The organism is Chitinivibrio alkaliphilus ACht1, assembly GCF_000474745.1.
GTDB classification, from domain to species: domain Bacteria; phylum Fibrobacterota; class Chitinivibrionia; order Chitinivibrionales; family Chitinivibrionaceae; genus Chitinivibrio; species Chitinivibrio alkaliphilus.
Genome location: NZ_ASJR01000009.1, coordinates 1 through 57,671, shown reverse-complemented (window position 1 = coordinate 57,671; position 57,671 = coordinate 1). Strand labels below are relative to the sequence as shown.

The following is a 57,671-nucleotide window of genomic DNA, read 5'->3' as shown; positions in this document are numbered from 1 at the left end:
CAAGACGCCCTAATTCAAGCAGGAGATCCCGTTCTGAGTCGTGACGAAAGGGGAGAATCTCGCCAGAGGAAAACCCCGCAGCTTGAACCTTGCGGAGAATTGACTTTATTCGTACTGCGGAATAGAGAATATAAGGGCCGGTTTTACCTTCAAAGCGGCTAAACTTGTCAATATCAAAAACATAATCAGAGAGACGGTGGTTTGAAAGATCGGCAAATTTCAAAGCTGCAATACCAACCATACGAGCAATCTCGTTCTTCTCTTCTTCGGAAGCATCTCTGCCAATCCCCGACTCCTCCATACGTTCTGCGGCACGATTGATAACCAAATCCATCAATTCGGCAAGCTTCATAACACCGCCTTCACGGGTTTTAAAGGGCTTCCCATCTTTGCCATTTACCGTTCCAAAACCAACATGCTCCAAGGAAACCGTATGGGAAACAATCTCTGCCATACGCACTGCACGAAAAACCTGTTCAAAGTGAAGGGCCTGCCGCTTGTCTACGACATAACAGATCCGGGCCGGAGAAAACTCCTTCATGCGATACTCAATGGTTGCGATATCGGAGGTTGCATAGAGAAACCCACCACCGGATTTTTCGAGCATAACCGGCGGAATTTCCTTAGAATCATCAGGACGTGACACGTCCATAACCTGCGCCCCCTGGCTCTCATACACAAAGCCATCACGGGTCAATTCTTCTACAACACGCCCCATACGATCCATGTAAAAACTCTCTCCAAGCCAGTGATCAAAATGTACTCCCAGGCGAGAAAAGTCCCGGTGTAAGGTTTCCGTCGAAAGAGCCACAAAATGCTTCCATAATGCAAGATACCCCGGACGGCCTCTTTGGAGTTCATCCGTTGCTTCCACGGCCTCTTTCATCCGTTCTGGGTCTTCTTTGCACGCTTTACTGGCTTCGGGATACATTGTCTCAAGCTCATGAATTGTCAAGGGAGGAGTTTCTGGAAACCCTTCTGTTTGCAACGAATCGAAATAGGGAAGCTCGGGCATACGACGCTGCAACTCCGTAATCAGCATGCCCATTTGTGTACCCCAGTCACCGAGATGATTATCACTGATTACATTATACCCCACTGTTCGAAAGAGCCGTTGCAGAGAATCGCCAATAATGGCGGATCGCAAATGTCCCACATGCATGGGTTTTGCCACATTAGGACCGGCAAAATCGACCACAACGGTTTTGCCGGTACTGTCCCACGTGGGCTCTTCATGTGCACTCTGTGAACCATATGAAGCCAAATAGGTATCGGAGAGGGTCATATTGATAAACCCCGGCCCCGCAATTTCAACACGGGAAAACCGAGTGTCATCCACAAGCAGTGCCACGATATCACCGGCAATCTCCCGCGGTGCTTTTCCAACCTTCTTAGCCATGGCCAAAGCACCATTACATTGAAATTGACATAAATCAGGACGATTTGATCGCACTGTTCGTGCATACGCCGCATCATACCCAAGGCGACCAAAGGCAGATTGTAACACTTGCTCTATCTCAACTCGAAGAGGTATCATCTCTACTCCTTATTACATATTTGCCTTAATATAAAACTTTGCAAAAAAAGTTGCACCTTCACGCGTTATACCGTATGATTATATTAGTAAGGGGTGCAAAAGTGTGCATCCTTGTCATTGACATACGGCGGGAATATGAGTGTAAAAAAACATATACTTGAACCATTAGTTGCTGTTCGGGAACACGGTCCTTCCGTAGAGATAAAGATCGACCCAACTCAAGATAAGGCAACCATCTTCAAGGGCATACAAAACATACTTACAGAAAACCGGGTGGTTAATGCAGACCTACCAACCATTAAGTCGGTTATCGAGAAAGAAAGTAATGCCTTTGAACCAATTGGTCCCATCTTTGTGTATTACCAAGAAGAATATGATTCCTATCTTATTACAAAGATAAAAGCACTTCGAGCAACCCTCATGGTGAAACGAGAATACCTTGATGAAGACTTCCCCCTTACCGTGGATGTACTTCGGTATAAACTCAAAAAGAAGGGGTGGTTTTTGGAATTGATGAGGCCGCCTTGGAAAAAATTGTAGAAGAAGAGCTCATCGAAGAGAACGTCCCCGTTGCCATGGGAACAGAACCCATCCCCGGCAAAAATGGCGGTATAGAGTACAAGGTCTCCCTGAGCAAAGATCTCACTCCCAGCGTAAAGGATGATGGAAGTGTCGACTTTCGTGAAGTTAAAAGTATTACGCAGTTAAGCAGAGGGGATATAATTGCGGAGCAAATCCCCCCCACCGAAGGAACTCCCGGAAAAGCAGTAACAGGAGAAGAGATTCCTCCTACACCGGGCAAACCCTACGTGCTTAACCCCTCAGAAAACATCAGCGTCTCCAAGGACGGTACGCAATTAATTGCTGAAAAAAATGGCGTATTGTCAAAAGACAAGGATCTTCTGGTTCTCAAAGACTATCTCGAAATACCCGGTGATGTTGATTTTGAAGTAGGCAATATTAGCTTTCCGGGACGAATTATTATCAACGGAAGCGTGCGACCAGGATTTACCGTAGAAGGAGGGGACGATGTCTTGATTCATGGAGATGTGGAGGCGGCAACCATCAAATCAAAAGAAGGGTCCGTTCAAATTGAACAGGGCATCATCGGAAAGGATACGGCATACATATACTCTCCCAAACGAGTCAATGTCAACTTTGCGCAAAACTGCACCTTAGAAACTGAAGGGCTGATAAATGTGGAAAACTCCCTTCTGCACTGCTCCTGTTACTGTAAGAATTTCCAGGCAGAAACAAACGCCAAAGTTATTGGTGGCATGGTTGAAGCAGAACAATCAATAGAAATAGGCCATTCAGGTAATAAAGACAATACAAAAACAGAGCTTATCGTTGATGACAAACAGCGACGCGAACTTCAAAATAAACGACAGCAACTTACGGAGGCTCTCTCCCTTCTTGAAAAACAGCAGATGCCCCTTATGCGGGATATTAAAAACAAAAAGAAACTTATCTCCAAGGTTGGCTCTGACGCCCTCTCGCCGAAAGTAAAACAGCAAGTTGTCAATGAGGCAAATCAACTAAAATCTATAGAAAAAAAACTCAATCTCATTCGGAAAAACCTGCTTCTTATTGAAGAAGAACTGGAGAAAGACTTTGATCAATCAGGGTATGTCACTATTGCCGGTACAATACATTCGGGAACCATGGTGCGCCTCTACCGAGAAGTACATAAAGTGAAGAGTGAAGCCACAGGAAAAATATTCCGCATTGTCCGAGGAGAAATGAAAGTTAGCAATAAATAAATATTGTTTTCGCCATCCCCCCTTATATATTTTAGGCAGGAATAAAAACCCGGAGGATACTACCATGTCGAAAGTTTGTCATTATTGTGGGAAAGCTCCCGTATCAGGAAATAGCGTTTCTCACGCTCACAATGTGAATAAACGTCAGTTTAAACCCAATTTGCATAATAAAAAGGTGGATGTAGCAGGTGAACGACGCACCGTAAAGATATGCACCAAATGCCTCAAATCTATGTAGGGGATACGACGAATCAATCACAGAGGCTTTCTGTTGCTACAGGAAGCCTTTTTTATTGGCCCAGAGCATCCTCTATTTCAGCAAACATCTCCTGAGCATTCTCCCACTGATCCATCTCCTGTGCAAGATTCTCCTCCACCCGTAACTTCTCACCTTGCTTTTCCGCAAGAAGGGTGTGGGCGTGACTATTCTCATCTGCATAGAGAATTGTATTAATTTCCTCTATCTGCGCCTCCAGTTCGGAAATACTCCGCTCTGTGCGATCAATGATGCCCTTCAAACGTTTTCGCTCTTCATAGAGTTCTCGTCTCCGTTGCTTCGAATTGTTTTCAGAAGAATGAGACGATGCTCCCCCCTGCTTTTTCTGAGAGGTATCTGTTTTGTGGGTCGTCTCTACAAAATAGCGATAATCGTGTAAATTTCCCGGATAATCACGTACAACCCCCGGACGAACCTCGATAATTCTGTCGGCCACCGCTTCAATTAAATACTCGTTGTGGGATACAAGAACCACCGTTCCTGTGTACTCGTGCAACGCCGTTGCTAAAGATTCAATTCCTTGAATATCAAGATGGTTTGTTGGTTCATCAAGGAGAAGAACATTTCCCGGCTTCGCCAAAAGAAGAAGGAGGGAGAGACGGGATTTTTCACCTCCGGAGAGTACAGATACCGGCGTATCCACCTCCGCCCCGGAAAAAAGGAATGTACCCAAGAGCGTACGAATCTCTTGCGGGCGGTTCTCGCCCGTATGAGCCACCACACTCTCATACACAGAAAGGGCCGGGTTTAGCTCTTGTACCCGATATTGATTAAAAAGAGAAATACGCGCTTTAGAACTGTACGCAACCTCTCCTTTCTGTGGCGGCAACTCTCCACTGCACACCTTAAGAAATGTTGACTTACCGGCTCCATTCGGTCCAATAACAGCAATCTTTTCACCCCGCCCAACGGTAATATTTACCGAATCAAGAACTGTGGTGGTATCATATCCTGCAGAAAGATTATTGAGCTTTATAGGCACCGTACCGCAGTCATCGGGTGAGGGCAGACGGAAAGAAAGCCTTTTCTCCTGCACAACCTCTTCGGGAAGCTCTTCCTGTAGTCGTTCAAGCTGCTTCATCTTAGCCTGTGCCTGCCGTGCCTTGGTGGCCTTACTCTTAAACCGGGTAATAAATCGTTCAAGCTGTTCCATTTTTTGCTGTACATTCTCTGCACGTTTCTCTGAAAGCCGTTGCTGTTCAGCCTTCCACGCATAATACTCCGTCACACTTCCCTTATGACTAAGAAAGGTCTTATGATACACTTCCACAGTAACCCGACACACACGGTTGAGAAAGGCAATATCATGACTAATGATAAGAAACCCACCGGAGAAGCCCCGTAAAAACCGCTCAAGCCAGATAAGAGAGTCCATATCCAAGTGATTGGTAGGTTCATCAAGCAGGATAAAATCAGGGTCTGTAAGCAAGAGCCGGGCCAAAAAGACACGCATACGAAACCCACCGGAAAGCTCTTCCAAGGGATTCTTAATTTGTTCATCAGTGAGGCCAAGCCCTGCAAGAATAGCTGCGGCACGAGACTCTAAAGAGTATAAATCAAAGCGCTCCATATTCTCAATATACTGTGAGACCCGCTCTAAATTTTCTGCCCCACCCTCTGATTCGATTTGTGAAAAAACATCCTCATCGGCAAGGTAGGCTGCATAGGGCTCCATGGTAATTTCCAAGGGAGTTTTCTCCCGATCATACTCTTCTACTTCCTGCGGAAGATACCCCATGCGAAGATTAGGCGGTATGGACAAGGTTCCCCTATCCAGCTCTTCATGACCGGTGAGCATACGAAACAGAAGAGATTTTCCTGCGCCATTTCGTCCCACCAAGGCATATTTCTCAGACTCCGTGAGAGTGAGATTCGCGCCACCATATATGACTTTATCACCAAACTGCTTTTCAATATTCTTAAGTTGTATCATCTATTCTCCCCGTATCGTAAAATATATTTGCCTATGCACCACATGGGGCTTTCCTTGGCGGATAAAACATATTTTGGCCATTAGCCAAGAGCTTTCTTTAGGAATAGGGATATGAATACAGGAACTGTCTACTTTGCTCGATGGATTTTTACGGGAGATACACTCATATCACATGGTGCACTCCGTGTGGTGAACGACCGTATTACCCATGTTGGCCCCCGTACGGGCATTCGTCAATCCGGTGATGCCATTGAAAATCTTGGTAATATGATTCTTATTCCGGGAATGATTAATGCATATACAACCTTTGAGGATGCGTCGCTACGCCACCGAGAATCACGCTTTGAGGGTACCTTTACAGAATTTCAGAGCCGGCTTGCTGCCATGAGTCAAGAGATTACACACCACCAACGACAACGCGCAACCCGCCTTGCCGTACAAGAGTCTCTCTCAAACGGCATCACCACCTCCATACAACTGTTAAAAAAGACCTGCCCTGATGATTACGATACTCTTCCCCACCGATTTTTCCATATCAAGAATATGGCACATCGTAGGTTCCTCTCTGAAGAGGAGATCACCCGCTACATTCACACCCTTACAGGAAAGCACTATTTTGGGATAACACCGGGCAAACTGCATAGCCACGCTCTTTCCCATATAAAAGCAATTATCCGCAGCGTACGAACCCAGCACATTCCCTTAGTTCATTACATTGGTGAAACGGCGGAAGAGTTTGGTGCTTTCACAGAACAGGGCGGGCCATATTTTGACCATCTTTCTCGCGCTGGCCTCTGGAAAATTAGAGGGAAAAAGGAGAGCCCTGCCACCTATGCCATTCGCAATGCCCTTATCCCCCGCTCAGCCATGCTCATAAACCCAAACTACTTCAGCAGTACAGAACTGGGTTCCCTGCGGGCTTTGCAAACCACCTTAGTGCTTCTACCACGCCTTGCAGAACGGTTTGACGCTCCGGCATTCCCCATAGAAACAGCTCTCAAACATGGAATAAACCTTACCATAGGCACTGGTAATTCGGCTTTTTCACCCACAATAAATATTCTCGATGAGCTCCACTGCATTGCGCAATGCCACGAGGGGCTGTCTCCCCAAACGCTCTTACAAATGATTACCCAAAATGCAGCAAAGGCTGTCCGTTGCGCCTCCACTCTTGGACAACTTGCCCCAGGGTTTCAGGCAGACATCACAGGAATACGACTCGACCCGCTCACAAAAACACCCCTGGCCGACACAATACGAAGCAGTAATGGTGTAGAGTGTATTATTCAGGAAGGAATTCCCATAATTCTACCATAAGGGTTGCCATACCATAATTCCTATTCTATACTTTCTCTATAAGTGGAGGTCCTATGAAATATGTCGTACTCATCTGTCTCTTTCTCTTTGCATGCGGGCGGCACGAATCCCTGCACAGAGACAAACAAAACCACTCTTATTCTCTGGAAGAACAAAAGAAAGCAACCCGTGCTCTTACTGAGAAAGTACAGTTGCAAGAAGACCATATACGTCAGCTAGAAACACGCCTTCATACACATGAAGAGGCCCTTGATCAACTTCGTATACAGCAGGACGAACTCTCTCCGGTACAGCTTGAAGAATTGAGCCTTCGCCTAACCCTTCTTATTCAAGCCTATCGCGATCTATATTCACAAGTGCAGGCAATCCGCGTTCTTCCACAGGTACACTCCAAAAAAGAATCACCCAAACGTCCTGATGGATTTACCACCTCCGAAGTTCTACAGGCGATATTGGGAGGTGACGAATATCCCCTTTACAGTAGAGGTCTTGATCAATATCGTTCCGGTTTTTTTGAAGAAACGATCAAGACAATGAACATTTTTATGGAGAAATATCCCGAAAGTTCCTTTTTGGCTGATGCACTCTATTGGAAGGCGGAATCGCACCGACAGCTGAAGCGCTACGACACGGCCCTTACACTGTATACCCAAGTGGAGAAAACCCCCCAGTCGTCAAAACGAGATGCGGCATCCTTTCGTATTGCCCAGTGCTATCTTGCACTCTCAGAGACCGCAAAAGCCAAGGAACAACTTCAGTACACCCTGTCGCGATACCCGGCAACAGTGTATGCAGAGAATATTCGTCGGTTACTTGCACGAATAGATGAATAGTTTACAAAAAAGTTACCATTGCGAAAACCAACAACAATTCTTTCTCCGAGTTCGAAAAGCCTGTGGGGCTGTTTATTCCGTAGATCTTGCAGAGCACCTCTGATTATTTACCTGTCGGAAAACACTCTTTTTTTGTTATATTAAGGTGTACTTTTCTTACAGAGGTGAATGTATGCAGTTACCAAAAAACAGACGGAAACAGAAGCGTCGAGAGAAACGATGTCAATACGTAGATAAAGATGGCAACGTATGCGGCAAGCTTTTTTTCGGGATTCATATTTCAAAATATTGCGAAGAACACAGGAAAGACAAATATCGTATTCGTAAGCGTACCGCCCCGGAAGATATTAACAAGAAAAATCAAACAATCAAACATTCATATACAGAAGTCATGACCATGGAGTCAACTTGTGCTCTCCATGGATGCAATGAAAAATTTGAGATTAAGATATTTCCACGACAGTACGTATACCCTAAATATTGCACAAAACATCGCAGCGAGTATCGACGGGTTCGCCATCTTAAAAATATCGGTCGGGAAGACTTGATTGAAGATATGAAAGCCGGTGGGGAAACAACGGAAATAGACATGTCAGATGAGTTTGACGTATAACCCTAGGAAGAAAAGCTCTTCCATAGGGTTACGGTATTGCCTTGATCGTTGTAGGTAAAGTCGTACCCATAATCCCAAAACGTTTTTATGCCCCGTCCGGAAAGTTGCAGATGGGGCATGTCGTATTCATCATGAAAACTATCACGCAAGCCATCACAATACTCCTGCCAATCAAAGCCTCTCCCGCCGTCAGCAATTTCAACCTCAATCTTCTTTTCATTCATGGAAAGGCGTACGGTAATATCTTTCTCAGCCTGCTCCCGAGCACCATGAATAACCGCATTACCCAATGCTTCATACAACACAAGTTTTAACCCATACTGGTGTCCCGCAGGAACAATTTCGCACGTATCAGCTATCAAGGCCTCAATAATGGGATCGATAAACCGTCGTAGCCCACTGAAACGGTAGTGTATATCTCCATTCTCTTCTGAGCGATCCATATCTGGTGGCGTACCGGGAAAGTCCGCAAGCAGCACCATCACATCATCATCCACTTCGCCACGCTGCTCTTGTGTCGCTTCATACAAACGAGAAATAAAGGTATCACGGTCCTCTATTGTACGAAGAGCTCGCACCGTAGATACGAGTTCGGGAATTTCCGCGCTCCACACTCGCTCCCCCTCAATCAAGCCATCCGTGTAGAGCAATACACGATCTCCCGGATACATATCAATGGTAATTTTCCGGAAAACTGCTTGATCAAACACCCCCAGGATATCTCCTCCTTTTCCAATCTCGCGGACATTTCCGTAGCGGGGAATGAATATGAGCGGAGGATGCCCCATGCTTACCACGGTCAGTTTATATTTTAGCCTATCGAGCAAGGCATAACATCCAGTCATATACTGGCCGCTGTTCATCAGCTTCACCAAGACAGAGTTAATCATGCGCATGCTCTCCACAGGAGAGGTGTAGGCATTGCAATTCTGGTGAAGAAGCGCCTTTACCGAGGAAGTAAGAAACCCCGTTGAAATTTTATGCCCGGCAAAGTCCCCCACAAAATACCCGTACATGGTATCATTAATTTGTATAATATCGTAAATGTCTCCCCCTGCGGCGTGAAGAGACTCATAGAGAACGGCAAAGCAGGCGCTTTCAAGATCTTCTGGTTGTTTTAAGAGTGAATTTTGTGCATCATGGATCTGTGTAAGAATATCTGCCTGTGAATTAACCAGGGATTGTAAAGTAGAGTAGAGTCGAATATGCGCTTTCAAGCGAGCAAGCACCTCTATCTTATTAAAGGGTTTGGTGATATAATCAACGGCACCCAGTTCAAAGCCCTTAGCCAAAGACTCAGCACCCTCTTTACCTGTAATAAAGATGACGGGGATTTCCGCAGTCTCAGGAATGGCCTTTAAGCGGCGAATAACCTCAAATCCATCCATTCCAGGCATGACAATATCAAGAAGGATGCAGTGGAACGTGTTGTTCTGAGCATACTCTACGGCTTCTTTCCCAGAGTGTGCCGCTTGAACATCATACCCATTGGTTTGCAGAATTGAGCTCAAGACACGGGTATTTACCGGTAGATCATCCACAACGAGGACTTTTTGATTCATACAATAACTCTCATATATTTGAAGGTGTGGATATTTTTTGAAGCATCCCATCTGTAAGATCAAGTGCTTCCATAAGAATAGAACGATGCAGGGAGGTCCTGCACAATAGATAGAGCCTCATGGAGAATCCCGCATCAGTAAGATCACCCACGGCTTCGGTTTCCAACTCACTATGTAAAATATGACACAGGGCGGCAATCTCTTCTATGAGACGGTGGGGGTAGAGTCCTTTTTCCTGCACATCTCGCACCATATCGTACATAAGCAGATAGTATTCTGCCGCTTTTTTCTCTAATTCAGGAGCACGACGGAACAGAGCCCGCGATAAAACCCACTCTTTACGATTGTCCGGCGGAAGAGGTATGGTGATAAGTCCGGCTGTGGAGGTATGAGCATATCCATCAACGATATGCAGATACGTTTTGATGGATGTGGCAATACTCTCCTCATCATCGAGGATTGATCTCATTATGGAAACCCCTTCACAGAGAAGATCAATTTCCCGCTCTTTCAGAGATATCTGCCCCGTTCTATCTAACCCCAATAAGGTTTCAAGGGAGTGTGAGATCTCTTCAATCTCAGGATACCCTGAAAATGCGGCCATGCTTTTAATATTATGGAACTCACGAAACAACTCTTCGATAAGGCAGGAGTGGTCTCGATGGGGATACTGCGCGATCCAGTGTTCCAGCTGCGAAAGAAGGTCGTGAATGCGCCCTAACTTATCATCGGTACTTTGTAGAAACTCCTCTACATCACTCACCAAAGTCATGGAGGTTTACACAATCCGAATGTGTTTATCAAGGCGCATCACCTTAAACATTCTGACAATGTCCGAATTGACATTCTCCAGGGTAAGGCTTCCGCCATTCTTTTTCAAACTGTTTTGTATTTTAATAATAAACCCAATTCCTGTGGAATCGATTATATCAACAGCCTCCATATTTAAAACAATTTTTTCTACACCATCCGCAATAATATCGCTAATCTCATCGTGGAGATTACCCACGGTGGAAGAAACGATATCCTCTGTAATGTAAATTGATTCTGCTTCCATATTACCTACCTGTTACTGTCATTGATGATGTGCCCGTTTGGCGGAGTATGTCACGCAATTCTTCATCATCAAAAGGTTTTTGTATGATTGTATGAAAAAGATTATCCTGAACCATGGTATCCTCAAGCACATCATCCTGGGTCGTCACTAACACGACGGGAATTTCTCCGTCATGGACAATATTCCGCACCTTTCGTGTAAACTCTACACCATTCATGGTGGGCATATTCATATCTACAAAAATAATATCGGGACGAACATCCTGCAAAGCATCCAAGGCCTTTTCCGGTTCTTCAAAAACCCGCAAGGGAATTCCCTGACCAACCCCCATACGAAGATACCGCTTGCGGATAAAAGGCTCGTCATCTATCGCCCATGCCAATTTGCGATGGGTAATACGTTTTGTGCATACGGGAAAGGTTGTATTCAAACGAGCCTCATACTTCTCCCGATACTGTTCCATCCCCTGGTATGAGAGAATGTCACTGAGGGCTTCTTGAAAGCACGCATGTTCATAAAGACGCTCAACGAACTCCAACTGATCTGTAAACACAAGCACTTCCGCAAGGCGACGGGGAGAGTACACAGAACTCAATATCATATTTGCCACCCCGGTCACGAGTGTATGGTCAATCTCTTCAACCCCTTGGGCAACCGCAAAGGCAACATCATCGCTAATATCAAAGAGTCCATCAAGGATGAGTCCATGATGCATCGTCCGAGAGAGACGAATTAATGACTTATAAGCAAGGGCTCGTACATTCGGATTTTTAATCCCGCTTTGTACAATACGTCTTACGGTTTTCTCAGCGTCAACGATGCCTAAATCAGAAACAATATCCAAGAGCGGAATAACTTGATTGGGGCGATGTTTCTGTTCTTCTATACGCGCACTGACCAAGGAATGATACTCCTTTTTCATTGTGCTTTTTACCTGAGTTTTCGCAAAATCACGTACGTATACATTAGGACTTCCCGTGATATCAAGAAGCGTAGAAAAAGCATCTACACTTTTGCGTGACGCAATTTTCTTTGTAATAAGAATATCACACTCTGTATCATCTCCAAGAAGATCTTGAAATAGGGGAAGAGCCTCCGCGTCGGGATGAGTATCAATGTGGCGAATCACCGCAACCTTCACGGAAATGTGTTCAGAACCATAAAATTGCACCAGTACAGAAAAAACATTCTCCACGGCACGAAGCATGGCCTGCTGTTCATCTTCCGAAAAGTGCGAAAGCACCGTGCCCACCTCAACTTCTTCAACGACCTCTGGCGGGGTGTGGGGCAACTGCGTAATAACGGATTGGTAAAAACTCTGAAACTCCCCGGAAGCAGCTAAAGAGGCAAGCTCCTGTACAATACGAGACTTCTCATTCATGGTGTGTATACCCCTGCAAAAAAAGATATTCTCACACATGGTAAAATGAAACCCAGCTCTTTGCAAGCATTTTCATCGGAGAGTGAGGAATTACTTCCTCGATCTTCCCATACCACACAACTGCGGTTCCCGCAACTCTTGCACACCCATTCGTATGCCCCCCAGAGCATGGACGACTCGCCACTGCTTTGGGTCCACCAGGTATTTGAGCAGATTGCTCGTGTCAGGAAGGGAATGATCATGCATTGATAGCACGGAGGATACTCCTCTGTCTTCAGCTGACTTCTCACGGTCATCCGGTCACCTCACGATAACCGCAGCCATAGGACACAAGGAAAACCACAAAAAAATGCGGAGAGCTCCTGCCTCCGCATTTATTCACACCGGGGATTTTGTTTTTGGAGTGATCCCCGCTGAGCACACGTCTTATATGTTCTGCTATAATATACGTTGTATTATGTAAAAAACAGGAAAAAAGTACATTGAGGCCGAATTTTGTTAGCCTTGTCTAAAACAGAGGTGTAATTTATGTAATCTTCTTGAAAAAGATACTATCACGCAAGATCTGCCGTCATAATATGCGTTGAATTATCCGGGGTATTAAACCAAAATAGAAGGCTATCACCTTCAACACTAAAACAGTCTTGAAAACTCCCCTTACTGCTACAAGGACGAATATTAGAAAAACTTTTTTGCGCTTCCTGGATAAGTTGTTTTTTCACATGCTCCATACTCATATACCTCTTTTGTGATGAACGTATTCATCACTGTTGGAGCATAATTCATGCCAATGGAAAAAACACCGAGAAAAAGGAAGTTTTGGGAGACACCAGGGAAAATACTGCAGAAGGGGGAGAGAAAATTTCCCCTCCCTCCTGATGTTTATCGAGGAGGATAGATAATCAATTTCTTGATAGAACTGGTAATATCCTCACGGGAGGCGTCACTGCGATGAAACCGTTCTGCTCGAGCACGCGTGTCCCGTTCTGCATACAGACGGTAGAGGTAGACATTTGGAGACAGGGGGGTTCCTCGTGCATCACGAAGATCCCACGTATATCCAGGGCGCACATCGGGAACACGTTTCACCAGCTGACCATCCAAGGTGAAAATTTTCAACTCTGTTCGCCCCACATTGCGTCCGGGCTCATTAAACCAAAAACGTGTATACTCGCCCATGCGAGCCGGAGAAGGAAAGGCAAACACCTCGCCAAGGGTATACTGGCTTTCCTCAAGAGAGGTAATATCTAACACATACTGCTTCCGTGTCCGATTGCCCAAAATATCAGAAGCTGCCACGGTGAATGTATACTCCCCCGTACGAGGAACAGAGCTTCGAGGAACAAAGAGGGTAATACGCCCTGCTCGATCTCTTTCCGCAAGGCTCTCAAACTCTTCATTCACCACGCGTAAGGGCATCACCCCATCAATTTCCACAGTAATTCCTTCACCGGGTTTGTCATAAAAATGATCAATTCCGGAAGTGTCCCGGAGAAGTATCTCTAAAGAGATAAAATTCTGTATTGTTGTATCCACACGATCATTAATAATTGGAAAGGAGGTATCTCCAACAAAACCATCAACTTCGATTCTTCCCGGAGCGTCAACAAATTCGCTGATAAAACCTTGGTCCAAATCTTCCCGATCACGACTCGGCTGCAATCGTACGGCTATGGAGGGGCCTTCTGTATCGGTTGTGTCTATTTCATCATAATTAATCCCCTCAACAGGAAGCGTATCCGTATACGCCACAAATGCATCGGGGGAGTCCTTGGCCCACGCATACATTCGGAAGGTAACCCCCGAATCAACTTGAGCAATGGAGCGAGGAATTTGTATAGTATGGGAAAGGGCTGTCCCCTGAGATTCCAACACGCCACTATGGTATACCATATCTCCCGGAAGATCATATGTACGCATCACATCAGCGGGGGCACTTTCAAGATCTTTCCGTTCAACATCATGGCGGATGGGGTTTTGGACTGCCACGGTGTACCGTACATTTTCAGCACCGGCAAGTTCTGGCGGGAGCTCTCCAGAAAGGGTCAGGCGATCAAAAATTGCCGCTGAATGAGCTGGTTCTCCATCCACTGTGGTAATCTCCAGCTCCCTCGTGGGACGCGCCCGATGCGGACGATACGCCGGGTCTCCCATAAGGGCATAGCGCTCCACCCGATTTGCCCCAAGACGGGCTTGGCCAAAGGCCATGCCAACCGTAGGGACCTCACCATTTTGGGGGGTAAAAAACTCTGAACTGAAACGTCTTCCAAAGGTTGCATTACTTCCATCCCACGATTCTCGGGTACTTCCAATGGTGGCAATCGCTCCCCGGCCATCGGCAAGTACTAAGCGCGTTCCGATATTATCAAGTTCGTGATTGTCAAAAAACGAGACCGCACAAGAAAAGGCCGCAAACAGAAAGTAGTTATCACGATTTTCAAGAAAGGAAATATCATTTACCCCGAAAACTCCTTCATCGGTGAGAGAACGATTCGACCCATGACCGAAAAAAGAAACCATCATGGTACCCCGATTAAGCTCTGAAAGAAACCGGCTTCGTGCCCCTGGTTTTGTCCAACCGCTACTAAAGGGATATTCAAGCAAATTGACTTCAAAGAGATCATAGGCAGGATCCTGCGCCACGAGGGTATTCATAAAAACATTATTCCGCTGCCAATGCTGGAGATTTTCCGGTCTTCCACGCTGTGTATCATCATCACTGAGAAAGAGAACCCGATTACGAAAATCATCCTGCTCGGGAGGTTTCTCATCCATGGTCCGTAATTTTGCAAGATATGCCCGTGCTTCAGCACGGGTATTTGCGGGAATTCGCCCAACAAACAACGCAGGAATATTCCCCCCCGTTATGGCTTGGGCCGGTTCATCCCCCGGTCGAAAATAGGCAAAAAACTCTTCTAAGACAGGAGAGCCGGAAGAACGAGATATATAGGGAGGTATATGGTTTTCAAGGTCTGTACGATACCCCTTGTAATCATAATGCCCCATGCCAAAAAGTGTCAGATACGATGGCATTCCGAGATCTTCAAAGGCCCTTCGCAAACCATTTCGTATGGCAGAAAGGCACCGCATTCCTCCGGCAAATTCACGGAACACATCTTCTACAAGAATAATGCCCGGCCGCATACCTTGACTGGATTTGAGTTCTGCCAACTCCTCTGCGGCCGAAAAGAAATATTCTGTGGTAAGAATGAGATAGTCATACTCGCCACGATGGGTGTGAAGGCTTGGAATAAGAAAGGGGGATGTTATGGCAGGAGGTTCCCACCGTTGAAGAGACGTATGAAGAAACTGGCTTTCCGGAATAACATGATAACTCAACCCCATGCCAAGGGTATCTGCCCACGCAAAGGTACCGCCAGAATCTGGTTTGCCCACATACTTCATTGTACCGTGACGACTGTTTTCCCGCAGTACAAGGGTATACTCTTCAGGGAGATTCTCCAATTGATACTCCACGAGATTCTGCCCATCCTGAGAAGAGGCGTCACGCGAATAAAAGGTGAGAGCGGTGCTTGCCCCGGAAAAATCGAGGCTCCGATCATAAAAGAGATCATAATACCAGAGATCACCAAGCCCGCCACTTTGAAAGGTAATCTCAAAAGATTCTGCTTCATCCACCCTTTCGGCTTCATACCAAGGGGTTTTTCCTGCGGACCACGAAAGGGGAGATCGCTCACGTCCTCCAAAGGAGAGACCGAAACGCGGAGCGCCATCCACATTAGTAAAGCCAAAACGAATCCCCACGGAGCTCTCCTCCGCCGGAGAAAAGATTCGTCCCGCAAGGTTTTGACGAAAACTGTTGTTACGCTGATTGAGGGTAATCCATTTCCACCGACGGGAGGTAGTGGTAGCATAATCTGAATCGAACGTCTCAAGGGCGTTACTCTGTTGAATTCGCCGATACACCCGTCCCGTCTGTTCCACAGGAAAATTTTCCGCAGAGGATGGCTCGTATGATTCCATCACTGTTCCCGTATCAATACTAATCCAGTAATGCCGACGATAATCAAAATCACTATAGTTCATTGTCCAGTCATTATCCTGCCACACCCAATAATTTACAGCAGATGCAGGAATAAGAACCTCATCCTCAGGGTCAAGGACCCCCGTATTGCCATGATCACGCACGATCACCGGAACATCTACAAGACCGGGGGGAATAGTGCCATAATCGGGAGTTTCCGCAGAGTACACATCTCTATTGGAGGCACGAACGGTGATACTCTGTATGGGTATAGCCTCCCCCAGTTCAGCAAGCTCGGCTCCGGTGAAACGATATACACCGTTAATATCTTCCACGGCCGACTCTTCATGGCGCAGATTACCTTCCACCGCATGGTCAAAATGCAACACAGTGGCAGAACGTGACACATAGGCGGACGCGGCATCTGCAGAGAGCGTTCGTGGAGGCTGTGCACTCTTACGCAACTCAGCAGGATTAAGAACAGATCGCTCAAGCGCTGCTGTGTAATCGCTCTGTCGAAGTCGTTGCCCCTCTGTGACTGGAGGATACTCTATGGTCAACCGTGCCGTATGTATCGAACGGGGGGCCAACCTGCTTCCGTCATGGGAAAGGGGCGAAAGGTGAATTTGCTGCAGCTGTACCCCGCGAACTTCCAAGGGCTGTATGGGCCCTAGATGAGTATTGGCGGGTAACTCGACATATCCTGTATCATCTTGAAAGTTTCCCGTAATTCCGTGGGTGTGCTCCGCATGTACTTCGATGGTAGTACGCACGTCTTTGCGCTGTGGAAGAGCGAGGAGGAGTTGTTTTGTTGGGTATGGAACCTCTTGTGCTCCCACTACTGCAGGGGCCAAACCCGGCACCGTCACCCGACGTTCGCCCGCCGTATCCTCTTCAGCCACAGGAGCAGGAAAGGTAAAATCAAGGACAATGCGTCCGGGCTCTTGTTCAACCACTTCATAAAAGGATGCCCATGACGTACCCATAAGTATACAAAGCACCATACAAACAGCGCGAAACATCTATTCTCCTTGTTTACACTCTCTTTTAATATACTACGCAGAATCGATGCATTTGTGAATATTTTGAACAACCAATTTATTTTTCCGGAGTGATACGACGACACCCTACAAAGCGAGCACTCCAATATGGATCATCAAGGGACGTTATAACAATCCCCCGGGAACTACTTGCATGAATAAAGGAATCATTCCCCACATAAAACCCAACGTGGTTAATTCTGCGGGAGGGACCAAAAAAACAGAGATCTCCCACTTGCAAACTATTCCGGGATACACGCCTTCCACCGTGATCATACCACCCCTGGGAATTCAAGCGAGATACATCATATCCAAGGTCAGTGTATACCCGATAGACAAAACCGGAACAGTCCATGCCTCGGCGTGTGGTGCCCCCAAATTCATACGGAACCCCGAGATACGATCGAGCGGTCCGTTCTAAGCGACGAGAGCTTTTCCGGGGAGATGTGGAGTGTGAAGTATGATCGATCGTATCCTGTTGCCGCGCCCTATAACGCGGGCTCTCACGTCTCGAAGACGTATCCTCCTCAGGAACCGGACAAGGTCGGTGGGACGGCAGGACCGCCGTACTCTCCATGACAGCACACCCACTCAAGACCCCACAAAAAATACCGATAACAAGAAGCTTCACCGAATACTACGCTTTCGGATCGTGCAAGGCAGCCCCAACGGACAAGAGCATCTTCTCATCCCAATCGGCAGCCATGAGCTGAGCACCCACGGGCAATTCTCCCGCTGTGCCTGCAGGAATCGCAATGCCCGGTATGCCGGCTAAATTTGCAGAAACCGTAAAAATATCCGTCAAATACATCTCTAAGGGATCACTGATCTTTTCTCCCACAGGAAACGCAGGAGATGGCGTTACCGGAGATAAAAGGAGATCACAGGTCTCAAAGGCACGGGAGAAATCCTGCTTAATTAAGGTTCGTACCTTGGCAGCTTGTAGATAATAGGCATCGTAGTATCCAGAACTAAGCACATAGGTACCCAAAAGAATACGACGACGCACCTCTTCACCAAAACCCTCTCGACGCGTTGCACAGTACATACGAGCCAAATCTCCCGATTCATCGGCCCGAAACCCATACTTCACCCCATCAAACCGTGCAAGGTTTGAAGATGCTTCAGCCGTGGCAAGAACATAATACGCAGCAATTGCATGAGAAACATTAGGAAGGGACACCTCGGTAATACGAGCTCCTCCATGCCGAAGCGTCTCTATGACCGTCTCAATACGTGCGGCTACCTCTGACGATACCTCATGGGAGAAATACTCCTTGGGAACCCCCACAGTCACATTAGAAAAATCGCCCCTCGTTTCGGGCCGTTCATGCTTATACGCCCGAGCAGCATTGGTTGAGTCACGGCGATCTTCTCCGGCAATCACCGACAGCAACAAGGATGCATCTTCCACCCGCTGAGCCAAGGGGCCAATTTGGTCAAAAGAGGATGCAAAGGCAACAAGGCCGTATCGAGAAACCCGTCCATAGGTTGGCTTAAGCCCAACCACTCCGCAATGCGATGCGGGTTGCCGAATAGAGCCCCCTGTATCTGAACCAAGAGCGAGGGGTACCATGTCGGCAGCAACAGCAGCAGCGCTTCCACCGCTGGACCCACCGGGAACCACGTCAGTATTTCGCGGGTTCTTCACGGGGCCAAAAAAAGAAGTCTCATTACTTGATCCCATGGCAAACTCATCCATGGAGGCCTTACCCACCACAATTGCACCGGCCGCTTCCAATCGCTCAACAACGTGAGCATTATAGGGAGGAATGTACTCCGCAAGCATTCGTGAAGAACAGGTCGTTGGCACATCCTTCGTGCATATATTATCCTTTACCGCCACGGGAATACCGCACAAAGGCAATGCTTGCTTCTCTTTTTCAGAAAGAGAGTCCACATATTCAGCCCGTCTCCGAGCCTGCTCTGCACAAACCGTGGTTATGGCGTTAATTGTCGGATTTTGTTCTGCAATGCGACTAAGAGACTTTTCCACTAAGGACATAGCAGAAATTGTACCCGCAGCAACCTGCGTTACGACAGATTCAACGGAGGTATGAAAAAAGGCCATAGACTCTCCTCCAGTCCTTATTTGTATTTACTAAAAATTGAAACAGAAGAGATTAACCCAACAATGGATAAAAGATTAATCTTTAATTCAAAGGCAAATTGAAATCGAAGTGCTCCGAAATCAATTAAACGAGCTTGAAATGCCCCGTCTTCAAAACTCCCAAAACGAATGGGAATACTCGTGGTAAAAATATTACGTACCACGTTATGATCTCCTCCGGGAAGAAGAGAGACCAGCTCAGTGAGAAAACTGCCAAGGAGAATCCCCACAAACACAACTAAGAGCAGTGTTGATATTTTTCGTTCTTTGAGATATCGTACCATATTGTACCTTCATAGTAATAATGTTCAGAGGGACACCGACACAAAATATATAATTTCTCAGCGCGTACCTAATACTACAGGAAAGTTTCGTCGCTCCCCTTCCCGCACAACAGAAATAGAAATCGTATCACCGGGAAAAAAGGGTACAAGAATTCCCGTCAAGTCATGGGGAGCATGAATACGGCGATTGTTCACCGCGGTTATGCGATCACCCATGCGAATACCCGCTTCAGCTGCCGGCCCGAGAGGGTCCGCATATTGCACATACACCCCCGGCTCATGATAAAATCCCGGAGCAGGCACGTCGTATAGAACAATTCCCGTATAGGCTTTACGTCGCTCTTGATGCGTAATAAGCTCCTGGGCCACACGCTGTGCAAGATTTGCAGGAATCGCAAAGCCAATACCGATAGATCCTGCTTGTGGAGATTCCTCACTTCCCGTAAAGATAAAGGCATTTACCCCTATCACCCGTCCGTTGTGATCCATGAGTGGCCCACCGGAGTTGCCGGGGTTAATAGCAGCATCGGTTTGTATCATATTTTGATAAATTGCCCCTGATGAACTCCGAAAATTACGATGAAGAGCGCTGACAACCCCAGCAGTCACCGTAGGGTCTGAGTTACGAAAGAAATTAAGGAAGGGATTCCCCATGGCAAAGGCCCACTGCCCCACGCGCAACCTATCGGAATCTGCAAAGGACACCGGCTGAAACCGACGAGTGGTATCAGCAATACGAACCACCGCTAAATCACTGAGCGAATCAAGCCCAACAACCTCAGCCGCATACCGATTTCCATCGGAAAAACTCACCGTAAGATCACGGGCTGCCTCTACAACATGGTAACTGGTTAACACATACCCCGTTGAGTCGATAATCATTCCCGACCCCATATTTTCAAAATCTTCTACAAACTCACGGTAGTCACGACGGAAAAAGCGATTTCTAAAAAAATCATAGTAGTATCCCGAGCGGACAACCTCTTTACCCTTCGCTTCAATACCAACAACACTCTTTCGAGCATTCTGAGCTGCCATGGTAAAATCTTGTGTATCCATAGGCTGCTGTCCTGCTAAAAGAGACACCACAACCCCAAGTAAAATGCTGCAGATAAGGAGCAATACTAAAAGGGCATATTTATACAGGCCCTGCTTATGTATCATAGGAAACATACTCCAGCACAAGGCCCCGTGCTGGCGCAGTTACTCCCGCAGCACTCCTATCACGTTTTTCCAGAATCTCAAGAATACCCTCCTCCAAATATCCTCGGGATATATCAATTACGGTGCCAACGATATTTCGAACCATGTTATAGAGAAAACGATCTGCTGTAAGAGACACCACAAAATGGGTATCATCAAGTTGTGTCAAGGTTGCCTCTGTAATCCTACACCGATGATTATCCGTATAACACCGTGAAGAACAAAGGGACGTAAAAATACGTTCACCGGGCAAACAAGAGAGTTCCTCTGAAAAACGTGTCCAATCAACGGGATAGGAGACCCTGCTGTAGAAACGATGGGAAAGGGGGTGTTTTTCCGTAGAAAGATAGTATCGATACCGTCGCGAACAGGCAGAAAACCGCGCATGAAAATCAGAGGTAACAGGAGAAAGGTCGTAGAGAGCAACATCATCGGGCAATAAGGAGTTCAGAGCACGAAGAGCGCTCTTTGAAGAGAGCGTGTGTTCTGTATCAAAATGTAGTGCCTGGCCCCGTCCATGCACACCCGCATCGGTTCGTCCTGCGCCGACCACTCGAATAGGGCTTTGCAAATACACCGCCAGGGCTTTTTCAATACTCCCTTGAACCGTTCGTTGATCAGGCTGCACCTGCCACCCAGCAAACTCTGTTCCATCATACTCAACCCGTGCAAAATAGCGATTCACCGTCTCTCCATTCCCACAATAGTGCTGCATAACTCTGTAAAAGAAGACAAATCTAAGCGAAACCGGCCACCCTTACAGCCACGATCATATTCTGCCAGGGAAATCTGAATACCACGCAACTCCCGAAGGGAGTATTTTGCCGCCTGCCCGATAATCCCCCGTTTTATTACAGCAGGATACAGACGTTTCTCCTGATCTGGCTGTAATATCCCCGTAGAAAAGGCGATCTCCTTCGCCGCATCATTTTTTTGATGAAAGGTTCCGCGAAATACCAGATTTGCTCGATCGCGATGTGTTTCAGAATAGGCTCGAATTTTATAGAGATTCCAAAAATGACGCTCCACACTCACCAAAAAGAACATGAGAGAATACCCTTTGCTATCTTCAACATGACGAAGCACCTGTTCCACTTGATTCCACTTTCGAAACCCCAAGGCATCACAGAGATCATCCGGTTTTATCGCAACGGAAGTACCGCAAATCAGCTGCACCGTCTCCAAGCGTATCGGCTGAGCCGGTGCAAGGTAGGTATCAATTTTCTGAAGTTCCCGATAAATAGCCGCCAGATCATGGTCACAATGCTCTACCAAGAGACGAGCACCATCGAGGTCTATGGAGCGCTCCCAGAGCATATCTGTTTGCCCCTGCAACCACTCTACCATTTTGTAATCACGAGGTTTTATGAAATTTTTACGCTCATATGTTTTTTTGGGAAGATTCAAAGCTGAGAGAAACTCCTTGCTCGAAACCTTGCCATATTCAATAAGCACACGCGTATCTGCAGGAAGGTCCTGCATGGCCAATCCAAGCAAGCGAACCTCCCTTGGGGAGAACTGTTCACCATGGCGAAAGTGAAACAGGCGAGACCCATCCAAAAATGTTGGAGACTGCATATCGGCAAGAAAGTCGTCTAAGGTATGCTGCGTATCGTCAAACGCGCGATGTTCCCATCCCTCCTTCTGTTCTGAAAGAGCTTGCAAAAACCGTTCGCGAGCGGCACTCATCCCCAGCACATCGTCCCCGGTAAAAATATGTACATGAACGCTCAAGAAGTCGCCTCTTGTTGAAACAGGACAGCTCGATTCTTCCCCATTTCTTTTGCTTGATATAACGCTTGGTCTGCTTGGTGTATTGCCGTCTCTGCAACCTTCCCGCAGGTATCAGAACCTACAGCATCAGCCTGGCTGTTTCTATCAACACCGGAGATGCAACTTACGCCAAGACTTATGGTATACTGCACCGATAGAGCATGTTCTTCATAGCCGGTTGTCTCAATTTCGCTCCGCACCTTCTCTGCAAGATGAAGAGCACCCTCCTTCTCCGTCTCAGGAAGAATTAAGGTAAACTCTTCTCCTCCATAGCGGGCAAATAGATCTGATCCACGAATAATACCATTTACTTTCTGGACAAAATCCTTGAGAATACTATCCCCCACAATATGCCCATGGGTATCATTTACCTGTTTGAAGTCATCCAGATCAATCATGACCACCGATATGGGTGTCCCATAGCGCAAGGCTCGTTTAATTTCTCTATGAAACGCCTGCTCAAGCATACGACGATTGGCAATTCCCGTAAGTGTATCTGTCTGCGCCTGATGATTTATTTTCTGCTCGAGATAGATACGTTTTATCACCGGGGTAATAATGGGGATACAGGTATAAAATCGATTAACCACTGGCCTGTTAAGAGAAATTGCATCTCCAAAGAGACCGATAAAACCAAGGGACGACCCAAGCCCCGTTAGAGGGGAAAAGATCATTTTTTCACTGGAGGTAATATCAGACCGGTTGGTTCCGCCCAGTTTATAAAAACAGATATCATCCTGGGGGAGCCCCCGTGGATAGGAAACACTCTGCAAGAGATCCTGGTCAAGGGACGTTTCAAGAAAAGAAAAGAGCTCATCTTCGGAGTAGCCCCCGTAAAAATAGAGATAGTATGCCTCTCCGTCTGTGAGATACGCCATGGCAGAGGAACACCCCTGCTGAGACGTAAACATATGGAAGAAAGCGCTTATGGCATCCTCAACATTTCTCGTCTTACTCAGTTGTCGCTGAATGTTGTAATAATCCATGGCATTTTGCAGCGCCGTTGCCACGACGGGAGTTCCTGAAACGCATGAGCTTTGTAATATCTCACCGGCCTGACGATTAAACTCATAGGTATAGATCGACTGTTTTACCAAAGAACGCAGCTCCGATGTATTCAAGGGTTTGGTCAGATAATAGTTCACCCCCACATGAATGGCCTCACGAACCGTTTCTAGGGAATCATGCCCCGTGACAACAATAACCTCTGTGTCAAGACCCATTTTTCGTATCTGCTTGGCAATATCAATACCCGTATGCCCTTGCAAGACAAGATCCGTCACCACAACAGCATATTCAGAGGTATCAAGATACTCAAGAGCTTCAAAGATATCACTGGCAGCATCTACCCGATATGAAATGGAGAGCGCCTCCCGCAAGACCATACGGGATATGGAATCATCATCAACAACAAGCACCCGTCTTTCGTGATTCATCGCTTAATGCCACCCTTTGTGAACTCTCCCGTATCTCAGGAAAATATCTCATTCATGTTTTTATTGACCCATTGTATGGCGTCAATATACAACTCTCCCAGGCGCTTAGATGAAATATTTTGAAAACCCTCTTCGGGTGGTTTTCCCGACTCCAAGGTGCGTGTCACATGCAAGATCTCCCCCGGAAGCCCCTCTGCATGAAGCAAGGCCCGGTTTATTTCCTGAGAGAAGGGGAGTTCCTCCAAAATATCCTGTAGGGGTATGCCAACCACCGCATCAAGGGTAGAAAAAAGTCCGACCGTGGCAAAAATATTTTTCCCCTGCGAAGCCCCAACGGCATTGCCTATCAACTCGCACATTTTTGAACGAATCATGGAGGTCTCAATAAGGGGAATAATGCTGCGATCATTGGAAATATCCGCAATGGACATAATATAAATCCACTGTTTTAACTTCTCAAGGCCAATATAGGACAATGCCCGTTTAATTGACTCTACCCGTGAACGCAAACAGAATACGGCTGAGTTAATATATTTGAGAATACGATATGACAGGGTCACATCCTGAGCAATCAACTCCTCAAGCTCAGAAAAACTAACCAAGGGGTCATGGACACGTTTCAGAAGCCGTATAATCGCAAATCTATTTTTAGGAATTTTCTCCTGTTTCAAAATATTCGGTTTACAAAAAAAGTACCCTTGAAAAAAATCACATCCCACCCGGCGACATAACTCAAACTCTTCACGGGTCTCAACTTTTTCCGCAAGGATTTCTACCCCCTTGCTTTGCAGGTAGTGTGCAGTTTTTAATAAGCGCGGAGGTGAGTATGCCGGCAGTTCAAGCTTTACAATATCGACATAGTCTACAAAGGGATTTTCTCCTGATTCAGGAAGTATAAAGTCATCAAGACAGAGAATAAACCCTTTTCGTCGAAGGGCAAGCAGGGCCTCAGCAACGGTATCGTCAAAGGAGATCGTCTCTAATACTTCTAACACAATTTGTTCAGGATCGAAGGGAAGCTCATAGGTCCCAATAATAAAATCTCGAGGGAGATTGATAAAGGCACGGCTCTCTCCGACAATGTTTTTCAACCCGAATTCAAAAAAAGAGTTTACCAAGACACTTGAGGTGGCACGATTTCCGTCATGAAAATCCGCACGATTTATTTCATTTGACCGGTATAGCAACTCATACCCATAGGTCTCCATGGCTGAAGTAAAAACAGGTTGTCGTCCCAAAAAGGTCATTGACATACTTTACATCCATGAAATGAGCTAAAAACAGAGTGTATAATGGCGGTACTAAAATTGCAATAAAAGGAGATTATTTTTCTGTAAGAATTCCGGCATAGTAGCGTTCTTCCTCATGAAGGCCCCGTTTCTGAGCACCGAGAAGGAGAATTTCTGCTTTCTTCCGTAGAACCCTGCGTACCAGCTCTTGTTGATACAGAGAAAGCCCCCCTGTTTCTAACAGAGCCTGAAGAGCCTCGACGCGGTATCGGTCTTGCACCGGGACGGTTATGGAAAGCTGATCTGCGTGTCCGCCGTATCGAGTGAGAAGATAGGCATCCACTAATCCAACGGGAAGCTGTGCTGTCATTCGAATCCATAAATCGTAGTCCTCACAGGCGGGAAAGGACTCATTGAACAGACCAAACCGAGTAAAAAGAGAGCCATGAATTACCACGGATGAAGGGGTAACTATACACCGCTCTAAGCTGTCCGCAAAGAGATCTCCCTCATATTTCTCACATTTTCGGGGCGGGTTTACCCGCACCCCACGGCGAATCCAAATTTCTCGTGTTTGATGAATGAGATACCCTTGGCTTTGACATTTTTCATATTGCCGGGTCAATTTTTCCCGATGCCACACATCATCACTGTCAAGAAAGGCGACCCACTCTCCACGAGCACGGGCAATACCAGCATTTCGTGCCGCGGAGACGCCCCGATTCTCAGGAAAGGAGAGAAGGGTAATTTTCTCGGAGTGCTGCGAAAGTAATCGTCGAAAGGCTTCAGGAATAGCCATGGTAGACCCATCATCAACAAGGATCACCTCCCAGAAAGGAAAATCCTGGGCTATTACAGAGGAGAGCGCCCGTACACATTGCTCATAGCGATTATACGTGGGGATGACAACCGAAAAAACAGGGCGCATTACTGGATGGCAAGAAGAATATGACGCGCCGTTTCATAATCGAGGGTACATTTCGTATCTACCCCGGCTACGGTGATATTTCCCGCCGCGCGATCGTTCGTAATAACACGAACCTGCCGTTCCGCCACAATCCCCATATCTGCCAGCATATTCAACTCCCCTTCTTGAAGATACAGAGAGCGCACAACACCACGATCCCCCTCTTGACAATCTGCAAGAGCACAAAGATGGGGTCTCTCTTCGCCAAAGGGGGCACCCCCACCGCAAAGACAATCCTCAAGACTACCTTCTGCTGCAGTATCAATTTCTGCGTGTAGATCAGTGAGGTCAAACCGCTCCTTCACAATATCAATAAAGGCACGAAAACGAATAAAGGCAGAAGAATCAAAGCCGTGCTCTAGACGACAGGCAATTTTTTCTGCCATGGCATCATCAAGACCAAGAAGTTCCTTAAAGAAAAGACGAAGATAGGTGTGCTTACAACTAATACATTTTGCAATTCCATCCCCCTTCGATGTAAGAGTGATTACAGAATAGGGCGCATAATGTACCAGTCCGCGTTCAGACAAATTTCGCAGGGCAACGGTCACAGAGGAACGTTTTACTCCCAGTCGATCGGAGATATCCTTAACACGGGCAACAGAATTTTCTTCCACTAATTCCAGAATTGTCTCTAAATAATCCTCAAGGGAGGATGACAAGGTCTCTTCCACAGTGCCGCCTTTGGTAAATAGGAATTACAGATAGTAAAATACATTATCCTGAGATGCCTCTGTAAAAAACATCCAAAAAAGGCTGTCCATGCGGACAGCCTTCACAAATATACTCGTATCAAAGCAAAACTTATCGTTTTAGGTTCAATCGCTTCAGAAGCTCTCGATACGTTTCGATTTCACGCTCACGAAGATATTTCAGCAAACGCTTTCTCTTTCCGATAAGCATCATAAGACTCCGCCGCGTATCGTGATCCTTTTTGTTTGCCTTCACATGCCCGGTAAGATTTTTTATTCTCTCCGTCAGTATGGCCACTTGTACACAGGCATTACCTGAATCAGCTTCACCTGCGCCAAACTCACGTATCAACTCTGCTTTTTTTTCAGTTGTAATTGACATTACCATTCCTTCCTGAAATAGTTCCGTATACTCTCTACATCTTTTTCCATCTGAGCCACCAACTCCTCAGGAGTATCGAAGCGCTGCTCCTGGCGAATTTCTTTCTGTATCCAGAGAAGCACCTCCCGTTCCTGATCTATACGGGGCGGCAACTCATCAAGGGAGAAAAACTCAAAATGAACATCCCGATTACCGAAGGTCGGACAGTCCCCAAAATAGAGACACCCTTCCAACAGAACCCCATGGCACTCAAGCGCTGCAGCATACACACCCGGGGGTGGAACTAATTTTTGCGAAGGCGGTGGAAGAAAATTCAGAGTGGGGTAGCCCAACTCTCTTCCAAGACGCTTACCACGGGTTCGCACAGCACAGAGCAAATAAGGATGTCCGAGCATATCACAGGCCGACTCTATCTCTCCCGAAGAGACATACTCTCTCACGGAGGTTGAGCTGGCAGCAACATCATTCTCCCGGTATAACCTCAATTTTACCGTGTAAAAATCATTCATTTCACACCGAATAGGATAATTATTTTCCAAATCATCCCTTTTTCTCCCGAAGCTATGATCCTCACCCATGACAACACCTTTGCAGGAGAGCTGCTTCACCAAGACATTCTTCATGAAAGCTTCTTTATTAAGAGATGCCATGTTTTTTGTGAAGGGTATGGTGATACAATAATCAATTCCAAAGGAACGCAACAGCAATTCCTTTTCCCTCTGCAGAGTCAGACGAGGAACCCTCTCACCATGAACAACTTCACGAGTATGGGGTTCAAACGTAAGAACAATGGAGCAGGTTCGTAAGAGTCGCGCCTTTGAAACTAGCCGTTCAAGCAACATTCGATGCCCAACGTGCACACCATCAAAGTTGCCGATACTCACAAGGGAAGGTGTCGCAATCTGTAACTCTTCTGAATATTCTACTATTTGCACCCGTGATCCCTCGTTTATTCCGTATGTGCCAAAAAATAGTTTATATTGTTTCAAAGTATCCAGATTTCTATAGGCTCGGATGAAAAAACATACAAAAATTGCTCTCATAAGCGCTCTCTGTGTTGGCTTTCTACTCTCACCACTTATCATATACTGGACAGGGCATATTTGGATACACGCCTATGCACGCCGCTGGGCGGAAAAACTCATTACCATGGATGCGCAAGGACTTCTTTCTACCAACTTCGGTGCCGCCTGGCATCACATTGCCTACGAAGACAAGATGGAACAAGAACTCCAACGCATAACCGGCACCTCAACACCGCAATCTCTCACACGAGCAACGGGAATTCCCCTTGAAGATTACCCCTCGATTAGCGTTGTTGAGCGGCTCAATCGCATAAGTGACCTTTCTAATCGCATCTGTATTCGTGACCGACACAAAGACACCCTTGCAATCATTCAAACAGATCACGTGCGTACCCCCTACGACTCCCTGCCAGAAACATTCGTGGGGGCACTTGTTGCCGCAGAGGACCAACACTTTTTTAGTAACCCCTATGGATTTGAATACAATAGTTTTGTTCGCTCCATTGTGGTAGCGCTGCAAGAAAGCATCACCACCCTCTCACTCTCCCAACCCCGAGGTACCTCAACCCTTACACAACAAGTAGCCAAAATGTTTGTCTCGCACCTTGATTCAGAGGGGCAACGCTACGTAGCACGCTCGGTGGATCGAAAAATTCAAGAGCTTCGCCTTGCGGCAGCACTGCGAAAAAAATATGAGCCTGAAGAAATACTTGAAGTATATGTAAACCACTGTATGACATCTTCATACGGCCTTGTTGGTATTGCAGATATTTCCCAGGGGCTTTGGGGAAAAACCGTGTCTGAGCTCACAGACGCTGAGAGCGTGTATCTATCGCGCATGGTAAAGTGGGGTATGAACTACCCTGAACGAATCGCTGCACAATGCCGAATTGACATGCCCCGTATTGCCGAGTATTTGGGGTGGAGCCCCGCCTATGCAGACACGGTTCTTGCGGAAATAGAGAACCTGACATTTTCACGCCCCCGCCGCATTCATTCAGACCATCCACATCTCATTGATCTTGCAAACAGGTATTGGCAGAAATTCCTGCTCCAAGAAGGGTACGCTGAAGAGGAGCTCCACAATTTTGATCTTCTCAAACCAACCTCTCTTATCCGACGACAGGGAAATCTCACCATAGACCTTACCATTGATGGAGGGGTACAGAAAACGCTGGAGCAATTGGTACGAAACCGAGGTTTTGGTGGTGACACAACCATTGTCACCCGTGCACGGGTTGGCAGTTTTGGCGAAGATATTACACGCACCACGCCCCCGAAAGACACCCTCAATACAAAAACGATCCTTACCACAGACTCCCTCTTTACCGAGCACGACCGCCCCGCCGCCACGCACCTTACTGCAGGAGACACCGTAATTACGAATATCCGATACCGTGCCCTGGGAGACTCGCAGTATCGCCGCAGCGTGTTCCACTACGCCCATCTCCCGGTGCGAGTAGATGGGCAGTTTTTTGCCTACGCCATGATGGATGCACGTACAGGAGAGCTTCTTGCAACCTACTCACGAGATCAAATCGGCTCAGAAAACGCAAGTCTTTTCAAACGACGTCTCCCCAATGGATCTGCCTTGGCAAAGCCAATTCTCAACGCCCTGCTCTTTGACCTTGAATTATTTAAACCCCACGATCGGTGGTCCGATACGACATGTGCTGATGACCCAGATCTACCGTGGCATCGAACTTTCTACCCAACAGAACGTGGAGGTTGGTTCAGATTCCATTCTGTTGCACAAGGCGCGCCCCCCTATGATGTCCACAACTATGGACAACGAATAGGAGGAGAAGACTTTCTTTTTAATCATCTCACACGCTCAAACAACATCCTTGGCGTTGAAAGTGCCTATCGCCTCTCGGCGGAAGTGTTTACCCCAGAGAGCACCCTCAACAGAGAATATTTCAATCATGGACAGTTTCTTTACAACATTGATCAATACGAAACACTTCGTGAGACCTTTGCAGGACGTGAGATCACAGGTATTCGCCTGTACAAAGAGCTCTGCCGTATTCTCGGGGTATCCGTCGACCATATCAATGACTCCCTGTACTCTGCCGCTTTGGGAACCATTGAGTTGTCTCTTCTGGAACAGATGCACTTATTCAACATGCTCTATGATAACACCTTACGAGAAAATCCCGCCGAAGACCCATCCCTCTTTGTTCAAGAAATTTCTCTCGACGGCACCTCCTACCCCATACATTCTCAGGCTGTACGGTACCACCCCTTTCGAACCACAAACTCCCTTCGTCCAACCCTTTTGGGACTGCATAAGCGATTGATCAACACCCCCGCAGACAACTTAACCCATGCAGACCTCCCCCTGCAGGAAGTTTCACGCCACCCGCAAGAGCCGACTTCGTCATACTCCCCCAAAGCCTACAGCCTATCAGAGCCTCTTTCAAATTTTGCCAAAAGTGGAACCACAAATAATATCCTTCGCCCTTTTAATGCGCCTTCATGGTCAACAGAACGAACCACCTATGGCAATTGGAATGCCGTCCTCCGTCTTGACATGGGAAAAATATCACCGCAACGATCAGACACCATAGACGTTACCATCGCTTGCATTGCTGAAGGAAACCGAGAATACACCGGACCAACAGATGGCAAAAGCCTGCATCGCTATCTCACCGCAGCCCTGCTTCACACCGCTGGAACGGGAGTACGACGCGGCTATTACCACTACTATGAAAGATACCTGCGCAGCATAGCGCAGGGTGAATAAATTACCCCGTAATTTTTCCGAGAATCTCCTCAACAGAAGGGCGTCCAGGCCACGCATATACCACGGTTCCCTCGCCATCGATTACCACAACAGAGCGACGAACTCCACGGCGGCGAGCTGTCCCATACGCATGGGCAACCCGATTATCCGTATCGCGCAGGAGCGGAAAGGGGTAGTTGTTTTCACGACGAAATTCCGCATGGGCTTCACGGGAATCGTTGTTTACTCCCACCACCTGGGCATTATGGGACAAAAGCTCTTCGTAGGAATCACGAAGCTCACAGAGCTGGCGTGTACAAACGGGCGTGTTATTACCCGGGTAAAATACAATAACAAGATAGCCATCAGCATGCAGCTCCTCAAGGGACAGGGTGTCTCCCGTATCGCTCTCGAGAGAAAAGGACGGGGCTGATGCACCGGGAGAAATAAGATCTTGTGACGCAGCACATGCAATGAACACGACACCTATTGTGAGAAAAAAAGGGCGATTGATCGTACCATACATCCTCCTTGTTCCAGAGACAGGAATAGTGTAGAAATAGATAAAAAGAGAAGACATCCTCTTTCTAAAAAGATATATTTACGGAGAGAACAGGAGGTACCCCTATGAAAATGAACTGGAATTTTCAAGGCACGCATCTTGTAGAAGATGCACTTTCATTCTATTCACGACGATTAGAGGAAGCCCCGGAGGAACTCCTACGGGATCTTGATGACGAACTGGAAGCGCTCTATATCAGGTTTGACAATGACCAACTTGGCCGCGGCATTGTCGGGGACGCAGATCAGACGAATCGCATCGCAGCCCTGCAGGCAGTGCGGGCGGAATGTCTCAAACGGTTGAAAAACCGCCCGCAAAAATAAATCCTACTGAATACCCTCTGCCAAATCTTCCAAGCTTCGACGATACGCATCCCAGTCATCGATAGTGCGGGTCGCAACCCCCGAGTCAACAGCAGCACGAGCAACATAATAACTTTCTTCCACGAGCACCCGTGGGTCAAGGGGCTTTGGAATAATATAGTCGCGACCAAATTTCATAGAACTGCATCCATAGGCGTTCAGTACCATTTCAGGCACATCCCCCGTTTTTGCAAGATCTGCCAAAGCCATGGTAGCGGCAACCTTCATTTCTTCATTAATTGCAGAGGCTCCCACATCAAGGGCTCCTCGAAAAATAAAGGGAAACCCAAGTACATTATTTACTTGGTTGGGATAATCAGAACGCCCCGTAGCCATAATACAGTCGGGTGCTGCGGCACATGCTTCTTCATATGTTATTTCGGGGTCAGGATTTGCCATGGCAAAAATAATGGGACGTTCATTCATAGTACGAACCATGTCACCCGACACAATCCCCCCCGTAGAAAGCCCGGCAAATAGATCTGCTCCCTGAAGGGCATCGGCAAGACTTCGTGCCTGTGTCGATTGCGCAAACTCTTCCTTATATGTACCCGAGATATCTGCACGACCTTTATAAATCAACCCCTTACTATCACACATAAGAATATTTTCTGGGGTCACTCCAAGACGAATATAATGTCGCGCACAGGAAACTGCCGCAGACCCGGCTCCGGAAAAAACAACCTGAATATCTGACACGGATTTTCCCTGAATCTCACAGGCATTGAGAAGCGCAGCCCCGGAGATAACGGCAGTTCCATGCTGATCATCATGAAATACGGGTATATTGAGACGTTTTTTTAACTCATTTTCAATATAGAAACAATCCGGTGCTGCGATATCCTCAAGGTTAATACCGCCAAAGGTTGGCTCCAGGGCTTCAACCGTTCGGATAAAGGCATCAGCATCGGTTGTTGCAAGCTCTAAATCAAAGACATCCACGTCAGCAAATCGTTTAAAAAGTACGCCCTTTCCCTCCATAACAGGCTTGCTTGCTAAGGGACCGATATTTCCTAACCCAAGTACTGCAGTCCCGTCGGTAATAACAGCAACGAGATTACTTTTTGCCGTATATGCTGCTGCCGCTGCAGGGTCTTTGGCTATCTCCCGACACGGCTCTGCAACCCCCGGAGTATATGCATAGGAGAGATCCTGTTGTGTGTGGCACGGTTTGGACAGGGTAACTTCAATTTTTCCAGGCCGCCCTTCTGAATGGTAGGCCAGGGCATCATTTTTAAAGGACATAACTTATACCTCGGGACAATTTTACTTTGACTTTCAACGGTGCTAAAATATATTATTATCATGCCAAAATGGTTTCAGAATTTAGTATAGAGAAGAGCAAGACAGGAAAACAATGAAAACACGAGACACGGCAAAACTAACAATACACGGAAAAACCACACATCTTCCGGTGGTTAATGGAAATGAAAACCAACTTGGGATTGATATTTCAAAACTGTATCGGGAGACCGGTGCCTATACGTACGATTCTGGTTTTTCCAACACCGCTGCTGGGTTTAGCAATATCACCTATATTGACGGCGCAAACGGTACGCTCCGAATGCGTGGGTACAACCTGCATGACTTGGTAAAACACTGTTCCTTTCGGGAAGTTGCCTACCTTATGGTACACGGAACACTCCCCAGTAAAAACGAGCTTGATCTCTTCAGCAAATACCTCACGGAACACTCCCTTGTCCATGAAGACATGCATCACTTTTTTGCCGGCTTTCCCTCAGATTCTCATCCCATGGCAATTCTCGCCTCCATGGTAACCTCACTCTCCAGTTTTTATCCCGACCTCAATCAAGAAGACTCAAATTTTGATATTACGGCAGCACGCCTCATTTCCAAGGTGAGAACCATTGCCGCTTTTTCATACAAAAAGTCCAAAGGACAGCCCATTGTCTACCCACGATATGACCTCTACTATTGTGAAAACTTTCTACACATGATGTTTGGATCTCCCGTACGCAAGTATGAGATAGACCCGCTCCACACAAAAATTCTTGATAAACTCCTCATACTACATATCGATCATGGACAAAACTGCTCCACAAGCGCAGTCAAACTTATTGGAAGCGCTCGAGCAAATCTCTACGCGGCCATATCTGCTGGAATATGCGCCTTATGGGGGCCTCTCCACGGCGGAGCAAACCAAGCAGTTATCGAGATGTTTAAATGCATCCGAAAAGACAATAATGACATACAAAAATATATCAATATGGCAAAGGACAAGAGCAACCCCTTCCGTCTCATGGGGTTTGGCCATGCCGTGTATAAAAATTATGACCCTCGGGCACGACTTGCCAAAGAGCTTTTAGATGAACTGTTTCAAAAACGAAACATTACAGACCCTCTGCTCGATACGGCACGACGCCTTGAAGATGCCGCCTTAAAGGACCCATATTTTCAAGAACGAAAACTCTATCCAAATATCGATTTTTACTCAGGTATTCTCTACCGTGCCATTGGCATCCCCACGAACATGCTCACGGTAATGTTTGCCTTGGGACGCCTTCCCGGATGGATAGCTCAATGGAAAGAATTTTGCGACAACAAGGGCCGAATATACCGTCCGCGACAAATATACACCGGTCCGGGAGAACGCCCCTTTGTCCCCATAGATCAGAGGTAGTACCCCCTACTCCTGTTCAAATAGAGGTAAAGAGTCGTTTTCCTGCTCGCGCTCCTTGTAGTACCGTACGGAATCCACTTCCTTTGACGTAATTTTATACCCCTTCGCACCAACCCCTTTTACGGCATACTTCTCAAATGGGCAAACCAGCTGTGTTTTCTTCATTCGCCCCGTGGTAATAAGACGCACCACAAACCCGCCTTCACTCTCGTCACGTAACTCCAAAAGCTCACAGGAATCATCGGGAAGCAAGGAGTATTTTTTATCCAGGATATATTTTTTAATTTTGCATCGCTTCAAAAAGAGGGTTCCTGAAGGAGTATGTCGATACAGAAGAGAAAAAATAACAGCATCGAGATTCTCTTCTGTGGCAAGACCGATATAGCGTAAACGATACCCAATAAAAATCTTTTCAGGCGCATCAATGACACGATAGGTTCCTTCACGATCTATGACAAGAATACGATCATAGACAGACACCTTAAATCGTGTTGGCGTATCTTCAAGATCATACCCTAAATAGCCCTTATTACCATTATACTTCAAATCACGATCTCGCACAGCCGCCTCATGAGCACTGGTGGGATCCATATCAACAATCGTAGTCTGACGAGAGAACCGCTCACCATACTGCTGAAGCATCGTATCAATCCACTGCGCTGCATAGGATACCATATCAGAGAGAAGTCGACGTATTTCCGCAATTCGCTCCTCCATGGAACGTACGGCATTACGGGCTTTCTGTATATCATAGGCGGAAATACGGCGAATTGGAATGGAAAGAAGATACTCAACATCCTGCTCAGTAATATCACGATACAACTCTTTTTTAAAGGGCAAAAGCCCTTCAACCACAGCAGCAACAATGGTTTCCTGCTTGCGCTTATTTTCAATTTTTTTATAAATACGCTCACTGACAAAAATCAACTCAAGACTTCTTCTATGAAGCTTTTCCTGCAACTTATGTCGTTCAAGCTCAAGCTCTTTGCGCAACACATCACGTAGTTGCTGAGCTGCAAACACTACAACCTCGGATACAGTAAAAACTCGCGGCTTATTTTCATGAATAAAGAGGATATTTGACGTAATACTTTTTTCGCAATCGGTAAATGCATAGAGAGACTGAATCACTTCAGCAGCGGTAAAGCCTCGCTTAACACGAAGATGCACCTCTGCCCGATCCGTACTATAATCATCGACACGGGTGACCTTTACCTTATCCTTTCGAACCGCAGACTCTATGGACGCAATAAGGCTTTCCGTTGTCGTGCCGTAGGGAATCTCCGTAATAACCACATCCTTGGCACTTCTCTCTTCAATTTTTGCCCGAACCAATACCCGTCCGCGTCCCTCATCATATTTTGATACATCGATGTATCCCCCGGTATAAAAATCGGGGACAACCGTAAAGGGACGATCATACAGGGCATCTTTCATGGCTGAAAGGACCTCCGCAAAATTATGGGGAAGTATCTTTGCAACCATCCCCACGGCGATCCCTTCAGCTCCCTGAACAAGGGCTATGGGAAACTTTGCCGGGTAGGTTTTCGGCTCTTTATTTCGTCCATCATAGGAGAGTTCATACTCCGTAATTTCCGGATTATACACGGTTTCATAGGTCAATTTCGCCGGTCGACACTCAATATATCGAGCCGCTGAAGCCGGGTCTCCCGTGAGGGTGTTTCCAAAATTTCCCTGTCGATCTATAAACAACCCCTTATTTGCCAAAACAACCAAGGCGGAATAGATCGCCGCATCTCCATGGGGGTGGTATTTCATACTGTTGCCGACAACATTGGCAACCTTATTATATTTACCGTCATCCATTTCAATGAGAGAGTGCATAATTCTTCGCTGAACCGGCTTGAGACCGTCGTTAATATGCGGAATAGCCCGCTCCTTCACAACGTACGAAGCATACTCAAGAAAATTCTCATTAAACAACTCTTTTAAATACGCCATACTACCTCACAGATACCGGAGAAAGTAAAATACGTTCCCCCCTAATAAAAAAGAATAAAAACAAAAATTCATGGACACAATTACGTATATATGATACAGTAAAGTCTTGCCATTCTTCATAATAAGACAGAGGTGTTATGTTTGGAAAAAAGCATCGGTCTTTTCTCACCACAATGACCGAGTTTGTAGAGACCTGCCAACAAAGCCACAGCGCCTTTCTCACGGCCATGCATGAATTTATCAGTGCCGGAAAAACCAGTACATTTCACTACCACACAGAAGAACTGATTCGCCTAGAGCGAAAAGCTGACGCCTTTGTTTCAGCAATAAAAGACACCCTCTACAAAGGATTTTTACTTCCCGATGCTCGGGAAGATATTACCCTTCTTGTGGAGACCTTTGACAACACCATTGATATTGCTGAAGACACACTCCGATATATTATCTCCCGAAACCTCTCTCCCCTCCCCTTTCTGCACGATACCATAACGGTGCTTTTGAAAGCGGAAACCGCCTGTTTCGAGGAGACCTGCTCAGCCTTTCTTGATATCTTCGGAAAAAACAATAGCGACAAGCTCAAAAGAAAGATAGAAAATATCGGAGCCATAGAAACACAGTGTGACAGTAGTGAATTTACGATTATCAGCCACATATACGAAGACCCTAATAAGGTACCGCTCCGCTTTGAGTCTGCATGCCTCATAGAAAAAATAAGCACGATTGCCGATGCCTGTGAGGATACGGCTGAAGTATTAAATATAATGAACATTAAACGAGTTCTGTAATGATACGATTGACAAGTTCCATACTTCTGGGGTGGGGTCTGGGGGCTAACGACTCAGCAAACATCTTCGGCACAGCCGTCGCATCGCGCGTTGTCCCCTACACTACGGCAATTGTGCTGTCATCGATTTTCATTCTTGCCGGAGCCTTATTTCAGGGACAAGCCGGAGTGGAAACCATCAGCACTTTTTCAGGGCAGGGACAAAACATCGCCTTTATTACCTCTCTCAGCGCAGCCATTGCAGTCATTATTCTTACCTTGTTAAAGCTTCCTATCAGCACCTCTCAGGCTGTCGTTGGTGCCATCCTTGGCGTTCAGATCTTTGGGTCAACCTTTTTGGACCTCCCTCCGGTGCAATACGGCGAACTCTTCACCATACTTATCTGCTGGCTTGCAACCCCCGTGGGAGGACTTTTCTTTACCTTGCTCTTCTACCATCTATTGCACACCCTCTTTCAAAAGATACAACCAGACCTTTGTACAAGTGACCTCATCGTTCGATATGGGCTCATTATAGCGGGTTGTTATGGAGCATACGCCCTTGGTGCAAACAATGTTGCCAATGTCACCGGCGTGTATACGGGAGAAGACAATCTTCTCACCCCCTTTACCGCCACGCTTCTTGGCGGAATCAGCATTGCCGTGGGAGTGCTTACATACAGCCGCCATGTTATGATGACCATTGGAAAGAACATCATCCCCCTTGACGCATTTTCAGCCCTTGTGACGGTGCTCTCCCATGGTGCAACCATTCATGTTTTTGCCATGATAGGTGTACCCGTATCAAGTTCACAGGCCATTGTCGGCGCCGTCATTGGCATTGGAATCATTAAAAACTATGAGTCTATTCAATACAAAACTGCCACCAAGGTTTTTTCTGGCTGGATTATAACCCCTGCCATCGCCTTCTCCACATCATTTCTCATCACATTTCTCTCAAATCTCAGACTGGAAGTATAGCCATGGCATCACACCTTATCCCAACAACAATCTGTATTAGCAATAATCCGGAAATAAAAAAAGAGGTGAGCCACTGTTTTCTTGAAAAAGAAACACTTCTTTTTGCCTCTAACGCCGATGATTTTGATACGATTTCCTTAAACACAGCCTCCGTCATTATTATTGATTTTTCCGACTGGCACTTGGGGTTCTCGGTTTTGGACACACTCTCCCACGACCCATGGCTGCATTATCAAAATGTTATCACCATTTATAACTGTCATAAAACAGCTCGACAAATCAGTGGTTCCCGAGTGGTAAATCTTGCCGCAGGGCTTTCTAAGTTTGAGATCCGTGAAGACCTTCCGGTTATTCTCAAGGTGATTCGATTAAATCGAAACCTTCTTTCCGATAGGGCTGTTCCGCAGAACTATGATTTCGGCTGTATGGGAACCTACCGCATTGCCAATTCCATTACTGAAGTGGAAGTGTTGGTAAACCTTGTGACCTCTCTGCTGTACAACACCGGAAAAATAGATTGGCATCGTAAAAGCCAAGTCACTACAGCTCTTATGGAACTCTTGGTAAACGCCGTGGAACACGGCAATTGCGAGATTGGCTACAATGAAAAGAAATCCTATCTAAGCGCGGGAAAACCAATTGACCAACTCATCAAGCAGCGCCTGTCGAAAAAGCATATTCAGCAACGACGGGTCACATTTTCATACAAAATCACCACGGAAGGGTCCGTGTTTACCATCATTGATGAAGGCAAGGGGTTTAACTGGAAAAAGTACCTTCATGAAACAAAATATATAGACTATACCGGTGAAAATGGTCGAGGAATAATGATCGCTCTCTCAAGTCTTGACCGCCTTCACTACAACCCCAAGGGCAATATCGTCAACTGCCTTATTAATCATAGAGACACCATAGCAAATGAAATACCCATTATTTTTCGTGACAAAGACCCCGTAAAGATCACCGCAGGAACAACCATTATCCGCGAAGATGAAGTAAGCAATACCCTCTTCTTTATTGTGAGCGGGCGCTTTGCCGTTTCGGTCAACTCAGTTCGCATCTCAACAATTACTCCTGATCATGTATTTATTGGTGAAATGGCTCTTCTTACGTCGGGAAAGCGCACAGCCACCGTACGTAGTCTTACGGACGCACAAATCATCCCTATTGACAAAATTGACTTTATCCTTAAGCTGAATCAATATCCGCATTATAGCTTTTTCATGGCAAAACTTCTTGCCCAGAAGCTGAACAAAAGTAATTATATTATCTCAAAGATTCTTGATACGCAAAAGGATACGCACCGTGGAGATACACCGCTGCCTTGAAGAGTTCCTTCGCTCCCTCAGACATCATTCAAAACACACCAGAGATGCCTATAAAAGAGATTTAGAGTCATTTATTGCCGAAGGCAAAACGCTGTGCCCCTCTTCTCCGCCACATGTACAGGAGATACTCCACCGCTCTGTGGTTCGACACGTCTTGCACACCCTTCATACCATGGGAAACAGCCCCGCAACAATTCGACGTAAACGCGCAGCCTTGCAAAGCTTCATTACCTTTTGCCTTCTTCGATCATATCTTTCAACAGACCCCCTTGCCAGCCTGGGATCACCGAAAAACGCTTCCCGTTGCCTGCCCGGAATCATCGAAGAGCGGCATACAGCTGCCCTGCAACACATGAAATACTCCGGCCCTCAGGCACGACGCAACCAAGCTCTGATAGAGTTATTCTATGGGAGTGGTCTTCGCCTCAGTGAATTACACAGAGCAAATATCGGTGATATCGAATGGGAAAAAGGACTTATTCGGGTTGTGGGTAAAGGAGAAAAAACAAGAATTGTTCCGACCACTCCACAGAGCCTGAGCTGCCTTATGACCTATCTTACACAGGATCGAGGAACAAAATGCAAAGACGCTCCCCTCTTTACCAGTACTGGAGAAAAGCGGCTTTCACGCCGTCAGATAGAGCGTATTGTAAAAAAAGTATTACACCACATTACCGACGAAGATTCTCATACCCCCCACACTCTACGCCATACCTACGCCTCGCATCTCCTGGACCATGGTGCAGATATTCGCGTTGTAAAAGAGCTCCTTGGGCACTCCAGCCTTGATACCACTCAAATCTACACGCATCTTTCAAAACAGAGAATCGCTCAGGCCTTTCACCAAGCCCACCCTCGATCCGGCAAGCGCACCTAACCTAAAACCGTGCAATAAGGGCTATTTCTCCGGGAGAAATTCGAAGAGCAGGTGCTTTTTCTGCTGCTTGTGTTAAAATACGGCGAGATGCAATAAGGTCGCGCACACCAAGCACTTCAAGAAAAGCGCCACCAGCAAAAGACGTAATACCAAGCCCGAGGGACAAGGCTCCATCTCCGCTGTCAGAATCATAGGCATATGCCATGGCAGCTCCGCCCCCCATCAGGACAGCTCCACTAATTACAAGGGCTGTACCAGACTTACGCAGCTCCTGAGATCGCTGCAGGGCAAACACAGCCTCATCCACTGAATCAGCCACGGTTGTCATGCTCAGGAAAAAAATACAAAGAAGTACTGTATGTACCATAATCACACTCCCAAAGAAATAAACATATCCTTACATAGTATACCAATGATACAAAAAAAAGGCAGAAAAAATCTGCCTTTCAATCTTGTTTATCGAAAAAACTTATTCCCGCAAAGAAATACCACGACGATCCAGCTCCATATCAAGCATTTGTGCCACATCTTCTATGGAAAGATCATTTGTATCAAAAACAATATCCGCATCCGGCTCTATGGCCTCAATAACCTTGTCAACACGATTGAAGAACGTCCGCTTCGGCTCCTCCACATCCTCAAGATAGGCCGGTGTTCCATTTTTGGCAACGCGCTCCCATAAAACTTCATAATCATTTTTGAGAAGAATTACGTATGTGTCCTTCGAAAAGATCTCTCGAATCTCCGACAAGAGAAAGGAGGTGCCGCCCGTACTTAGCACTACCGGACTCTTATGGGCGATCTCACGGGCACTCCGTATCTCGTAATCGCGAAATACCGCTTCACCATGGCGTCGGTAGATTTCCCGAAAATTAAGCCGCGCACCCTTTTCCTTGCGAAAAAGAGTCTCAATCATGTTATCCAGATCATAAAAATCTACATGCAGAAGCTCAGCCAGCCGATTGCCAATATTGCTCTTGCCTGAAGCCTTTGGACCGGTAATAAGAATTCTTTTCATATAATCCCCTGTTAATACCCAAATTTGCAATCATGGAGTTTATATTTCATTTGCCTAAACAGCAACTCAACATCATCGTCTATTGGATTACCATATAACACATTAGCATAATCATCTATTACAGTATATACATCCTGCATCTCCTCCGTTGCTATCTGCCGCGTCGCCTCTTCAAGAGGCTCAAGGAGCGATCGCCCCATGGCAGAAGCAAAGGAACGACGAAAATCTACATCCGACCGCAGTAAGGTCGCCTCTTGTTCCAGAAAATTGCGCAACACAGAGTGTAATATAATCTTCGGGGCAGCATATGTATCAAAATTTCTACTTGAAGCCCGGGACGGAATCCGTTCACTGTGCCGTCCTGATCTTTCAACACCCCTCGTAGCGAGGAAATACTCATAGGTAATATCGAGATCTGCACCCGCGAGATCATCATCTGCAATGTGAAAGAAAATATATTTTTCCCCCTCCTCGGGGATACTATTAATGAAATATCTTTCTGCTGTGTACACGCTCCCATCCTGGGCATAAAATGAAAGCTCATGAGAAAAGGTGAGCTCAATATCGTATCGAGCCGGCTGAACCACTTCACTGCCGATGACCTGGATCCGCTCTCCAATATCACGAGCGCTATTTTCTTCAACATACATGGCACGCCCGCCGGTCTCTTCGGCAAGCCGAATTAGTTCTCTATCGGCAAGATCATCGCCATAGCCAATCGTATAAAAAGACAGACCTGCCGTACCCCCATAGGAAATCATGCTATCAATAGAGGCAGAGAGATCTCTGTCATCGGGGCTCCCATGAGTAAAGAAAATAACACAGCTTCGGTAGTCACTGCCGGCAGAAGAGTTTTCCGCAAGGCTCTTCAAGCGGGAAAACACCGTGCTGTAACTCCGCCCCCGCTCGAGGGAAAGCCCGCGAATTTCTTGTCCCAAAGCAGCCGTATCTGGTTCCGCTGCGCTCTGAAAGGGCATGAGCGTGCGAACAGAGCCAGAGTAGGAAATAAGTGCGTATTGGTCTTCCGCAGAGAGCGTGGAGACAAGAGCTGTAACAGCATCAGAGATTTCCTGGGTCATGCCTCCATACAGCCCTTCAGACACATCAACAACAACATACACCTGCAGGGGGCGACGCGCATACTCCCCCGACTCATCAGGGCCAAGAGCAACAACCCCACGCAACATGCTCTCCTCTTCTCCCCAGCGGTCATACTGAAAAGAAACATCAACCATAGCAGCCACGCCGACACAAGAGAGCACTCCCAAAAAAATGCAACTAACTTTATCATAGGTCAATCCAGTCTAAAGTTCTTTCCCAGGTAAATACGGCGAGCCTCTTCATTTTCTGAAAGCTCTTGGGATGTACCGTGTATTAAGATTTCCCCATCTGACATAATATACGTTCGATCGGTAATACGCAAGGTCTCACGAACAGAATGGTCTGTAATCAACACACCATACCCTTTGTCCCGCAGTTGCCCAACAATAGCCTGTATCTCTTCTACAGCAATGGGGTCAACTCCGGCAAAGGGCTCATCCAACAAGATAAAATCGGGGTCTATGGAAAGACAACGAGCAATCTCAGCACGACGCCGCTCGCCACCGGACAGGGCATATCCCGGGCTTTTACGCAATTTTGTAATATTAAACTCATCTAAGAGACGCTCTGTTTTTTCATACCGCTGCTGCGGCGATAAACCGCGGCCCTCAAGAACAGCAAGAATATTTTCCTCCACGGTGAGACGACGAAACACCGATGCATCTTGCGGAAGATAGCCGATTCCCAACCGGGCACGCCGATGCATGGGAGTCTTAGAAACAGATTTCCCATTGAGAAAGATCGCTCCGGCATCGGGAGTAACATTTCCCACAATCATATTAAAGGTCGTACTTTTACCCGCCCCATTCGGCCCCAGAAGCCCCACAATTTCACCCTTTTCAAGAAACAGAGAGACCCGATCTACCACCACTCTCCCGGAAAACTTCTTTATTAGCTCTACAACTTCAATCCGTTTTTTTGTTCACTCACGGTCTTGCCCCCGCCTTTTGCCAGTCTGTTTCACTCTTCCAGATACCTCTCCCCGAATTACCACGGCATCAAGACCGTGGCCCACGCGAAGATCAATCTCATCACCAGCCACGGAGTTTACCGTATGCGAGTCAATACGGGTGATGCCCCGAGCACGACCACGCGCATACACATACTGTGTTTCTTCGCTGAGCCACTCATACCGCACAGTATCTCCCCGCAATGAATCCGTCCCCCCGAAATCAGACCCAAAGGATACCATGGCCGGTATCCATGAATCCATGGAGCGCACCGTTCCGGCAGAATCCATGGTTGCATAAACGGTATCGGCACGCAAGGTGGTATGATCATCTCTATGGCGTTCATACTGCAGTATTTCAACACTGCCATAGGCGTGTAGTTGCTCTGGATATCCACGGGAAAGATCGATAAAGAGCGTTTCTCCGGAGAGGGATACTTGAGGCAGAGGAGAAGAGGAGTCGTACTGACGAAAACGTCCCCGGCCATACACATCCAGATACTGCACCACTGCATCCTGTACGGTAAACACCAAGGTATCTCCATATAGTTCATACCGCTCGGCATCACCTTGTATAAACAACGCCGGATCTCCCCCAAAGGCAGAAAATCGCTCCGTAAATTGCCCTGTCTGCTGTACAGTAAGCGTATCAGCCATAAGCTCGGCATCACCGGCTTCCACATGAACATTTCCAAAGAGAAAAGCAGAGTCACGACGAGGCCAAAACCGTGCAGAATCACTCCGAGAAAGGAGGTCTCCGTCGGTAATACGTACCTCTCTTGCAGCATCAAACCTGCCATCAAAATAGCTTAAGGTATGCGACTGAAGTACGGACATGCTGTCCGTGAGAGACGTATCAGCCCACGTTACAACCCCACTTCGGGAAAATACAAACAGGCTGTCGTGCTGCATGAAATAATCGGCCGTGTCACCAAAGAGGGTCGCCATTCCCACGGTGTCATGGGCAGAAACATCTCCCGTGAGACGAATACGAGCCAGATCGGAGTCGTAGGTGCCCCGCTCGGCGCGAACACCGTATCCGGGACGATCAATGCGGAGATTACCTCGGAGCGCAAAACGCCCCTCACGACGAAACACCTCTACCGTATCGGCACCGATCACCATATCATCATAGCGAAATCGCACATCTCCCATTAAGCGATTTATCAAACGATTATCTTCAAATACATTCTCATTTCGCTGTGCGTGTATCAGGTGGAGCAATCCTTCGCCTACGGAAATACTCACACCAATGCAAAGAAAAAGAAAGAGTTTTAGCCCCATTCGTCAGCCCTCGTTCCGACCAATAAGCGCTTCAAAATTACGAAACTCCCCCTGGACATCTTCGTGAAAGACCCACCAGGAAAAGTCTTCCGCCGCTTCAAACCCACGCCCCCACATTTTTTCTCCCGAAGGCAGTTGTATCTCCACATAGTCCGGTGAGTGCAATTGGCGTGTTTCCTTATCCCAGTAGAGGGTTTCACTACGAATCTGTTTTCCATCCCAGGTCTCAATGGACACAGCCCCCCACAGACGAAAATGATCCATTGACTCAGAGGTTAAACCAGAATCGGCAACAACATTGGTCCCCACCGTGCCGGTGTCGGTAAAAAGCTCCATTTGTACCGGAATTACCTGAATTGGTGTATCCCCGTGTGAACGATAGAGTAGATCGGTTTCCAATACCCACAACAGCGTTCCCCCATCGTATGCATGTAGAGCCGTTTGTTCAATACGTTGCTCGCCCCCCTTTGCTGTTGCCGCCCCTTTTTGAAGACCTGTTTGACGAGTATCACAGGCGCTCAGGAAAATGAAGAGCACGATACAGGGGGCATACCGTCTCATAAAAGGCCTCCGGAAAAGGGTTCACGAATCAAATATATATATAGGTATCCCTCTTTGCAGGAAAGTATATTTAAAAGCAAATTGACCAAAAACCATACTCTTCCTTGGAACACAACCCTATGGGCCATCGACTGATCGAAAAAATAACAACTCTTCTCTTTGATATTCTTGCAATTAATGTTGCCTTAATCATAACCTACTCCTTACGTCAGGAGATCTCCTTATTTAGCCCGGGATACGTAGATACGATACTTGACTTTTTTACCCCCTCCTTGGCCTTTGTATCAACCATGGCATGGCTAATACTCTATTTTTTCAACGGGTTGTATCGGGACTGGTACAAAGAATCGCGCTTAGATGAATTCTTTGTGGTGGCACGAACCATTTGTATCGGCATATTCCTGCTTTTCATTATGCTGTTCAGCGACCAGCTTATCACCTTAGCACAAAACGAAGAGGTTGATCGAATTACCCGCGTCACCCATTTTATTGAACAACTGCGTGGCCACCTCCTCGTCACCTATGCAATTACCCTACTGCTTGCCGCAACGGGTATTCGTTTTATTATGCACAGTATCTATGGTTGGCTTTTCAAAAAAGGTATTGCCACACAAAACATTGTGATTACCGGGGCAAACAAATCATCTCTCAAGCTCATTCGGGAAATCGAACAACACCCCGAACTGGGATATACCTTTATCGGGTTTATTGATGACACTCAAAAGGGAAAGCATTACGGCTACCCAATCCTGGGCAAAAGCGCTGACATTCCTGAAATAACTGAAAAATATCAAATAAACGGTTTGATTATTTCACATATGACCAACTCTGCGCGGGATATCCTCAATATCTTAAAATACTGTTGGGACGAAAAGCTCACCATCTACCTTGCACCATCTCTCATGGATGTCATTTCCGGCCACCTCAAAACCCATGATATCGCCGGTGTTCCCTTGATAGTACTCCTCCAAGACCACATGCCCGGATGGCAAGCGCAAATCAAACGTCTCTTTGACATTGTCATATCTCTCACCATTCTTGTTCCCTTTGCCCCTCTCTGGGGCCTTGTTGCTGCCATGGTAAAAATCACCGACCCTGGTCCCGCCGTATATAAACAAGAACGGATTGGACAAAACGGCAAACCCTTTATTATGATGAAATTTCGCTCCATGTACGTTGATGCTGAAGCACGAAGCGGCCCACAGTGGGCAACGGACAATGATCCACGCATTACCCCCTTTGGGCGATTTATGCGAAAAACTCGCCTTGATGAAATACCCCAGCTTATCAATGTACTGAAGGGAGAAATGAGTTTTGTCGGGCCACGACCAGAACGACAGTTCTTCATAGATAAACTTCGAAAAGAAATTCCGTGGTATGTGAAGCGACTTAAAATGAAGCCGGGAATCACCGGTTGGGCACAGGTAAAACATAAATATGATGAAACCATAGAGGATGTGAAGACCAAGGTGATGTATGACCTCTACTACTTTGAAAACATGTCCCTCCTTCTCGATATAAAAATTATAATTCAAACAATTCTTGTGGTCTTCACCGGAAAAGGAGCAAAGTGAGATTTCTTGCTGTTGATGAGGGTAATAGCTGCATCAAAGTAGGTCTCTTTAGGGGAAGTACCCACACACCGGAAAGTGTTTGGAGTATACAACACCCCCTATGCCCGGACGATCTACCCCGTATCTTAGGAGAAGAGCAGAGGGGGCTCCCCCTTTGCCTGAGCTCTGTACGTGCCCCTGAGCACACCGCAGCCCTCTTTTCAAGGTTCAGCACGACAGTCATACTTTGTCAAGCACAGAAGATACCCCTCAGCTCGGCGTATGCACCGGGAGAGCTTGGTATAGATCGTGCCCTTGGCGCTCTTGGGGCATTATACCACTATCCACAAGAAAACTGTATTATTATAGACGCCGGAACCGCCATCACCATAGACCTTCTCAAAGATACCAATGTCTTTTGCGGGGGTTTTATACTCCCCGGTATTACCGCAAAGAGAGATGGATTGTGTCAGAAAACCCCCCGTCTTGCTACAGCACTGGAGTCAAGAGGGCTTTTTCTTTCGCCAACAATCCCTCAGAATACCAGAGAAGCCCTTTCCGGAGGTATCCTTCTGGACACTTGTGGCGGCATTGAAAAGTGCGTATCCCACCTTGCTTCTTTTGTTCAATCACCACGTATTATCGCAACGGGAGGAAGCTGGGACACCGTGGCACCATATATGAGTATCTCCGTCCAGTACATACCGCACTTGGTGCTTCAGGGTATCGCAGCCTATTGTAGAACTATTACCCCCCGCCTCTAAAAGAGCATCTGTGATGAAGGATCCTCCTCTTCATCACGGTCACGCGAATCTGGGGGGGTACCAAAATAGTCGATCACATTTGAGGTGTCACGGCGTTGCTCTACCCCATGCTCTGTACAGCGATCCGGAACATTACTCCGCAGAAAATGCGTAGTATACCGTCGGGGACAATGGGATGTAGCCAACTCTCCCGTATCCTCGCAAACACGATGCTCTACAACCTCATCGGTGAGAGGAAACTCCTCACGGGATGCCTCATCGTGAAGACTTTGCATAAGGGGTGTCCAAATAGGAATTGCACCGCGGGACCCCGTAATACCCCGCCCCATGGTTCTACGCTGATCGGCCCCTACCCACACTCCGGTTGTGTAACGGGGTGTATACCCCACAAACCAAGCATCAGAATAGTTATTGCTGGTCCCTGTCTTTCCCGCAGTGGGATGACGAAACCCCTCACGACGAACAGCACCGGCAGTCCCCTCAGAGACAACCTTTTCAAGCATTTTTGTCATTACCGTTGCAACATCTGGAGAGAGAACCTCCTGTTCCTCAAGGTCATTACGAAAGATCACTCGTCCGTGATTATCAACAATAGAATCGATGAGATAGGTTTGACGAAGCGTACCCTGATTTGGAAACACGCTGTATGCCCTTGTTAATTCGAGGTTGCTCACATTACCAGCACCAATTGCAAGAGCAGGAACTGCAGGCAAGTGTCCAGAAATACCCATTCGTCGGGCAAGAGAAATAACATCTGTGGCACCAATATCCAGGAGCACCTCTATCACGACAAGATTCAGGGAACGCCGTACAGCATACTCAAGGGAAACTTCGCCGTGAAACCGCCGGTCAAAATTGACCGGACGCCACTCCCCTTCGGAGGTTTCAATGGTGACAGGTTTATCAATAATTTGTGTCGCCGGGGTATATCCCTGCTTTAAGGCAGCGGTGTACACGAAGGGCTTAAAGGCTGAGCCGGGTTGGCGACCGCCCTGCATGGCACGATTATAGCGGCTCTCGGAGAAGTCCCGCCCACCGATTAACACACGAACCGCACCGGAGCTATTATCAAGAGTTACCACGGACGTTTGTAATTGTCGAAGCTTTAATGAGTCATGCAATGCCTCAAAGGTATCTCGATGTTCATCGTAGAGCTGGGAGAAATTATCAAAGAGGGAGTCGCGCGATACACCAATCATTTCCCATGCACGATTCTCCGTAATAAAGAGCCTGTTGGGAATACGCTGCAAGGTATCTAGATGAGCTGTAACGGCCTCTTCGGCCACGGCTTGCGCCTCTGTATCCAAGGTAGTATATATGGATAAACCTTGATGATATAACCGATCTTCACCAAACATACGTAACACCTGCCGACGAACCTCTTCAACAAAATAGGGAGCCTGTGCCGAGGTGCGCTGCGCCGGCGTTGCCTCAATGGGTTGTTCCCGATAATGATGAAAATCCTCCTCTGAGATAAAGCCATTACGCGCCATGGCTGCCAGAACAGTGTTCCGCCTGTTAAACCCTCGGGTATGATTGGCATCACGATCAGGGCGAAACGCTTCGGGGCGCTGAACAGCCGCGGCAAGCAAGGCCGATTCATGAAGACTCAAATCATACACGGATTTACTAAAATACTGCTGACTGGCGGCCTCCATCCCATAAACCCCTGCCCCCATGTATACCATATTGAGATAGAGCTCGAGAATTTCATCTTTTATATAATATCGCTCCAAATCGATGGCCGTTAAAATCTCCCGGATTTTCCGCATAATCCGCTTATCATGGGTTAAAAAAGCATTTCGCGCCAGTTGTTGCGTGAGGGTTGAAGCCCCCTGCGAATATCCCCGCTGAACAACATTTGCCATGGCTGCACCGACGATGCGTCGAATGTCAATTCCCCAGTGCTCGTAAAAACGCGCATCCTCAATGGCAATAACGGCCTGCACCAAGTGCTCAGGAAAGGAATCGAGGGGCATCCAGAATCGACGCTCAATACTAAACTCATGCACCACCTCTCCCTCTGAGTCATACACCGATGTAACAAGGGAGGGACTAATATTTGACAATTGCTCCGGCTCAGGAAGGGTTTCTGCCACGGATGTGTAAAAGAACCACGCTGAAGCCCCCCCGAGAACAAGGAAAAAGAGTATCGCCGCAGCACCGCCAATCCATAGAACCGTTCTGTCTTTAACGGCCGCACGATCCGTAGGAGGTGCCTTTTTGTTTGAGGTGAAAGTTAAGGGAGATTCGCTCGTCATGAAGTAACTAACCTTTGCAAAAAAATTCGTACACATTTAAAATAATTCAAGACATCCTCTTTTGCTTTTTGAATTCCTATTTTCCCAATATACCCTTCCTAAAATGTATATTGCCTGGTAATAAAAATACCGGAGAAATCTAACTCACCAGTGTATCATTAAATTATTTTCGTACTTTCCTCGTTTATGAGAGACTGGAGCTATTCGGAGACCCTATGAACAAACTCACTATTGCCCTCCTGTGTATGCTGGCCCTCTGTACAACCCTCTCTGCGGAACCCCTTATTCGTTCAATTACCATTGAAGGTGTATCTTCAGAAGAAACCGCGCGCATACAACAAAACCTTCCTGTTTCAGAGGGAGACCAATTCACGCGAGCAGTAACTGCACAAATTATCCGAACCCTTTACAATACTGATATGTTTCGCGATGTCTCTGTCACGCCCGAAGAGGGGGATGAGGGCGTTGATCTTCGTATTACCCTGGAACCCAATCTGTACTGCGACATCTTCGAAATAGAAGGCAACGACGAGTTTTCCACACGGCAGATCCGAGACAGCATTACCATATCTCGCGGGGTACTCCTTACTGATCAGCTTCTTCACGAAAACAAGCGAATCCTTCAAAATATGTACGCTGAACGAGGTTTCAACAACGCAGAAATCGACTTTGACCTGCAGGAATCCTCCGTTGACGGCTACGCCATTGTTATCATTCGTATTGATGAAGGGGAGCGTGTGTACGTAGATGACATTATCTTTGAGGGCAACGAAGTCTTTAGAAACCGTCGGCTGCGACGACGCTTACAAGAAACAAAACGGCGCCATATATTCTCACGCGGGACCTTCAAGGAAGAAGACTTTCAGGATGACCTGCAGGAGGTGGTTACCTATTATCAAAATCGTGGTTATCTTGACGCGCGCATTTCTGAGTATGAAATAACAACCCCCGACGATGAAAATGCCTTGGTTATCACCATTACCGTGGACGAAGGCCCACGCTATTATGCGGGTAATTTCTTTTTCGATGGAAATACCGTCTTTGAAGACGAGCAGCTGGCCCGTGCCGTCGCACTCTCTCAGGGCGATGCATTTTCGCAAGAAGAGTTTGAGAAATCAACCATGCAAGTAGGTGATATGTATCGAAACGATGGATATCTCTACGCCCAGATACAGCCGGAATTGGTGTATCGTGATGATACAATTGATGTAATCTACTCCTTTCGTGAAGGCCAGCCTGCCGTGGTTGGAAAGGTTCGCATCACGGGTAACTCTAAAACCAGAGAGCAGGTCATCCGCCGCAATCTGCGTATCTACCCCGGTGAAGTATACAGCCAGTCTGCAATCCAGCGTTCAATTCGGGAACTCCATCAACTACAATATTTTAAAGATATTCGTCCTGATATTATCCCTCGCAGTGAAGAGTCGAACATCGTTGATATCGAATTCAAGGTCATTGAAAAGGATAATCTCGGCCAGTTTTCTGCCGGGGTAACCTACAGTGGCGATGGTGGATTCGGTGGAAACGCCTCCGTTTCAATTCCCAATTTTCGTGGCGCCGGTGAACAGTTGGACGTGGAGTTTCAACGCCTCCAGGAACGGGTTCTTGTTTCCGGTGGATTTCAACGCCCTTGGATCTTCGACCGTCCTATCAACTTCACTGGACGTGTCTATTGGGAAAAAGCGGACTATGCAAGTGAACGATTCCAAATGTATAATTATGAACGGATTGCGGCAGAATCTGGCCTTGGACGACGCCTCACCTGGCCTGATGATTACTGGAGTGGTTCCTTTCGATATCTCATTGGTCACGACCGCTACAATCGGGATTATACCCTCACAGAAGATCGCCTTGGGGTGAATATCGTATCAGAGGGAACCTTAAGCCGACTTTTTCTCCGTCTTGGCCGTGATGACAAAGACCGCCCCACCTTCCCTACTCAGGGATCAGCCTTCGGTGTTTCTGCCTTTCTCGGCGGTCTTGGTGGCGACTACAACTACCTCAAAACCACCTTTGACTATGAGTGGTACATGCCCCTTTTCTGGAAATTTACCCTGGGGACATCAGGAAAAGTAGGAACCATAAACCCCCTCTATGGCTCTACTCCCGACTTGGGGCATAACGATCTTTTCCGTGTTGGAGGAGTCTATTATGACGGGGTAATCCGCGGATACAGTGAGTCTGACTTCCAGGAGAACCTGGCCATGGCTACCATGTCAGGGCAAATATCATTTCCCATTGTAGACCAAACTTTTTATGTTGCCGGGTTTATTGACGGTGGAAACAGTTTTTCCGACCTCGACGAGTTTGGAAACGATTTCTATATGGGTACGGGCTTTGGCTTTCGCCTTATGCTTCCCATGGTTGGGCTCATTGGCTTTGACTTTGCCGTACCACTCAATGATAAAAACGCCTTTGGCTTTGAAAAAGACGGTCCCGGAGACTGGACCAGCCACTTTATTATGAACAAAGATTTTTAATAACCCCCTGGAGGTATGATGAAAAAATACGCAGTAGTACTCTGTATCGCCCTTGCAGCAACCCTTGCTTTGGCTGGAAGCCCCCGAATGGGCTACATTAATTCTGATCGGATTATTAGAGAAACCGGCATGGTACAAGATGCAAAACAGGAGCTGCAAAGCTTTAGTGCTCAGAAAGAGCGAGAAGCAACAGAGATGCAGCAGGAAATGCAAGAGCTCCAGCAGCAGCTTGAGCAGCAGCAACTCATGTTGAGTGAAGAACGCCAACAGGAAATGATGACAACCCTTCAACAGAAGTATGCTGAATATCAGGAGTTTCTCCAACAACACTTTGGTCAAACCGGCTCTATTGCGCAAAAAAATGAAGAGCTCATGGAACCCATTATGGAAGAAATAAATAAGGCGGTACAGCAAATTTCTGAAGAAGATGCATACGATTTCATTTTCGACAGCACTGTTGGCCTCATTTATGGTGATCCGTCGTACGACATTACCGACAAAATCATTTCTATCCTTAATGCAGGCAATTAAGGCACCCATGGAGCTTTCTCGAATTGTAGCGGCGATTGATGGAACAATGGAAGGGCCTCTCCCTTCCATTTCAATATCCCGTATTGCTTCCTTCGATACGGCTGACGAAACCAGTATCACCTTTCTCTCAAAACCAAAGCATCGTGCAGATGCAGCAGCATCGCCCGCCTGTGCGGTAATAACAAAAGAAGCATGGCCCATACCGGGAAAACATAACATCTTTGTGAAAGACCCCTATTGGGCCTATGCAGTGGTAGCGCAGTTGTTTGAAGATCAAAGCCCGCCCTTTGGGGCAGGAATCTCTCCCCACGCCTACATCGATCCCACGGCAAAGATTGGTGATTCTGTTACTATTGGACCGGGCTGCTGCCTTGGAGCCCACACCCGTATCGGAGTAGGAACCCGAATTGATGCGGGGGTTATTATCGAACCGCACGTAGAAATCGGGGAAGAGTGTATCTTTCACTCCGGTGCGATTGTCCGTTCTCACTGCCGTATTGGCGCACGGGTGATTCTTTCATCGGGAGCTGTCATTGGCAGCGAAGGATTTGCCAATGCCTTTCATGAAGGAAGCTTTACTCGTATCCCCTGCTTCGGCACCGTAGTCATTGAAGACGATGTCGAAATAGGGGCAAACACAACGGTTGACCGAGGAAATTTTGAAGACACCTGTATTAAAGCGGGGGCACGCATTGATAATCTCGTCCAAGTAGCACACAATGTTGAGATCGGAGAATCATGCGGCATTGCTTCCCAAGTTGGCTTTGCTGGATCTACAAAGGTTGGTCGACAGGTTATGATCGGGGGACAGGCAGGCTTTGCTGGACATATCTCCATTGGTGACAAAGCTTTTATTGGGGCCAAAGCCGGGATTCCGGGGTCGGTTGAATCAGAAGCAAAAGTTACGGGAATTCCCGCAATTCCTCTGCTGGAACGTCGAAGAGTAGATGCAGCAGAACGAAAACTCCCCGACGCCCTCAAGGAACTTCGACGACTCAAATCTGAAATCGAACACCTAAAGGAGCTTCTCCAAAAATGAAGCAGAAAACAGTGCAAAAAACAGGATCTCTCAGTGGGATTGGCCTCCATACGGGTGCAGAGTCAACAGTTACCCTTGTTCCGGCTCCCGAAGACTACGGCATTCGCTTTGTACGGGTCGATTTACCCGATAAAACCGAAATACCTGCAGATATCAATTTTATTGTCGGCAATGCGCGCGGAACGGCTATTGGCATTGGCAGTGCTGTTGTTCACACCATTGAACATCTCATGGCAACCCTGGCTGCCTTTGGTATTTCAAACCTCCGTGTGGAGGTAAATGCTGAAGAGATCCCCCTCATGGATGGATCGGCGCAACCCTTTTTCTCCCTTGTAAAAGAGCTGGGCGTCTGTGAACAGGAAAAAGAGCAGGAGTACATTGTTATCAGTGAACCTATGTGGCTCTATTCCAATGGCAACACCGCGCTCTCCGTATTTCCTGCGGACCAGTTTCATCTCTCCCTTATGATGGATTTCGATAATCCCGCCATCGGGGCACAACACACTACCATATTTAATCTCGAAGATTTTGAGACCGATTTTGCCCCGGCCCGAACATTCTGCTTTCTTTCTGAAATTGAGCATCTCCGGGAAAAGGGTCTTATCAAGGGTGCCAGTATCAACAGTGCCGTGGTGGTTCAAGACAAGTCCTTCTCCACCGAGGATGCCCATCGTCTGGAACAGCTTATGCAGCAGGATGAAACAATCCGTCCGGGTACAAACGGGTTTGTAAACAATACGGAGCTTCGCTTTGAAAACGAACTCTGTCGCCACAAAGCCCTCGACTTAGTGGGCGATCTCTATCTCCTTGGCAAGCCTCTTAAGGGGCATATTCTCGGGGCACGATCCGGCCATGCGGCAAACCATGAATTAGCAAAAAAAATACGTGAACATTTTAATAAAAAGGAACAGAACATGTCAAAGATCGAGTACAAGGATATTCTTCAACTCCTCCCCCATCGCTATCCCTTCCTGCTCGTAGATGGTGTCGACGAGATCACTCCCGGAGAGAGTATTGTCGCCTATAAAAATGTCTCCTTTAATGAGCAATTTTTCCAAGGCCATTTTCCTGATAATCCCATTATGCCGGGGGTGCTCCAAATTGAAGCTCTTGCCCAAGCAGCCGGCCTTATGGCTCTCTACGGTGATGATGCTGATACGGGTAATGCGCAGATGCTCTTTCTCGGTGTTGATAAAGTGAAATGGCGCAACCCTGTTCGCCCTGGCGATAAACTCGTTTTAAAAGTATCGAAAGAGAAGATGGCACGAAATATCCTTTCTGCGAAGGGAAAAGCGTACATCGGCGATAAAATCGCCTGTCAAGCAGAACTCCGCTGCATGATCACCAAGGAGTAGTATGAGCACAACCATTGATCCACGTGCTATTATTGCAAAAAATGTAACCCTTGGGGAGAACGTCACTGTCGGCCCCTTTGCTATTATAGAAGAAAATGTCTCCATTGGCAGTGATACAAAAATTGGAGCAAGCGCATACATTGGCAGTGATACCACAATTGGCCAAGGTTGTCAGATATACAACCATGCCTCCGTGGGCACCCTTGCGCAGGATTTAAAATATGCGGGGGAAGCCTGCTCTCTGACCATCGGTGACCGTACTATGATCCGTGAGTTCTGTACCATTAATAAGGGAACAGAAGCCAACCGGGGTCGCACAATTATTGGTAGTGACTGCGCGCTTTTGGCTTATTGCCATGTAGGTCATGACTGTATTATTGGAAACCATTTTATTGCTTCCAATGGCTTAGCCCTTGCTGGACATGTACGGGTGGGCGATCACGTCATCTGTGGAGGAAATGTTTCGGTACACCAATTTACGCAGATCGGCTCCCATGCTTTTATTGGGGCAAATAAATATGTCACCATGGATGTGGTTCCCTTTGCTCTCGTTGCCGGAGATACCCTTTCGGCTTTCATCTACGGAATTAACAGTGTGGGACTGAAGCGCCGCGGGTTTACAGCGGAAGAGCGTCGTACTATTAAATCAGCCATTACAATTCTTCTTCGCAAAGGTCACACCCGTGATGCGGCAGTTGCCCTTCTCCAAGAACGGTGGCCCCATGAAGCCCATGTGGAGACACTGCTTTCTTTTATTGAGAAAAGCACCCGGGGGCTTCTTCAATTTAAAAAATAATTGCCTTTCAGAATAACGAATATATATATTATGGCACAACAAGTCGGGAAGTAGCGCAGTTTGGTAGCGCGCTTGGTTTGGGACCAAGATGTCGCAGGTTCAAATCCTGTCTTCCCGACCATGATTATGAGGAACCATGATGGATCTCAACACGACACTCTTTCTCCTCATCTGTGGTGGATATTTTTTTGGATTATTTTTCGATCGTCTTAAGCTTCCCAGTATTTTGGGTATGCTTATCTTTGGCATTTTCGCTTCCCTTACTATTGGAAATTACGCAAGCCCGCTTCTTTGGGAAGTTGAACCCTCACTCAAATCTTTTGCTCTCACCATTATTCTTCTCCGCGCAGGCTTAGGAATAAAAAAAGAGAGCCTTCGGAAAAACGGCACAAGCGCTCTGCTGATGAGCTTTCTGCCGGCAACCCTCGAAACCATTGTGCTCACCCTTGCCCTGCACTCCCTCCTGAGCTTCTCCCTGCTTACGGCCCTGCTTACGGCCACCATGCTCACAGCAGTTTCTCCAGCAGTTATTGTACCGGCCATGCTTGATCTCACTGCCCGAAATCGGGGAAATAAGAAAGATATCCCAAGCCTTATTCTTGCGGGGGCATCCATTGACGATGTATTGGCAATCACCCTCTTTTCACTTCTCCTGCATGGTTTGACAGGAGAGGCCTTTTCCCCACAGGAAATAGCTCTTATGACGCCCCTCGCCTTGGTTACCGCCGTGGTCGCAGGAGCCTTTGTTGGTAGAGTCTCTATTTATTACTTTTCAAAACATCCTGAGAAAGTTCGCGATACTGAGAAGGTCTTACTTCTTTTAGTAGGAGCCTTCTTTCTTATCTCTCTTGGTGAAATCATACACATCGCATCCCTTCTTGCTATTATGACTGCCGGGTTTATTATCCTGGAAAAAAATTCAGATATCGCCGCTCGTATTGCAGAAAAACTCTCCAAGATCTGGGTCTTTGCCGAGATTATTCTGTTTGTACTCATCGGTTTTTCCCTCGATCTTTCCGCAGCACTCTATGCAGGCCCGCGCGGAGTGCTGATTATCCTCATTGGTGTGTCTGTTCGCAGTATCGGTGTCTGGATATCCACCATCCCTTCACGGCACTTAACCAAGAAAGAGCGCCTCTTTTGCGTTTGTGCCTACATTCCAAAGGCAACGGTTCAAGCAGCTCTTGGAGGAGTAGCCCTGTCTCATGGGCTGCCTGAAGGGGATATTATACTCGCTCTTGCGGTAATTTCTATTCTCATCACTGCCCCCGTTGGCCTTATTGGCATACGACTTGGCAGCACCTATCTGCTTACGGACGAATCCTAACTTCTACCCCTCCCCGACTTCACGGCTCACCCTACCTTCACATTCGACGGGG

At 47.0% G+C, this 57,671-nt stretch carries 51 protein-coding genes, 1 tRNA gene and 1 pseudogene (1 of these 53 running past the window's edge); 22 read left to right on the top strand and 31 right to left on the bottom strand.

Annotated features, from left to right (window positions below; genetic code table 11):
- A protein-coding gene (gene argS, locus CALK_RS05755; protein WP_022636724.1) for an arginine--tRNA ligase crosses the window boundary here: on the bottom strand, nucleotides 1-1,537 show its 5' portion. Its footprint begins 224 nt before the window's first position; the window shows 1,537 of its 1,761 coding nt (coding positions 1-1,537); its start codon is at nucleotides 1,535-1,537; its stop codon lies beyond the left edge, outside the window.
- Nucleotides 1,538-1,672: 135 nt separating this feature from the next.
- On the opposite strand from argS, the gene CALK_RS05750 reads away from it, so the two are divergent.
- The 3 genes from CALK_RS05750 (at nucleotide 1,673) to rpmB (ending at nucleotide 3,538) form a co-directional block, all read left to right on the top strand.
- Nucleotides 1,673-2,077 (top strand): hypothetical protein, encoded by a 405-nt coding sequence (locus tag CALK_RS05750; protein ID WP_022636723.1) that lies wholly within the window; start codon nucleotides 1,673-1,675, stop codon nucleotides 2,075-2,077.
- Entirely contained in the window at nucleotides 2,062-3,300 is a 1,239-nt protein-coding gene (locus CALK_RS05745; RefSeq protein ID WP_162146704.1) for a DUF342 domain-containing protein, read from the top strand. The genes CALK_RS05750 and CALK_RS05745 overlap by 16 nt, the downstream gene beginning before the upstream one ends.
- Nucleotides 3,301-3,364: 64 nt before the next feature.
- A complete protein-coding gene (rpmB, locus tag CALK_RS13415; protein WP_022636781.1) occupies nucleotides 3,365-3,538 on the top strand; it encodes a 50S ribosomal protein L28 in 174 nt (57 codons plus the stop codon).
- A gap of 52 nt (nucleotides 3,539-3,590) precedes the next feature.
- Here rpmB and CALK_RS05740 read toward each other — a convergent pair whose 3' ends face one another.
- The gene (locus CALK_RS05740) at nucleotides 3,591-5,510 is read right to left on the bottom strand and encodes an ABC-F family ATP-binding cassette domain-containing protein (RefSeq protein ID WP_022636721.1); all 1,920 of its coding nucleotides are present in this window, start codon (nucleotides 5,508-5,510) and stop codon (nucleotides 3,591-3,593) included.
- 111 nt (nucleotides 5,511-5,621) lie between these two features.
- On the opposite strand from CALK_RS05740, the gene CALK_RS05735 reads away from it, so the two are divergent.
- From CALK_RS05735 to CALK_RS05725, 3 genes are all read left to right on the top strand, one after another.
- Nucleotides 5,622-6,827, top strand: a complete 1,206-nt coding sequence (locus CALK_RS05735; RefSeq protein WP_022636720.1) for an amidohydrolase family protein — start codon at nucleotides 5,622-5,624, stop codon at nucleotides 6,825-6,827.
- A gap of 53 nt (nucleotides 6,828-6,880) precedes the next feature.
- Nucleotides 6,881-7,660: a tetratricopeptide repeat protein gene (locus CALK_RS05730; RefSeq protein WP_022636719.1), complete on the top strand. Its 780-nt coding sequence runs from the start codon at nucleotides 6,881-6,883 to the stop codon at nucleotides 7,658-7,660.
- Between the two features lie 172 nt (nucleotides 7,661-7,832).
- Nucleotides 7,833-8,273, top strand: coding sequence for a hypothetical protein (locus CALK_RS05725; RefSeq protein ID WP_022636718.1), 441 nt, complete (start codon nucleotides 7,833-7,835; stop codon nucleotides 8,271-8,273).
- A 2-nt stretch (nucleotides 8,274-8,275) separates the two neighbouring features.
- Here CALK_RS05725 and CALK_RS12140 read toward each other — a convergent pair whose 3' ends face one another.
- From CALK_RS12140 to ribF, 19 genes are all read right to left on the bottom strand, one after another.
- Nucleotides 8,276-9,835: a response regulator gene (locus CALK_RS12140; RefSeq protein ID WP_022636717.1), complete on the bottom strand. Its 1,560-nt coding sequence runs from the start codon at nucleotides 9,833-9,835 to the stop codon at nucleotides 8,276-8,278.
- Between the two features lie 10 nt (nucleotides 9,836-9,845).
- Nucleotides 9,846-10,607, bottom strand: coding sequence for an Hpt domain-containing protein (locus CALK_RS05715; RefSeq protein ID WP_022636716.1), 762 nt, complete (start codon nucleotides 10,605-10,607; stop codon nucleotides 9,846-9,848).
- Between the two features lie 6 nt (nucleotides 10,608-10,613).
- Nucleotides 10,614-10,892: an STAS domain-containing protein gene (locus tag CALK_RS05710; RefSeq protein WP_022636715.1), complete on the bottom strand. Its 279-nt coding sequence runs from the start codon at nucleotides 10,890-10,892 to the stop codon at nucleotides 10,614-10,616.
- A 1-nt stretch (nucleotide 10,893) separates the two neighbouring features.
- Nucleotides 10,894-12,273, bottom strand: coding sequence for a response regulator (locus tag CALK_RS05705; protein ID WP_034636981.1), 1,380 nt, complete (start codon nucleotides 12,271-12,273; stop codon nucleotides 10,894-10,896).
- Nucleotides 12,274-12,363: 90 nt separating this feature from the next.
- Nucleotides 12,364-12,528 (bottom strand): hypothetical protein, encoded by a 165-nt coding sequence (locus CALK_RS12835; RefSeq protein ID WP_155851800.1) that lies wholly within the window; start codon nucleotides 12,526-12,528, stop codon nucleotides 12,364-12,366.
- A gap of 299 nt (nucleotides 12,529-12,827) precedes the next feature.
- Nucleotides 12,828-13,004, bottom strand: coding sequence for a hypothetical protein (locus CALK_RS05700; RefSeq protein ID WP_155851799.1), 177 nt, complete (start codon nucleotides 13,002-13,004; stop codon nucleotides 12,828-12,830).
- Nucleotides 13,005-13,155: 151 nt separating this feature from the next.
- A complete protein-coding gene (locus CALK_RS05695; protein ID WP_022636713.1) occupies nucleotides 13,156-17,280 on the bottom strand; it encodes a C25 family cysteine peptidase in 4,125 nt (1,374 codons plus the stop codon).
- A 76-nt stretch (nucleotides 17,281-17,356) separates the two neighbouring features.
- Nucleotides 17,357-17,875, bottom strand: a complete 519-nt coding sequence (locus tag CALK_RS05690) for a C40 family peptidase (RefSeq protein ID WP_052569190.1) — start codon at nucleotides 17,873-17,875, stop codon at nucleotides 17,357-17,359.
- 60 nt (nucleotides 17,876-17,935) lie between these two features.
- Nucleotides 17,936-19,369, bottom strand: coding sequence for an Asp-tRNA(Asn)/Glu-tRNA(Gln) amidotransferase subunit GatA (gene gatA / locus CALK_RS05685; RefSeq protein WP_022636711.1), 1,434 nt, complete (start codon nucleotides 19,367-19,369; stop codon nucleotides 17,936-17,938).
- 17 nt (nucleotides 19,370-19,386) lie between these two features.
- Nucleotides 19,387-19,692, bottom strand: a complete 306-nt coding sequence (locus tag CALK_RS05680; RefSeq protein WP_022636710.1) for a DUF4321 domain-containing protein — start codon at nucleotides 19,690-19,692, stop codon at nucleotides 19,387-19,389.
- Nucleotides 19,693-19,749: 57 nt separating this feature from the next.
- Nucleotides 19,750-20,856 carry a S1C family serine protease gene (locus CALK_RS05675; protein ID WP_022636709.1) on the bottom strand — a complete coding sequence of 369 codons (1,107 nt, stop codon included), beginning with the start codon at nucleotides 20,854-20,856 and terminating at the stop codon, nucleotides 19,750-19,752.
- Nucleotides 20,846-21,580, bottom strand: coding sequence for a tRNA pseudouridine(38-40) synthase TruA (truA, locus tag CALK_RS05670; protein WP_022636708.1), 735 nt, complete (start codon nucleotides 21,578-21,580; stop codon nucleotides 20,846-20,848). The genes CALK_RS05675 and truA overlap by 11 nt, the downstream gene beginning before the upstream one ends.
- The gene (gene holA / locus CALK_RS05665; protein ID WP_022636707.1) at nucleotides 21,577-22,629 is read right to left on the bottom strand and encodes a DNA polymerase III subunit delta; all 1,053 of its coding nucleotides are present in this window, start codon (nucleotides 22,627-22,629) and stop codon (nucleotides 21,577-21,579) included. The genes truA and holA overlap by 4 nt, the downstream gene beginning before the upstream one ends.
- The gene (locus CALK_RS12135; RefSeq protein ID WP_022636706.1) at nucleotides 22,626-24,104 is read right to left on the bottom strand and encodes a GGDEF domain-containing response regulator; all 1,479 of its coding nucleotides are present in this window, start codon (nucleotides 24,102-24,104) and stop codon (nucleotides 22,626-22,628) included. Before CALK_RS12135 ends, holA begins: the two co-directional genes overlap by 4 nt.
- Before the next feature lie 35 nt (nucleotides 24,105-24,139).
- The gene (locus CALK_RS05655; protein WP_022636705.1) at nucleotides 24,140-25,357 is read right to left on the bottom strand and encodes an EAL and HDOD domain-containing protein; all 1,218 of its coding nucleotides are present in this window, start codon (nucleotides 25,355-25,357) and stop codon (nucleotides 24,140-24,142) included.
- Nucleotides 25,358-25,427: 70 nt separating this feature from the next.
- A complete protein-coding gene (locus CALK_RS05650) occupies nucleotides 25,428-26,261 on the bottom strand; it encodes a glycosyltransferase family 2 protein (protein WP_022636704.1) in 834 nt (277 codons plus the stop codon).
- A complete protein-coding gene (locus CALK_RS13015; protein WP_022636703.1) occupies nucleotides 26,261-26,974 on the bottom strand; it encodes a metal-dependent transcriptional regulator in 714 nt (237 codons plus the stop codon). Before CALK_RS13015 ends, CALK_RS05650 begins: the two co-directional genes overlap by 1 nt.
- 130 nt (nucleotides 26,975-27,104) lie before the next feature.
- Nucleotides 27,105-27,374 carry a 30S ribosomal protein S15 gene (gene rpsO / locus CALK_RS05640; RefSeq protein WP_022636702.1) on the bottom strand — a complete coding sequence of 90 codons (270 nt, stop codon included), beginning with the start codon at nucleotides 27,372-27,374 and terminating at the stop codon, nucleotides 27,105-27,107.
- On the bottom strand, nucleotides 27,374-28,309 hold the full coding sequence (ribF, locus tag CALK_RS12830) for a bifunctional riboflavin kinase/FMN adenylyltransferase (RefSeq protein ID WP_162146703.1): 936 nt from the start codon (nucleotides 28,307-28,309) through the stop codon (nucleotides 27,374-27,376). Before ribF ends, rpsO begins: the two co-directional genes overlap by 1 nt.
- Nucleotides 28,310-28,388: 79 nt before the next feature.
- Between ribF and CALK_RS05630 the strand changes: the two genes are divergently transcribed.
- A complete protein-coding gene (locus CALK_RS05630; protein ID WP_022636700.1) occupies nucleotides 28,389-31,145 on the top strand; it encodes a biosynthetic peptidoglycan transglycosylase in 2,757 nt (918 codons plus the stop codon).
- Nucleotide 31,146: 1 nt separating this feature from the next.
- Here CALK_RS05630 and CALK_RS05625 read toward each other — a convergent pair whose 3' ends face one another.
- A complete protein-coding gene (locus CALK_RS05625; RefSeq protein WP_162146702.1) occupies nucleotides 31,147-31,605 on the bottom strand; it encodes a peroxiredoxin in 459 nt (152 codons plus the stop codon).
- 146 nt (nucleotides 31,606-31,751) lie between these two features.
- Here CALK_RS05625 and CALK_RS05620 point away from each other — a divergent pair, with 146 nt between their 5' ends.
- Complete coding sequence (locus CALK_RS05620) at nucleotides 31,752-32,009, top strand: hypothetical protein (RefSeq protein WP_022636698.1); 258 nt, start codon at nucleotides 31,752-31,754, stop codon at nucleotides 32,007-32,009.
- A 27-nt stretch (nucleotides 32,010-32,036) separates the two neighbouring features.
- Here CALK_RS05620 and CALK_RS05615 read toward each other — a convergent pair.
- Nucleotides 32,037-33,293, bottom strand: a pseudogene (locus CALK_RS05615) (malic enzyme-like NAD(P)-binding protein); the annotation flags it as partial.
- 112 nt (nucleotides 33,294-33,405) lie between these two features.
- Here CALK_RS05615 and CALK_RS05610 point away from each other — a divergent pair.
- Complete coding sequence (locus CALK_RS05610; RefSeq protein WP_022636696.1) at nucleotides 33,406-34,689, top strand: citrate synthase; 1,284 nt, start codon at nucleotides 33,406-33,408, stop codon at nucleotides 34,687-34,689.
- Between the two features lie 6 nt (nucleotides 34,690-34,695).
- On the opposite strand, the gene CALK_RS05605 is transcribed toward CALK_RS05610, so the two are convergent.
- A complete protein-coding gene (locus CALK_RS05605) occupies nucleotides 34,696-36,651 on the bottom strand; it encodes a DNA topoisomerase IV subunit A (RefSeq protein ID WP_022636695.1) in 1,956 nt (651 codons plus the stop codon).
- 137 nt (nucleotides 36,652-36,788) lie between these two features.
- Here CALK_RS05605 and CALK_RS05600 point away from each other — a divergent pair, with 137 nt between their 5' ends.
- From CALK_RS05600 to CALK_RS05585, 4 genes are read left to right on the top strand one after another with little or no spacing between them, the layout of a single operon-like run.
- Complete coding sequence (locus tag CALK_RS05600; protein WP_022636694.1) at nucleotides 36,789-37,436, top strand: DUF47 domain-containing protein; 648 nt, start codon at nucleotides 36,789-36,791, stop codon at nucleotides 37,434-37,436.
- Nucleotides 37,436-38,395 (top strand): inorganic phosphate transporter, encoded by a 960-nt coding sequence (locus tag CALK_RS05595; protein WP_022636693.1) that lies wholly within the window; start codon nucleotides 37,436-37,438, stop codon nucleotides 38,393-38,395. The genes CALK_RS05600 and CALK_RS05595 overlap by 1 nt, the downstream gene beginning before the upstream one ends.
- A 2-nt stretch (nucleotides 38,396-38,397) precedes the next feature.
- On the top strand, nucleotides 38,398-39,723 hold the full coding sequence (locus CALK_RS05590; protein ID WP_022636692.1) for a cyclic nucleotide-binding domain-containing protein: 1,326 nt from the start codon (nucleotides 38,398-38,400) through the stop codon (nucleotides 39,721-39,723).
- Nucleotides 39,701-40,600: a tyrosine-type recombinase/integrase gene (locus tag CALK_RS05585; RefSeq protein ID WP_022636691.1), complete on the top strand. Its 900-nt coding sequence runs from the start codon at nucleotides 39,701-39,703 to the stop codon at nucleotides 40,598-40,600. Before CALK_RS05590 ends, CALK_RS05585 begins: the two co-directional genes overlap by 23 nt.
- A 1-nt stretch (nucleotide 40,601) precedes the next feature.
- Here the strand turns inward: CALK_RS05585 and CALK_RS05580 are convergent, their stop codons facing one another.
- The 6 genes from CALK_RS05580 to lptC all read right to left on the bottom strand — a co-directional run bounded on the left by CALK_RS05580 (nucleotide 40,602) and on the right by lptC (nucleotide 45,513).
- Nucleotides 40,602-40,967 (bottom strand): hypothetical protein, encoded by a 366-nt coding sequence (locus CALK_RS05580; protein ID WP_022636690.1) that lies wholly within the window; start codon nucleotides 40,965-40,967, stop codon nucleotides 40,602-40,604.
- A gap of 102 nt (nucleotides 40,968-41,069) precedes the next feature.
- Nucleotides 41,070-41,618: a shikimate kinase gene (locus tag CALK_RS12130; RefSeq protein WP_022636689.1), complete on the bottom strand. Its 549-nt coding sequence runs from the start codon at nucleotides 41,616-41,618 to the stop codon at nucleotides 41,070-41,072.
- A gap of 11 nt (nucleotides 41,619-41,629) precedes the next feature.
- The gene (locus CALK_RS05570) at nucleotides 41,630-42,853 is read right to left on the bottom strand and encodes a VWA domain-containing protein (RefSeq protein WP_034636977.1); all 1,224 of its coding nucleotides are present in this window, start codon (nucleotides 42,851-42,853) and stop codon (nucleotides 41,630-41,632) included.
- Nucleotides 42,854-42,912: 59 nt separating this feature from the next.
- On the bottom strand, nucleotides 42,913-43,629 hold the full coding sequence (gene lptB, locus CALK_RS05565; protein WP_034636974.1) for an LPS export ABC transporter ATP-binding protein: 717 nt from the start codon (nucleotides 43,627-43,629) through the stop codon (nucleotides 42,913-42,915).
- 12 nt (nucleotides 43,630-43,641) lie between these two features.
- Nucleotides 43,642-44,952 carry an LptA/OstA family protein gene (locus tag CALK_RS05560; protein ID WP_022636686.1) on the bottom strand — a complete coding sequence of 437 codons (1,311 nt, stop codon included), beginning with the start codon at nucleotides 44,950-44,952 and terminating at the stop codon, nucleotides 43,642-43,644.
- A gap of 3 nt (nucleotides 44,953-44,955) precedes the next feature.
- Entirely contained in the window at nucleotides 44,956-45,513 is a 558-nt protein-coding gene (gene lptC / locus CALK_RS05555) for an LPS export ABC transporter periplasmic protein LptC (RefSeq protein WP_022636685.1), read from the bottom strand.
- 119 nt (nucleotides 45,514-45,632) lie between these two features.
- Between lptC and CALK_RS05550 the strand changes: the two genes are divergently transcribed.
- Both CALK_RS05550 and CALK_RS12125 read left to right on the top strand, forming a co-directional pair.
- Nucleotides 45,633-47,087, top strand: coding sequence for a sugar transferase (locus tag CALK_RS05550; RefSeq protein WP_022636684.1), 1,455 nt, complete (start codon nucleotides 45,633-45,635; stop codon nucleotides 47,085-47,087).
- Nucleotides 47,084-47,830, top strand: coding sequence for a type III pantothenate kinase (locus CALK_RS12125; protein ID WP_022636683.1), 747 nt, complete (start codon nucleotides 47,084-47,086; stop codon nucleotides 47,828-47,830). Before CALK_RS05550 ends, CALK_RS12125 begins: the two co-directional genes overlap by 4 nt.
- Here CALK_RS12125 and CALK_RS05540 read toward each other — a convergent pair.
- Nucleotides 47,827-50,091, bottom strand: coding sequence for a penicillin-binding protein 1A (locus tag CALK_RS05540; protein ID WP_022636682.1), 2,265 nt, complete (start codon nucleotides 50,089-50,091; stop codon nucleotides 47,827-47,829). The genes CALK_RS12125 and CALK_RS05540 overlap by 4 nt on opposite strands.
- 215 nt (nucleotides 50,092-50,306) lie before the next feature.
- Between CALK_RS05540 and bamA the strand changes: the two genes are divergently transcribed.
- From bamA to CALK_RS05505, 7 genes are all read left to right on the top strand, one after another.
- On the top strand, nucleotides 50,307-52,571 hold the full coding sequence (gene bamA / locus CALK_RS05535; protein WP_022636681.1) for an outer membrane protein assembly factor BamA: 2,265 nt from the start codon (nucleotides 50,307-50,309) through the stop codon (nucleotides 52,569-52,571).
- Between the two features lie 18 nt (nucleotides 52,572-52,589).
- Nucleotides 52,590-53,102, top strand: a complete 513-nt coding sequence (locus tag CALK_RS05530; RefSeq protein WP_022636680.1) for an OmpH/Skp family outer membrane protein — start codon at nucleotides 52,590-52,592, stop codon at nucleotides 53,100-53,102.
- Between the two features lie 7 nt (nucleotides 53,103-53,109).
- A complete protein-coding gene (gene lpxD, locus CALK_RS05525) occupies nucleotides 53,110-54,141 on the top strand; it encodes a UDP-3-O-(3-hydroxymyristoyl)glucosamine N-acyltransferase (protein WP_022636679.1) in 1,032 nt (343 codons plus the stop codon).
- Entirely contained in the window at nucleotides 54,138-55,496 is a 1,359-nt protein-coding gene (locus CALK_RS05520) for a bifunctional UDP-3-O-[3-hydroxymyristoyl] N-acetylglucosamine deacetylase/3-hydroxyacyl-ACP dehydratase (protein WP_022636678.1), read from the top strand. The genes lpxD and CALK_RS05520 overlap by 4 nt, the downstream gene beginning before the upstream one ends.
- 1 nt (nucleotide 55,497) lies before the next feature.
- Nucleotides 55,498-56,292 carry an acyl-ACP--UDP-N-acetylglucosamine O-acyltransferase gene (gene lpxA, locus CALK_RS05515; protein ID WP_022636677.1) on the top strand — a complete coding sequence of 265 codons (795 nt, stop codon included), beginning with the start codon at nucleotides 55,498-55,500 and terminating at the stop codon, nucleotides 56,290-56,292.
- Nucleotides 56,293-56,336: 44 nt separating this feature from the next.
- A tRNA-Pro gene (locus tag CALK_RS05510) sits at nucleotides 56,337-56,413 on the top strand.
- A gap of 15 nt (nucleotides 56,414-56,428) precedes the next feature.
- On the top strand, nucleotides 56,429-57,619 hold the full coding sequence (locus CALK_RS05505) for a cation:proton antiporter (RefSeq protein ID WP_081698015.1): 1,191 nt from the start codon (nucleotides 56,429-56,431) through the stop codon (nucleotides 57,617-57,619).
- The last annotated feature ends 52 nt before the right edge of the window (nucleotides 57,620-57,671 follow it).

Excerpts from the sequence above, each read along its gene's own strand:
- CALK_RS05750 (WP_022636723.1), top strand. The coding sequence starts at position 1,673 with ATGAGTGTAAAAAAACATATACTTGAACCATTAGTTGCTGTTCGGGAA.
- rpmB (WP_022636781.1), top strand. The coding sequence starts at position 3,365 with ATGTCGAAAGTTTGTCATTATTGTGGGAAAGCTCCCGTATCAGGAAAT.
- CALK_RS05740 (WP_022636721.1), bottom strand. The coding sequence starts at position 5,510 with ATGATACAACTTAAGAATATTGAAAAGCAGTTTGGTGATAAAGTCATA.
- CALK_RS05735 (WP_022636720.1), top strand. The coding sequence starts at position 5,622 with ATGAATACAGGAACTGTCTACTTTGCTCGATGGATTTTTACGGGAGAT.
- CALK_RS05730 (WP_022636719.1), top strand. The coding sequence starts at position 6,881 with ATGAAATATGTCGTACTCATCTGTCTCTTTCTCTTTGCATGCGGGCGG.
- CALK_RS05725 (WP_022636718.1), top strand. The coding sequence starts at position 7,833 with ATGCAGTTACCAAAAAACAGACGGAAACAGAAGCGTCGAGAGAAACGA.
- CALK_RS12140 (WP_022636717.1), bottom strand. The coding sequence starts at position 9,835 with ATGAATCAAAAAGTCCTCGTTGTGGATGATCTACCGGTAAATACCCGT.
- CALK_RS05715 (WP_022636716.1), bottom strand. The coding sequence starts at position 10,607 with ATGACTTTGGTGAGTGATGTAGAGGAGTTTCTACAAAGTACCGATGAT.
- CALK_RS05710 (WP_022636715.1), bottom strand. The coding sequence starts at position 10,892 with ATGGAAGCAGAATCAATTTACATTACAGAGGATATCGTTTCTTCCACC.
- CALK_RS05705 (WP_034636981.1), bottom strand. The coding sequence starts at position 12,273 with ATGAATGAGAAGTCTCGTATTGTACAGGAGCTTGCCTCTTTAGCTGCT.
- CALK_RS05700 (WP_155851799.1), bottom strand. The coding sequence starts at position 13,004 with ATGGAGCATGTGAAAAAACAACTTATCCAGGAAGCGCAAAAAAGTTTT.
- CALK_RS05695 (WP_022636713.1), bottom strand. The coding sequence starts at position 17,280 with ATGTTTCGCGCTGTTTGTATGGTGCTTTGTATACTTATGGGTACGTCA.
- CALK_RS05690 (WP_052569190.1), bottom strand. The coding sequence starts at position 17,875 with ATGGAGAGTACGGCGGTCCTGCCGTCCCACCGACCTTGTCCGGTTCCT.
- gatA (WP_022636711.1), bottom strand. The coding sequence starts at position 19,369 with ATGGCCTTTTTTCATACCTCCGTTGAATCTGTCGTAACGCAGGTTGCT.
- CALK_RS05680 (WP_022636710.1), bottom strand. The coding sequence starts at position 19,692 with ATGGTACGATATCTCAAAGAACGAAAAATATCAACACTGCTCTTAGTT.
- CALK_RS05675 (WP_022636709.1), bottom strand. The coding sequence starts at position 20,856 with ATGATACATAAGCAGGGCCTGTATAAATATGCCCTTTTAGTATTGCTC.
- CALK_RS12135 (WP_022636706.1), bottom strand. The coding sequence starts at position 24,104 with ATGAATCACGAAAGACGGGTGCTTGTTGTTGATGATGATTCCATATCC.
- CALK_RS05655 (WP_022636705.1), bottom strand. The coding sequence starts at position 25,357 with ATGTCAATGACCTTTTTGGGACGACAACCTGTTTTTACTTCAGCCATG.
- CALK_RS05650 (WP_022636704.1), bottom strand. The coding sequence starts at position 26,261 with ATGCGCCCTGTTTTTTCGGTTGTCATCCCCACGTATAATCGCTATGAG.
- rpsO (WP_022636702.1), bottom strand. The coding sequence starts at position 27,374 with ATGTCAATTACAACTGAAAAAAAAGCAGAGTTGATACGTGAGTTTGGC.
- CALK_RS05630 (WP_022636700.1), top strand. The coding sequence starts at position 28,389 with ATGAAAAAACATACAAAAATTGCTCTCATAAGCGCTCTCTGTGTTGGC.
- CALK_RS05620 (WP_022636698.1), top strand. The coding sequence starts at position 31,752 with ATGAAAATGAACTGGAATTTTCAAGGCACGCATCTTGTAGAAGATGCA.
- CALK_RS05610 (WP_022636696.1), top strand. The coding sequence starts at position 33,406 with ATGAAAACACGAGACACGGCAAAACTAACAATACACGGAAAAACCACA.
- CALK_RS05605 (WP_022636695.1), bottom strand. The coding sequence starts at position 36,651 with ATGGCGTATTTAAAAGAGTTGTTTAATGAGAATTTTCTTGAGTATGCT.
- CALK_RS05600 (WP_022636694.1), top strand. The coding sequence starts at position 36,789 with ATGTTTGGAAAAAAGCATCGGTCTTTTCTCACCACAATGACCGAGTTT.
- CALK_RS05595 (WP_022636693.1), top strand. The coding sequence starts at position 37,436 with ATGATACGATTGACAAGTTCCATACTTCTGGGGTGGGGTCTGGGGGCT.
- CALK_RS05590 (WP_022636692.1), top strand. The coding sequence starts at position 38,398 with ATGGCATCACACCTTATCCCAACAACAATCTGTATTAGCAATAATCCG.
- CALK_RS05580 (WP_022636690.1), bottom strand. The coding sequence starts at position 40,967 with ATGGTACATACAGTACTTCTTTGTATTTTTTTCCTGAGCATGACAACC.
- CALK_RS12130 (WP_022636689.1), bottom strand. The coding sequence starts at position 41,618 with ATGAAAAGAATTCTTATTACCGGTCCAAAGGCTTCAGGCAAGAGCAAT.
- CALK_RS05570 (WP_034636977.1), bottom strand. The coding sequence starts at position 42,853 with ATGGTTGATGTTTCTTTTCAGTATGACCGCTGGGGAGAAGAGGAGAGC.
- CALK_RS05560 (WP_022636686.1), bottom strand. The coding sequence starts at position 44,952 with ATGGGGCTAAAACTCTTTCTTTTTCTTTGCATTGGTGTGAGTATTTCC.
- lptC (WP_022636685.1), bottom strand. The coding sequence starts at position 45,513 with ATGAGACGGTATGCCCCCTGTATCGTGCTCTTCATTTTCCTGAGCGCC.
- CALK_RS05550 (WP_022636684.1), top strand. The coding sequence starts at position 45,633 with ATGGGCCATCGACTGATCGAAAAAATAACAACTCTTCTCTTTGATATT.
- CALK_RS05540 (WP_022636682.1), bottom strand. The coding sequence starts at position 50,091 with ATGACGAGCGAATCTCCCTTAACTTTCACCTCAAACAAAAAGGCACCT.
- bamA (WP_022636681.1), top strand. The coding sequence starts at position 50,307 with ATGAACAAACTCACTATTGCCCTCCTGTGTATGCTGGCCCTCTGTACA.
- CALK_RS05530 (WP_022636680.1), top strand. The coding sequence starts at position 52,590 with ATGAAAAAATACGCAGTAGTACTCTGTATCGCCCTTGCAGCAACCCTT.
- lpxD (WP_022636679.1), top strand. The coding sequence starts at position 53,110 with ATGGAGCTTTCTCGAATTGTAGCGGCGATTGATGGAACAATGGAAGGG.
- CALK_RS05520 (WP_022636678.1), top strand. The coding sequence starts at position 54,138 with ATGAAGCAGAAAACAGTGCAAAAAACAGGATCTCTCAGTGGGATTGGC.
- lpxA (WP_022636677.1), top strand. The coding sequence starts at position 55,498 with ATGAGCACAACCATTGATCCACGTGCTATTATTGCAAAAAATGTAACC.
- CALK_RS05505 (WP_081698015.1), top strand. The coding sequence starts at position 56,429 with ATGATGGATCTCAACACGACACTCTTTCTCCTCATCTGTGGTGGATAT.